Raw genomic sequence first — 56,453 nt, forward strand, 5'->3', positions numbered from 1 at the left:
GACGACGCCCACATCTTGCGGGCCTCGTCCTCCACGGTCTGGGCGTGCACCTCGAAGCGGCCCGCCATCGCCCGCATTTCGTGCGGGTCGGTCATAAAACGTGTTGCCATCTCGGCTGTCTCCTATCTTGAAGCTTCAGTTCGCCGAAGTCTTAACAGTTGTAATTGATGCGGTGGTGGCCGCGTTGGAAATAGATTACGGCCTGCCGGTTAATTGCTCGCCTCAAACGGGTGACATCTACCCCCTTATTCGCCTTATCCGCGGTCTCATCGTTAGACGACGACCTGTTTGGGCATGACGATCGGCTTGAAGCCGTACCGGGGTCCGCTGCCGTAGGCGCCGGCGCCCTTGGCCGCGGCCGCCGCCCCCGGCATGCCGGGCATCGCGGTGACCGGCTCGGCCTCGGAGGCGACGGTCCAGCCCGAGCCCTCCAGCGGGGCGGCCGACGAGGCCAGCGACGTGGCCGGCGCGGCCGCCGACCAGCTGGCGGGCACCGACAGCCCGCCCACCGCGGACGCCTCGCCCACCGCCGCCGACGCACCGGCGCCCGTCACCGAGCCCACCATCATGCCCGGCGTGATGGCCGCTCCCGCCGCCGGCGCAACCGAGTCGGTGAGCGAGAACGGGATCGCCGGCACGGTCCCCAGGGTCTTGCCCAGCGACACCGCGTTCGGGATGGTGGCACAGACCCACCAGGCTGCGGTGTTGATCGCGCCGTTGGTCGCGTTGAGGAACGACGGGGTGCCCAGCAGATCGTCGATGGACTGCAGCAGGCCGTCGGTGGGGGGCGACGTGATCAGCGACGAGAGGTCCAGACCCGCCGTCTGCGCCGTGCTGTTCGTCGCGTCGAAGGCGACGGCGCCGTTGTCAACGGCCGCGGCCGCTCCGGGGTTGGTGGTCGAGGTCAGCGGCGTCACCGGCTGCAGCACTCCGGCGGCCGCCGAGGCCGCCTGGTAGGTGGCCATCATGGTGGCGTCCTGCACCCACATCTCGGCGTACTGCGCTTCGGTCGCCGCGATGGCCGCCGAGTTGACACCCAGGAAGTTGGTCGCCACCAGCGTTGCCAGCAACGACCGGTTGGCGGCGATCACCGGCGGCGGCACCGTCGCGGCGAACGCCGCTTCGTAGGCGGCCGCCGACGCGGTGGCCTGCGCGCTGGCCTGCTCGAGCGCGGCCGCCGTGGTGGTCAGGTAGGACACGATGGGCTGCGCCGCGGCCGCCGCCGCGGCCGACCCGCCGCCCGTCCACTGTTCGGTGGTCAGCAGCGAGATGATCGACTCCCATTGGCTGGCGGTGCTGCTCACCTCGGCGGACAGGTTGGCGTACGCCGTCGCCGCCGCCATCAGCGGGCCCGAGCCCGCGCCGGCGTACATGAGCGCCGAGGTGATTTCCGGTGGAACCGCCGCAAAGTCAAGAACCATTTTGTGTATCCCGCTCCTCGAATCGGTTGAAAACTGTTGCCTGGGTTGCCTAGACCGTCGCCGGCTTGGGCATGACGATCGGTTTGACGCCGTAGCGTGGCGCCCCGAAACCGGCGCTGTTGCGCGCCATGGTCCCCACCCCGGGCATGCCCGGCACCACCGTGCCGACGCCGGCCTGCGGAGCGGCGGCGGTCCAGCCCACCGTTTGCAGCGGCGCGCTGCTGGAACCGACCACCGGGGTGGCGCCGGCCCAACTCGGCGGCACGGACAGTTTGCTGACGGTGGTCGCCTGGCCCATCGCGGCGGCCGGCATCGCACCCATGCCCGCCACGCCACCGACACCGGCCCCGCCCACGCCGGTTTCCACCGGTGCGGTCGAGGTGGCCAGGTCGGCCCCGGCGGCGGCGTCGGCGCCGGAGGTGTCCAGCAGCCCACCACCGGCCAGGCCGAGCAGGTTCGAGGTGGCCGACGCCCAGTTGCCGATACCGATGTTGCCGATGTTGGCGCCGTTGCTCGACAGGCCGAACATGCCGCCCAGACCGCCGCTGGACTGGCCGTTGAAGCCCAGCAGCCACGCCAAGATGTCGATCGGGTTGGAGCCGGTGGCCGCGCTGGCGGTGGGGTCCGCGGCGCTCAGCGCCTGCATCGCGGTCTGGCTGGCGTTGACGGCCTCGGTGTCGCCGTAGCTGTTGGAACTGATGCCCAGGGTCTGCGAATACTGTTCCAGCAGCGTCTGCGCCTCGGACGCGATCGCCTGGTACTGGGTGCCGTAGGCCGAGAAGATGGCCGCCTGCTGGGCCGACACCGGGTCGGCGGCGGCGGGGGCGATGGCGGTCGTCGCCGAGGCCGCGCCGGCGTTTTGCGCCGCGAGATTGCTGTTGATCCCACTGAGCAGCGCCTCGGCGGCTAACATTTCCTCAGTCGTTGTCGTCAGAAATGACATCCATTGCTCCTCGTGCTCAAGCTGGCCGACCCCCGGTGTGGATCGACCCGTGCGCTCGCCTCGCGGCCGCTGTGCGTGGGCAAGACGCTATCGATCCACGACTCCACGTTCCCGATCGAAAGGCCTGAGATGACAGCCGTTTACGGCTTCTTAACGACGAGGGCGGCAGTTTTAACACGGTCCTGTCGGACGACATCCGCCTGTCATCTGGAGTAAACGCTCGCCGGAAGTAATCGCGCGCGGCGCGCGGATCCTAATACACGCTCAGCGGAACCGCATGTTGTACGTCTGGCAAATTGCCGACCCGACGCGGTGCGGTGAAACCAGCCGCCACGCGCTAGATTCGCCGCCGGGCCCCCATAGCCCAATTGGCAGAGGCAGCGGACTTAAAATCCGCCCAGTGTCGGTTCGAGTCCGACTGGGGGCACCGAAACTCCCGGCCGGACGTGCCGGGTCCGTGACCGTCCGGGGCGCCGCGCCGCCCGGTGGCCGAAATGAGCACCTAATCGCTTGGCGCAGAGGCGAATTCGAAGTATCCGCCCGGGCGGCCAACGACGAGCGGGCTCGCAGCCGTCCGGCCGAGTAAGTTGGTCGCGAGCGGTGCGCGACCGAGCACCACGAAGGAGCCAGCGCGACGGTGTCCGAGGATGCACGGGCCGACGGTGTCTCGCGCCAATACGATCGCTGGCAATACCCGCCGCCGGTCACCGACCTCGACGCGTGGACGACAAACCACTGGGACTGGTTCGACCCGTTCTGGGCGCATCGGCTGCTGTGGCCCGACCGCGACTACCGACCCGACCTCGACATCCTCATCGCGGGGTGCGGCACCTTCCAGGCGGCCGTCTACGCCTACACCAACCGCGCCGCCAAAGTGGTTGCCATCGACGTCAGCCGGACGGCGCTGGACCATCAGCAATTCCTGAAGGACAAGCACCGGCTGCACAACCTGGAGCTGCATCGGCTCGCGATCGAAGAGGTCGCCGCGCTGGACCGCGACTTCGATCTCATCGTCTCCACCGGCGTGCTGCATCATCTGGCGGATCCGCTGACCGGGCTGACAGCGCTCGGTCGGTGCCTGCGGCCCGACGGGGCGCTCGGCGTCATGCTCTACGCCAGCTACGGCCGGATCGGCGTCGAGATGCTGGCATCGGTGTTTCGCGACCTCGGACTCTCCCAGGACGAGGCCTCGGTGGAACTGGTCAAAGAGGCGGTGGCGGCGCTCCCGGCAGACCACCCCGTGCACACCTATCTGAAGGGGGCCCGCGACCTGTCGACCGATGGCGGGCTGGTCGACACCTTCCTGCACGCCCGGCAACGCAGCTACACCGTCGAGCAATGCCTGGAGCTGGTCGCCGCGGCCGGGCTGGCGTTCCAGGGCTGGCTTCGCAATTCGCCGTACTACCCGCACGACGCCCTCTTCGGGGGCGCCGCAACCCAATTCCAGTCGGCCCTGAACCGGTTGCCCGACACCACGTTGTGGTCGGTGATGGAGCGCCTGCAACCAGCCAACGCCACCCACTTCTTCCTCGCCTGCCGGCCGGAACGCCCACGGGAGCGTTACGCGATCGACTTCTCGTCGCCGACGTATCTCGGCTACGTCCCCGGGCTGCGGACGGCATGCCTGCTGTCCGGTGACCAGATCCACCTGCCCGGCGCCAAACTGACGCTGACCCCGGCCCAGCTGCCCTTTGTCCAACAGGTCGACGGCCGGCGCAGCATCGCCGAGATCATCGACGGGGTGGGGGGCGCCGGCCGGGATGACCGGGCGCGGGAGTTCGGTCGTCGACTGTTCGAGTCGTTGTGGCGCCTGGACTTCCTGGCGATGGGGCTGGCCCCGGGCCGGTAGTGGACCAAGAGTTTGGGCCAGCCGCCGGCGGCGGCGCCGACGGCCACTCATACACTGACCCAGCATGGGCATGCTGTTCGGCCTCGCGCCGTGGATTGTGTATTGGGTGTTGGTCGGTAACGTTCCGTTCGTGGCGGCCGTGCTGGTCGCGCTGGCGCTCGCCGCGGTCAGCCTGGGCCTGGGCGGGGTGCTGCGCAGGCGCTGGCAGCTCTTCGACTTCGCTTCTGTAGCAGTGCTTTTGGTTCTCGCCGTGCTGGCCTTCACGCTCAGCGAGTCGTTTCTGCAGCGGTGGATCCTGCCGTTGAGCAACGCCGGGATCTTCCTGGCGGCGCTGGCGGGGATGCTGATCGGGAAGCCCTTCGTGGCCGAGTTCGCCGCCGCCGAACAGGCTCCCGACGTCGCCAAGACCGAGTTGTTCGGCCGGATCGTGAAAATCCTCGGCTGGATCTGGGTGGCGACGTTCGCCGGGATGACGGTGTCGTCGGCGATCCCGTCGGTGCTGCAGGGATCCGCCGGGGCGGCGCCCGCCTACATGCTGGACACCAAGACCCCGCTGTCGTTCCTGTGCTACTGGATCATTCCCTTTGCGCTGCTGGGCCTGGCGGCGGTGGTCTCGCGGCTGCTGCCCGACCGGATGCTGATCGGCATCGACGACCTGGAGCGGGAAACCTCGTTCGTCGCCTACGACGAGGCCACCATCGACGAGCTCTACTTCCTGGCCCAGGAACACGCCAATCGCGAGGTCGGCCCCGGCAAGGAGGCCTACGCCGTCAAGGTCGGCGGCATGGGAACTCCGTTGACCGGGGACGAATCTCGAAAGTCGTGGCCGTCCACCTACAAGGTGCGCGACAAACGACGCTGAAGGCTACGTTGTGGTGATGGACGCGCCCAGCCCCGACGCCATCCGCGCCGAGACGATCACCATCACCGGCCGCGGCGGCGACGAGATCGAGGCCTACCGGCCGGAGGCCACGGCGATCACGAGAGCGATCGCCCACGCGCCGGCCGGACTGGCCGCCAAGGACCAGTAGGGCCGACGATGCCCGCCGAACCGGACTACCCGCAGATGGCGGCGGCGCGGGGCCGGATCGAACCGGCGCCGCGGCGGGTCCGCGGTTATCTGGGCGACGTGCTGGTCTTCGACACCACCGCCGCCCGCTACGTGTGGGAGGTCCCCTACTACCCGCAGTACTACATTCCACTGGCCGACGTGCGCACCGGGTTGCTGCGCGACGAAAACCACGCTCAGCGAGTGCAATTCGGACCGTCGCGGCTGTACTCCGTGGTGGCCGGCGGCCGCACCTGTGAGTCGGCGGCCCGGGTGTTCGACGCCGACGGCGACGGCCCGCTGGCCGGTACCGTGCGGTTCGAATGGGATCCGTTGCGCTGGTTCGAAGAAGACGAACCGATCTACGGCCATCCACGCAACCCGTACGCGCGGGTGGATGCGCTGCGCTCACACCGACATGTTCGCGTCGCACGTGACGGAATCACGTTGGCGGACACCAGATCTCCCGTCCTGCTGTTCGAAACCGGTTTGCCCACCAGGTATTACATCGATCCCACCGACGTCGACTTCGCGCATCTGGAGCCCAGCGCCACCCAGACGCTGTGCCCGTACAAGGGAACGACGTCGGGCTACTGGTCGGTGCGGGTCGGCGACGTCGTGCACGAAGACCTGGCCTGGACCTACCACTACCCGCTGCCCGCGGTCGCCCAGATCGCTGGGCTGATCGCGTTCTACAACGAAAAACTGGACATCGTCGTCGACGGGACGCCGCTGCCTCGACCGCACACCCAATTCAGCTGAGCCGGCCCCGATGTGATATTCGCCTCTCGTACCGCCGATGCTGAGAATTCCTCAGCAAAGCAGCCCGTGAACATGCGCGGGCGCGGTTAGCGGCGCGGATGAAATCCCCCGCATGCGCGTTTGCGACGGTTTCGCTGCGGGTAAGCGACTGCGGTACAGCGTGATTGGAAGTCTGAGCAGAACCTGAGTGCACCGAGTGACGTAGCTAACGTCGAGCATTTTCGAGCTGCAGTGAGGCGAATTTTGGCCAGTAGACTACCGAAAACCAGTCTCGTCAGTGCCTTTCGGTGCTGAAAGCCGGTGAATCCGGTGGCCAATTCGCCGCGACCGTGTCGGCGGCTACGCCACCTGGCCACCCGGGCCGACAAACACAGCAAAGGCGGTACCAGCGTGAGTGATGCAAACGGGCCTACGGCCCGATTCGGGATCGACAACACCGCGGTGGTCAAAGTCCCTGTTCACCACGGCCCGATCAGCGACATCGACGTCAGCCCCGACGGGCGCCGGCTGCTGGTGACCAACTACGGCCGCGACACCGTGTCGGTGATCGACACCCACACCTGTCGCGTCGCGAGCACCATCGCCGGTCTGAGCGAACCGTTCGCGGTGGCCATGAGCGCCGCCGACCCGAACTACGCCTATGTCAGCACCGTCACCGCCGCCTACGACGCGATCGAAGTCATCGACGTCGTCACCAACTGGCGCATCGCCACGCATCGGCTGGCGCACAGCCTGAGCGATCTGGCGGTCAGCCCGGACGGGCGGTACCTCTACGCCAGCCGCAACGCCGTGCGCGGCGCCGATGTGGCGGTGCTGGACACCACCACGGGCGAGCTCGAGGTGATCGAGCTGGCCGCCGCGGCCGGGACGACCACCGCCTGCGTGCGGGTCAGCGCCGACGGGCGCCGGCTGTTCGTCGGCGTCAACGGGCCCAACGGCGGCGGCCTGGCCATCATCGAAACCCGCACCCGCACCGACGGCCGCCGGGTCGGCGGCCGCTCCCGCCTCGTCGGCACCGTCGAGCTCGGGCTGCCCGTCCGCGATGTGGCGCTCGGCAACGACGGCAACACCGCGTATGTGGCCAGCTGCGGCCCAGTGGTGGGCTCGGTGCTCGACGTCGTCGACACCCGGGCCGCCACCATCGTCAGCACGCACAAGATCAACGAGATCACCGGGCCGCTGACCCGGATGACGCTGAGCCGCGACGGCGAGCGCGCCTACCTGATCAGCGACGACCGGGTCACGGTGCTGGGCACCCGCACCCAGGACGTCCTCGGCGAGGTCAGGGTGACCAAGCACCCGTCGGCCCTGGTGGAAAGCCCCGACGGCAACTACCTGTACGTCGCCGACCACGCCGGGGTGCTCAGCGTGGCCCGGCTCTCCTCGGGGACCGCACCGGCCGCGCCGTGCAGCGGCGCCGACGAGGACGACGACGCGACCACCGGTTGGCTGCCCGAGCTGGCGCCGTGGGAGCCGGTGCTGGCCTAGCTGCACCCACCGCCCGAGCCGGCCGCCAAAGTCGGGCCCGCCGAACGGGATCGGGGCCGTGCGGCCCGCTCGGGGTCTGCCACAATCGCCGGATCCGGGCTTAGGGTGGGAAAGCGGCCGGCGGCGCGGCGCCGTCGGCCCCAGATGCGGAGGCGGTGCGCAGTGGACGGCACGATGCAGGACTTTCCGTTGACGATCACCGCGATCATGCGTCACGGCTGCGGCGTGCACGGGGCGCGCACCGTGACCACCGCGACCGGAGACGGTTACCGGCGCACCAGCTACCGCGAACTGGGCGACCGGGCCGCCCAGCTGGCGAACGCGTTGCGCGGGCTCGGGGTGACCGGGGACCAGCGGGTGGCCACTTTCATGTGGAACAACGCCGAGCATCTCGCCGCCTACCTCGCCGTGCCCTCGATGGGCGCGGTGCTGCACACCCTGAACATCCGGCTGTTCCCCGAGCAGATCGCCTACGTAGCCAACGAGGCCGAGGACCAAGTGGTGCTGGTCGACGCGTCGCTGGTCAAACTGCTCGCGCCGGTGCTGCCCGGCCTGCACACCGTGCACACGGTGATCGTGGTCGGCGACGGCGACACCGAGCCGCTGCGGGCATCCGGCAAGACGGTGCTGCGCTACGCCGACGTCATCGGCGCCGAGCCGGCCGAATTCGACTGGCCGCGCATCGACGAGAACTCCGCGGCCGCCATGTGCTACACCAGCGGCACCACCGGGAACCCGAAAGGCGTTGTGTACAGCCATCGTTCGAGTTTCCTGCACACGATGGCCGCGTGCACCGCCAACGGTATCGGGATCGGGGCCAGCGACAGCCTGCTGCCGATCGTGCCGATGTTTCACGCCAACGCCTGGGGCCTGCCCTACGCGGCGCTGATGGCCGGCGCGGACCTGGTGCTGCCCGATTGCCACCTCGACCCCCGCTCGCTGGTGCGGATGGTCGAAGACCTGCGGCCCACCGTGACCGGTGCGGTGCCGACCATCTGGAACGCGGTGCTGCACCACCTGGAAGACGAACCCGACCACGACATGTCGTCGCTGCGGCTGGTGGTCTGCGGCGGCTCGGCCGTACCGGTGTCGCTGATGCGCACCTTCGAGGAGAAACACGGCGTGCAGATCCGGCAACTGTGGGGCATGACCGAGACGTCGCCGCTGGCCACCATGGCCTGGCCGCCGCCGGGAACGCCGGAGAACCAGCACTGGGCGTACCGGGGCACACAGGGCCAACCGGTCTGTGGGGTCCAGATGCGCATCGTCGACGATGACGGCCGCGTCCTGCCCAACGACGGCACCGCGGTGGGGGAGGTGGAGGTGCGCGGCCCGTGGATCGCCGGCTCCTACTACCTGGGACGCGACGACTCGAAGTTCGACTCCGGCTGGCTGCGCACCGGCGACGTGGGCCGCATCGACGAGCGGGGCTTCGTCACGCTGACCGACCGGGCCAAGGACGTCATCAAATCCGGTGGCGAATGGATCTCCTCGGTGGAGCTGGAAAACTGCCTGATCGGTCACCCCGACGTGGTCGAGGCCGCGGTGGTGGGAGTGCCCGACGAGCGGTGGGAGGAACGCCCGCTGGCCGTGGTGGTGGTCAAGGACGGCGCCTCGGTCGACGCCGACCAGCTGCGAAAGTTCCTGGCCGACAAGGTTGTTCGTTGGTGGCTGCCGGAGCGGTGGACGTTCGTCGACGAGATACCGCGCACCAGCGTCGGCAAATACGACAAGAAGGCCGTCCGCTCCCGCTACGCCGACGGCGGCTACCGGGTGATCGAAGCCCGCGACTGAAAGGCTTGGCACAGTGGCAGATTCACTCGTCGTCGCCCAATCCGTCGTCGCCCCCGTCGCCGTGCCGGACGCGTTCGGACGCACGCTGCCGATGCCGCTGCCGACGCTGTTCAACCGGTGGTACGGCCCCTTCCCGCCGATCAGGGAGGTGCGCGGACAGACCGGGGACTGGGACGCGGCGGGCCGGCAGCGCATCGTGCACCTGGCCGGCGGTGCCAGCATGCGCGAGGAACTGACCAGCGTCGACCCGCCGCGGTCGTTCGGCTACCGGCTCAGCGGCATCACCGGCCCGATGGCGCTGCTGGTGAATCATGTGCTCGGCGAATGGGTTTTCACCCCGGCGGCCGGCGGAACCGAGATCACCTGGCGCTGGGACATTCATCCCAGGTCACCGCTGACCGCCTGGGCGCTTCCACTGCTGGGCAGGATGTGGCAGGGCTACGCGCGACGCGCGCTGGACAACCTGGTGGCCTTGCTCACCCGCTGAGTCCCGCCGGCCGTTACGGTAAGAGCCCATGTGTCGACTCTTCGGCCTGCACGCCGGGACACGCGCGTGCACCGCGACCTTCTGGCTGCTCGACGCGCCGGACAGCCTGGCCGAACAGAGCCGGAGAAACCCCGACGGCACCGGCCTGGGGGTGTTCGACGAGCACGCCCGCCCGCAGCTGCACAAGGAGCCGATAGCCGCCTGGCGGGACGCCGCGTTCGCGCGCGAAGCGCATCAGCTGACCGGCACCACCGTCATCGCCCACGTCCGCTACGCGACCACCGGGTCGCTCGACGTCCGCAACACCCACCCGTTTCTGCAGGACGGCCGGATCTTCGCGCACAACGGGGTGCTGGAGGGGCTCGACGTCATCGACGCGCGGCTGCGTGAGGTCGGCGTCGACGGGTTGGTGTTGGGTGACACCGACTCCGAGCGGGTGTTCGCGTTGATCACCGCCGCGATCCGGGCCCGCGACGGCGACATCACCGCGGGCCTGGTCGACGCCGTCCGATGGCTGGCCGAGCAGGTCCCGATCTATGCGGTCAACCTGCTGCTGAGCACCGCCACCGAGATGTGGGCGCTGCGCTACCCGCACACCCATCAGCTCTACGTGTTGGATCGCTCCGCCGACGCGGCCCGGCAACCCGAATTCGACTTGCACACCATACGAATTCACGCGCGCTCCCAGCAGCTGCGCACCCGGCCGTCGGTGGTGTTCGCCACCGAACGCATGGACGCCGACCCGCGTTGGCGGCTGCTCGAGCCGGGGGAGCTGGTTCACGTCGACGCCGGGCTGCGAGTCACCCGCCGCCTGGTGCTGCCCGACCCGCCCCGGCAGCTGCTGCGCCGCGACGAGCTGAGCACACCGGTGCGGGACTCCCAGCACGCACTGCCCGACACCCGGCGGGCCGGCTGAGGCCGTTTGGCAGAGTGTTTCGACGTGACAACCAAACGCGCCCTGGTGCTCGCCGGCGGCGGGATCGCCGGAATCGCCTGGGAGACAGGTGTTCTGCGGGGCATTGCGGACGAGTCGCCGGCCGCGGCGCGGCTGCTGACCGAATCCGACGTGCTGGTCGGCACGTCGGCGGGCTCGGCGGTCGCCGCCCAGCTGTGCAGCGGCCACACCCTCGACGCGCTGTTCGATCGGCAGGTCGCCGCCTCTTCGCCCGAAATCGATTCCGGGGTCGACGTCGAGGCCATCACCGAGCTGTTCCTGACCGCCCTGGCCGAACCGTACGACGACTCGGAGGACAAGACCCGCCAACAATTGCGGCGCATCGGGGCGGTAGCGCTGGCCACCGACACCGTGCCGGCCCCGGTGCGCCGCCGGGTGATCGCGGCGCGGTTGCCGTCGCACCGGTGGCCGCGACGGGCGTTGCGGCTCACCGCAATCGACGTCGACAGCGGCGAGCTGACCGTGTTCGACCCGGCGTCGGGCGTCGACCTCGTCGACGCGGTGGCGGCCAGCTGCGCGGTGCCCGGGGCGTGGCCTCCGGTGGCCATCGGCGGCCGCCGCTACATGGACGGCGGGGTGGCCAGCTCGGTGAATTTGGGGGTGGCCGCCGACTGCGACGTCGCGGTGGTGCTGGTGCCCTCGGGCGTCGACGCGCCGTCGCCGTTCGGCGCCGGCCCGGCCGCGGAGATCGCGGCGTTCCCCGGCCGGGCGTTGGCCGTCTTCGCCGACGACCGCTCGCTGGCGGCGTTCGGGCCCAACCCGTTGGACCCCGGCTGCCGGGTGCCCTCGGCGCGGGCCGGCCGCGAACAGGGCCGCCGCGAAGCCGCGGCCGTCGCCGAATTCCTGGGTGTGTGACGAATCCCGTTGCCGGGCAATCAGTTCAGCGCTCGACCGCGGGGCGGTCGTCGTCGCCGTCCTCGAGGGCGTCGAGGGCTTGGTCGGCCAACGCCCGCCCCGCGTCGATCACCTCCACCGCCCGGTGGAATTCCAGGCCCCGGCAGATCGAGCGGGGGACCTCGATGAGCAGGTCGGGCGGGTAGACGGCCAGCGTGTGCCGCGCCAGCGCCGCCTGGGCGATGTCGATGGTGCGGTTCATCACCTCGAAGCTGCCCAGTTTGGGCACATCCGTTGCCGCGCCGGGCAATTCGACGGCCTCGTCGTCGTCATCGGCGAGCACCGGCTGGTCGGGTTCCTCGGGATTGTCCGGCCAGGCGTCGGCGTCGCCGCTCGGCCCGCCCAGCCGGCTCAGCACCGCCCGCGCGGTGGGCCGATCGAGCAGCGAGCGGGCGGCGGCCGTGTCGAACAGCGCCGAGGTGCTGCGCATCATGCGGGTCAACCACTCGGCGGTGGCGGCCGGTTCGGCCTCGCGACGGGTGATCGCCTCGCTGCCGGACAGGTTCACCGCGATGGTCAGATCGGCGTTGACGGCCGAGAGCGGGGCCATCGGCAGCGGGTCGAGGATGCCGCCGTCGGCCAGCAGCCGGCCGTCGAGGGTGTGCGGGGCGATCACCCCGGGGATCGCGATGGACGCGCGGATCGCCTCGTCCAGCGGCCCGCGCTGAAACCACACCGACTTGCCGGCCAGCAGGTCGGTGGCCACCGCGGTGTAGGGGATGCGCAGGTCCTCGATGGCCACCGGCCCCAGGATGTCGCGCACCGCGTCCAGGATCTTGCCCGCCCGCATCACCCCGGCCGCGCTGATGGACGGGTCCAGCAGCCGCAGGATGGTGCGCTGGGTCAGCGACTTGGCCCACTCGGCGAACTCGTCCAGCCGTCCGGCCGCTTGCAGGCCGCCGACCAGCGCGCCCATCGACGAGCCGGCGACGCCGACGATGTCGTAGCCGCGGGCTTGCAGCGCCTCGATCACCCCGATGTGGGCGTAGCCGCGGGCGCCACCGCTGCCGAGCGCGAGTGCCACCCGAGTCGGTGCTGATCGACGTTCCTCAGGCACCCCTCCATTTTGCGCGGCGGCCGGCTAGCGGGCGCTCGCGGCGGTCGGCGGGCGCGGCCGGGCAGTTTTTTCAACCGTGATCGCAATTGTCCTTGTCCAACCGGGGTGCCGTCACCCGCATTCGTCGTTGGCGGCCGCCCGGGCGGCGACGATCACGGCCGCCTGCCGGGCCGGCGCCAACGCCGACCACGGCGTGTTCCAGCTGCCCGCGGTGCCCGACGGCGATGCCTGCACCATCGACAAGTACGGCTCGAACAGCGACGCACCCGTCTTGGGCTGGGCCTCCATCCACTCCTTGGCGGCGTGACAGGCCTGGTAGTACTCCTCTTCGGTGGAGTCCGCCGGGATGTCGATCCGGGTCGTCACGCCGCCCGGGGACAGCCCGACGGCGCCCGGCGGCGCCGCGGCGGGGCCGGCGGGGATACCCGATTGCCGCGCCGGTGCGGGCGCCGGCGCGCCGCGCGGGGCGCCGTGCGAGCACCCGGGGGCCGCCATCACAACCCCCAGCACGATGCCCACCAGAACGACCGCGCCCCGTCGCCGGGACCGATCACCGCGCCAGCGCACGGTCCCAATCTATGCAACACTGGCTGCCGTGATGGAGCGCTTCGGATTTTGCGAGTGTTGTCGGCCGTAACACGCCGCCGCCCGATCCGTTTTCGCTCCCTGGAGTCCTTTCCTCATGCCTGTCCCCGCCGCCACCCTGGCTGCCCTGCGCCCGCCTTTCCCGTCGTCGCCGTCGCCGGGTCCGACCCGGTTGCGGGTGCCCGACCTGCTCTATGCCACCGATCAGGCCGCCGACGACGTGCTCAGCGGGCGCTGCGACCACCTGCTGCCCCCGGGCGGCATCCCGGCGTCGCGGCGCTGGTTCACCCGCATCCACGGCGACGAGGAGCTCGACGTCTGGCTGATCAGCTGGGTGCCCGGCCACCCGACCGAACTGCACGACCACGGCGGGTCGCTGGGCGCGTTGACCGTCGTCTCCGGATCGCTGAACGAATACCGTTGGGACGGTAGGGCTTTGCGACGCCGCCGGCTCGACGCCGGCGATCAGGCCGGCTTCCCGCTGGGCTGGGTGCACGACGTGGTGTGGGCGCCCCGGCCGGTCAGCGGGCCGGTCAGCCGTCGGGCCGTCGCCGCCGCCCAGGCGGCGCCGACGCTGAGCGTGCACGCCTACTCGCCGCCGCTGACCGCGATGTCCTACTACGACATCACCGAGCGCAAGACGTTGCGTCGGCAACGCACCGAACTGACCGACCAGCCGGAAGGATCGTGATGAGCCGCATCGACGTCGTGTTGAGGTCCGCCCGGCGCCGGTTCCGCCGGCTGCCCGCCGTCGAAGTGCCCGACGCGGTGCGCCGCGGCGCGGTGCTGGTCGACATCCGGCCGCAGGCCCAGCGGTTCCGCGAGGGCGAGGTGCCCGGCGCGCTGGTGATCGAGCGCAACGTGCTGGAATGGCGCTGCGACCCGACCAGCGAGGCCCGGCTGCCCGAGGCCGTCGGCGACGACGTCGAATGGGTGATCATCTGTTCGGAGGGCTACACGTCCAGCCTGGCCGCGGCCGCGCTGCTGGACATCGGCCTGCACCGCGCCACCGACGTGATCGGCGGCTACCACGCGCTGGCCGGGGCCGGGGTGCTGAGCCGGCTGGCTGGCGGTCCGGTCGGCGCCCCGCTGGCCAACACCGGCGCCGGCGAGCGCCGCTGGATCTAGCCGTTGGCGTGCAGCAGCGGCCGCAGCCGGTCCGTCTTGTCGGGTGTCCACCCCGGCGGTGACAGCACCGCCGCCCAGGCGTCGGCGACGTCGGCGACGTAGTGGTGGCCGTGCCCGTCGGGCACGTTCTGGGCGACCGCCATGTCCGCCGAGACCTGCAGGAACGTCACCACCGGGATCCAGGTGGTCTCCGGCAGCACGTCGTAGCCGCGGCGCTCCTTGAGCCAGTCCGGCCGGGCGAACAACAGGTCGGTGGTCCACCAGGCGATCGGATCCGAGGCGTGCTGCAGGTAGACCACCCGCGGGTGATCCCACGGATCCTTGGGCCGCGCCAGGTTCGCCGCGCGCGCCACGAAGCGGACATTGCGGCCGTCGTTGTAGATCGGCAACCACTCCGGTGACCCGGCGTCGCGCGTCGACGTCAGATCGGTCCAGATGGTGTTGTTGAACGTCGGGCCGCTGAACAGGGCGCCGTCGGTGCGGGCCAGCACGTTGTTCAGGCTCATGAACGGCGCCTCGCCGCCGAACGAGCCCAGGCTCTCGCCGAACACCACCAGCTTGGGGCGCTGAGCCTCGGGCAGCTGGCGGACCAGCCGGTCGACCGCCTCGAACAGCGCCTGACCGGCGTGCCGGGCGTTCTCCTTGTCCACCAGGAACGACAGCCAGCTGGGCAGGAACGAATACTGCATGCTGACGATCGCGGTGTTGCCGTTGTACATGTACTCCAGCGCGGTGGCCTCGGCCTCGTTGATCCAGCCGGTGCCGGTGGTGGTGGCCACCGCGACGACGGCGCGCCGCAGCCCGCCGGTGCGCTGCAACTCCCGGGCGGCCAGCTCGGCGGTGGCGGTGATGCCGTCGGCGGAGTTCAGCCCCGCGTAGGCGCGGATCGGCTCGGTGGCCGGGGCGCCGTTGAACGCGGTCAGCTGTTCCACCCGCGGCCCGCCCTCGATGAAGACGCGGCCCTGGTGGCCCAGCGACTCCCAGGACACCAGCGACTCCGGGCCGCCGGAGCGCAGCGGGGTTTTCGGCGGTGCGGTGTCCGGGCTCATCTCGTTGTTGGCGGAGGCGAAGGTGTTGTTCATGGTGCGCATGGCGAACTTCAGCACCACACCGTTGAGCAGGGTGATGGTGAGCACCACCAGCAGGGCCACCACGATGGTCGCCGACAGCCGAAACGGCGCGATCCGGTCGAGCCGGCCGACCAGGAAGCTAACCAGCCAGCGGGTGAATTGGCCGATCTCGACGCAGGTGAACAGCACCACCAGGGACAGCACCCCCGCCACCGGGTAGTCGTACCACTTCAGGTGCGCCACACCCATCAGGTCGCGCACCTTGTCCTGCCACACGTGGAACCAGATCGCCATCAACACCATGCCGACCGCGCCGACCGGGATCAGGATCTTCCAGGCCCAGCGCGGCGGCGGGGGACTGGACGGTTTGGCCCACAGGTACCGGTAGAGCCAGACGGCGAAGACGCCCAGCCCATAGCCGATGGCGCCGGAGATGCCGCTGACCAATCCCTGGAATATCGCCCCGCGCGGCAGCAGCGACGGGGTCAGCGAGAACCAGATGAACACCAGCCCGACCGTCGTGCCGGTGAACGTGTAATGGCGTACCCACCAAGGTTTTTCGGGCTGCGGTGTGCCCGGGGCGGGCGCTTTCGGTGCGGGGTGCTCCGCGACGGCGGTCTGCGCGCCGGTTCGGGTCCCGTCCGGCGCCGTTTGCTGCTGCGCCGGCTCGTCGCCGGTGTCGGTGTCGGTCGCGGAACCCGGTTCGCTCATCGAGGCGTCCTAGCGGTGGGTGAAGTTCGGCGCGCGCTTCTCGACGAAGGCCGCCATCCCCTCGGACTGGTCGGCGGTGGCGAAAGTCGAATGGAACAACCGGCGTTCGTAGAGCAGCCCCTCGGCCAGGGTGGTTTCGAAAGCGCGGTTGACGGCCTCCTTGGCCATCCGGGCTGCCGACCGCGACATCTGCGAAATCGTGGTGGCGACCTTCTTGGCCTCGGTCAGCAGGTCATCGGCGGGCACCACGCGCGAAACCAGGCCGCTGCGTTCGGCTTCCGCGGCGTCGATGGTGCGGCCGGTCAGGATCAGGTCCATCGCCTTGGCCTTGCCGATGGCGCGGGTCAGCCGCTGCGAACCGCCCATGCCGGGCAGCACCCCGAGTTTGATCTCGGGCTGGCCGAATTTCGCCGTGTCGGCGGCGATCAGCACATCGCACATCATGGCCAGTTCGCAGCCGCCGCCCAGTGCGTGCCCGGCCACCGCGGCGATCGTCGGGGTGCGCACCGCGGCGAGCTTGCCCCAGGTGGCGAAGAAGTCGGCGCCGTAGGCGTCGGCGAAGGTCAGCTCGGCCATCTCCTTGATGTCCGCGCCCGCGGCGAACGCCTTGGCCGATCCGGTGATGATGATCGCGCCGATGCCGGGGTCGGCGTCGAAATCCGTTGCCGCGGTGGTGACCTCGTTCATCACCTGGGTGTTGAGCGCGTTGAGCGCCTTGGGCCGGTTCAGGGTGATGATGCCGACGCGCTCCTCGCGCTCGACGAGGATGGTTTCGAAGGTGCGGTCGGTGCTGTCGGTCATCCAAATCGCCTTTCTAGAAACTCAAGTCGTCGTCCACCGGGGCGAAATACGCCTCGACGTCGGCCGCGGTGACGTCGGCCAGCCGGGCGGGCGACCACTGCGGATTGCGGTCCTTGTCGATCAGCTGCGCCCGGATGCCCTCCACCAGATCGTGTGAGCGCAGCGACGCCGACGACACCCGATAGTCCTGCACCAGAACGTCTTTCAGTGTCGGTAGGTCGGCCGCTCGGCGCACTGCCGCCAGGGTCACCGACAGCGCGATCGGTGAGCGGGTGGCGATCAGGTCCGCGGCGTCGTGCGCCGGGCTCGCGCCATGCGCGCGCAGCGCGGCGACGATGTCCTCGACGGTCTGCCCCGCATAGCACTCGTCGATCCAATCACGTTGGGCCGCAAGCTCACCGGGTGGCGGCTCGACGGCGTATTTGGCCAGCGCGCTCTCGACGCCGTCGGCAACCACCGCGCGGCGGAACGCCTCGACGTCGGCGTGCGGCACGTAGTGGTCGGCGAATCCCATGGCGATGGCGTCGGCGCCGGAGAACGGCGCCCCGGTCAGCGCGGCGTGCAGGCCGAGCCCGCCGGGCGCGCGGGACAGCAGGTAAACGCCGCCGACGTCGGGGATGAACCCGATGCCGACCTCGGGCATGGCGACCTTGGAGGTGTCGGTGACCACCCGGGTGTTGGCGTGCGCGCTGACGCCGACGCCGCCGCCCATCACGATGCCGTCCATCACCGCGACGTAGGGCTTGGCGAACTCCGAGATCTGGGCGTTGAGCTGATATTCGTCGCGCCAGAAGCGTCGCGCCTCGACGCCGTCCTTGCGGGCGCTGTGATAGATGGACACCACGTCGCCGCCGGCGCACAGCCCGCGTTCCCCGGCGCCGGACAGCAGCACCGCGCGCACCTTGTCGTCGCGCGCCCAGTCGGTGAGGACGGCGCTCAGCGCGTCGATCATCGGCTGATTCAGCGAGTTGATCGCCTTGGGGCGGTTGAGCGTGATCAGGCCGACGTTTCCGTCGACTTCGGTGAGAACCTCGTCGGATCCGTCGGTCACGCCTTCGCCTCCCATCGCCGGTTCAGCCTCGAGGAAGAAATCTAGATCGTCACGACCGGCGCGGTATCCGCGGGTAAGGGTTATCTTTAACGCGACGACAACGGTGCAGGCTCTCCAACTCGAGAAACGCCCAGGTCCGCTGGGAACCGGGGGGAGCCGCTGATCGTTGAGATGGTGTTCGCACAGCTCGATGCCAATCAGAGAGGATCCGACGGTGCGGGAGACAAGCAATCCGGTATTTCGTTCGCTGCCTAAGCAGAGCGGCGGATACGCGCAATTCGGCACTGGCGCGGCCCCCATGCAGGGCTATCAAGCCGACCCCTACGCGGCTCCCTACGCGACTCCGTACCAGGAGACCAGGGCGTCGCGACCGCTGACCATCGACGACGTCGTCACCAAGACCGGCATCACGCTGGCCGTGCTGGCGGCATCCGCGGTCGTCTCCTACTTCCTGGTGCTGTCGAATGTGGCCCTTGCGATGCCGCTGACCCTGGTCGGCGCGCTGGGCGGGCTGGGCCTGGTGCTGGTCGCGACGTTCGGGCGCAAGCAGGACAGCCCGGCGATCGTGCTCAGCTACGCGGTTCTCGAGGGCCTGTTCCTCGGCGCCCTTTCCTTCGTGTTCGCCAACTTCTCGGTCTCCAGCGCCAATGCGGGCGTGCTGATCGGTGAGGCCGTCATGGGCACCTTCGGGGTGTTCTTCGGGATGTTGGTGGTCTACAAGACCGGCGCCATTCGGGTCACCCCCAAGTTCACCCGGATGGTGGTCGCCGCGTTGTTCGGCGTGCTGGCGCTGATGCTGGGCAACTTCGTGCTGGCCATGTTCGGTGTCGGCGGCGGCGCCGGCCTGGGCCTGCGCAGCGGCGGCCCGCTGGCGATCATCTTCTCGCTGGTCTGCATCGGCATCGCGGCGTTCAGCTTCCTGATCGACTTCGACGCCGCCGACCAGATGGTGCGCGCCGGTGCCCCGGAGAAGGCGGCGTGGGGGATCGCGCTCGGCCTGACCGTGACGCTGGTCTGGCTGTACATCGAGATCCTGCGCCTGCTCAGTTATCTACAGAACGACTAGCTCTCTCGGCATCCGAGAAAACCGGCGCGCCCGTTGGCGCGCCGGTTTTTTCATGCGGTGCGGGTCGAGTGTGTCGAGTGTGTGGTGGTGGCGTTCGGTGTTGCACCGCGGCGCGTGTCGTCGGCGTGTCGTCTACCAGGATTCACACTCGACGACGCCGGGAAGCACACCCCGGAAAGCGGGAGACACCGCGACGCCTCAGCTGAGGCGCTCGATCACCATCGCCATGCCCTGGCCGCCGCCGACGCACATGGTCTCCAGGCCGAACGTCTTGTCGTGGGTCTGCAGGTTGTTGAGCAGCGTGGTGGTGATCCGGGCGCCGGTCATGCCGAACGGATGACCCAGCGCGATCGCGCCGCCGGACACGTTCAGCTTGTCCTCGTCGATGCCCAGCTCGCGGGCCGAGCCCAGCACCTGGACCGCGAACGCCTCGTTGATCTCGAACAGGTCGATGTCGCTGACCGACATTTTGGCGCGGGCCAGCGCCTTCTTGGTGGCCTCGATCGGGCCCAGGCCCATGATCTCCGGCGACAGGCCGCTGACCCCGGTGGACACGATGCGCGCCAGCGGCGTCAGGCCGAGCTCCTTGGCCTTGGTGTCGCTGGTGATCACCACCGCCGCGGCGCCGTCGTTCAGCGGGCAGGCGTTGCCCGCGGTCACCGTGCCGTTGGGCCGGAACACCGGCTTGAGCTCGCGGATCTTCTCGTACGTGGTGCCGGGGCGTGGGCCGTCGTCGGTGCTGACCGTGGTGCCGTCCGGCAGCGTGACCGGGGTGATCTCCCGCTCGAAGAACCCGCTCTTGATCGCTTCCTCGGCGCGGTTCTGGCTGCGCACCCCCCAGTGGTCCTGGTCCTCGCGGCTGATGCCGGTCAGCAGGGCGACGTTCTCGGCGGTCTGCCCCATCGCGATGTAGATGTCGGGCAGCTTGCCGTCGGCGCGCGGGTCGTGCCACTCCTCGGCGCCCTCGGCCGCGGCGGCCGACCGCTCCTGCGCCTCGCTGAACAGCGGGTTCTTGGTGTCCGGCCACGAGTCGGCGCTGCCCTTGGGGAACCGGGATACCGTCTCCACCCCCGCGGAGATGAACGCGTCACCCTCGCCGGCCTTGATCGCGTGGAACGCCATCCGCGAGGTCTGCAGCGACGAGGAGCAGTACCGGTTGACGGTGGTGCCCGGCAGGAAGTCGAAGCCCAGCTCGACGGCGACCACCCGGGCCAGGTTGAATCCGGACTCACCGCCGGGCTGGCCGCAGCCCAGGATCAGGTCGTCGATCTGGTGCGGGTTCAACGCCGGCACCTTGTCCAGCGCGGCGCGCACGATCTGCACGGCCAGGTCGTCGGGGCGCATGCTGACCAGCGATCCCTTCATCGCGCGGCCGATCGGCGAGCGAGCAGTTGAGACGATGACGGCTTCAGGCATGGTTGTTCCCTTCAGATCCCTGCGGGTCCCTCGAATTGGGCTGGCTCGCGTCACCACCGGGTAGGTCCACCCCGACGGGCGAGAACAAATCTAGTCGCTGCCGACCTCGGGGCACGACGACGGGGCGGCACCGGGTGCCGGACGGCGCCACAGCCGCGACATCACGCTGCTGCGGGTGTGCCGCTGCCCGAGCACCGGCTGTGCCGAGGGCACCGGCTGGTTCAGCGGCGGTCGCTCCACCTGCTCGCCCAGCGCCTCGCACAGCGCGAGCAGCAGCGCGTCGGCCGCCAGCGCGTAGGCCGGGGCCGAGGGGTGGTAGCCGTCGGCGGAGAACATCGCCTCCGGGGTGGCCCGGAACTGCGGCGCCATCAGCTGGGCCAGCGGCACCGGCACCCCGCCGGCGGCGCGGACGGTTGCCGTCTGGGCGCGGGCGAGTTGCAGGCACCGCTCGTGCGCCAACGATCGCAGCGGTTGCGGAATGGCGCTGATGAACCCCAGATCCGGGCAGGTGCCCACGATCACCACCGCGCCGCGGTTCCGCAGTTTGCGCACGCACAACCCCAGCCGGTGCGCCGACTGGCTGACACCGTTGAGCGCCGTCACGTCGTTGGCGCCGACCATGATCACCGCCACGTCCGGCGGCGGACCGGCCACGAACATCGCATCCACTTGGCCGCACACGCCTTTCGACGTGGCGCCCACAATGGCCTTGGTGCTCAACCGGATTCGCTTGCCGGTCTGCTCGGCCAGGCCCCGCGCGATGCGCACCCCCGGCACTTCGTCGGCGCACATGCAGCCGTATCCGGCGGCGGTGGAATCGCCGAAGATCATCAGGTGCAGGTCGACGGCCATGCCGCGGTGCCAGCGCTGCACCGGCCCGCCGCCGCGGGTGTACACGCCGTCGGCGCGCGGCGGGATGTCCCACGACTTGGGGATGACGGTGCGCGCGTGGGTGGCCTGGCCGACCAGCAGACTGCGTGCCCCCAGGTAGGCGGTTCCTGTCGAGGCCAGCGCGCCCGCTGTGGCCAGGGCGATCGCCGAACGACGTGGCACCCGAATGGTCACGGCATCAAGTTTAGAGGCGCTTTGGAGTTTGCGGAGGCGGCTGAAAAACGAACTGATCACGGTGCGAAGCAAAACTGGTATCAAATCAGAGATTTCATACGTTGTGCTAAGCAACGGCTGTCAAGCTGAGAGCGAGGGGATGGCTGAGCGCCTTGGCACACGGCTGAACCAGACGCTCAACAGCCTCGTCACATGCTGTATCGCACTACAACGGCGTAGGAAGTGTTGAGCATGACCGCACCGAGCGAGGTATCGGGATCGCAGAGTCCCGTCCGTGTCCACGACGTCCTCAAGGCGCGCCGCGCGCGCATCCGCAAGTTCGCGATCAGCGACGGCGCACCGGTCGAGGTTCTCGAATCCGGACCCAGCGTTGCTGCGCGACTGGCCAACCTGACCTCACGGCTGACCATCCGGCCGATTCTGGCCGTCGGCAGCCACGCCCCCAACCTGCCCTGGCCGTGGGGTCTGATCGACCTCACCGCCCGGGTGCTGCTGCCGGTGTCGGCCACCGTGCGCGAGACGGTGGCGCTGCCGCACGCGTCGGCGCAGCTGGTCCGCGCGCCCGGGGTGCTGCCCGCCGACGGCACCCGCCGCGTCGTGGTCTACCTGCACGGCGGGGCGTTTCTGACCTGCGGGGCGAACTCGCACGGCCGGCTCGTCGAAGCCCTTTCCACCTTCGCCGACGCGCCCGTGCTGGTGGTGAATTACCGTCTGCTGCCGAAGAATTCGGTCGGCATGGCGCTGCAGGACTGCCATGACGCGTACCAGTGGCTGCGGCTGCGCGGCTACCAGCCCGACCAGATCGTGCTGGCCGGCGACTCCGCGGGCGGCTACCTGGCGCTGACGCTGGCGCAACGCCTGCAGCGCGAGGGTGAGGAACCCGCCGCGCTGGTGATGATCTCGCCGCTGCTGCAGCTGGCCAAGGAGCCCAAGCAGGCCCACCCCAACATCGACACCGACGCGATGTTCGGCGCCGGCGCGTTCGACGCCCTGGCCGAGCTGGTGGCCGGCGCGGCGGCGAAGAACATCGTCGACGGCAAGCCCGAGGAGATCTACGAGCCGCTCGAGCACATCGAGCCGGGGCTGCCGCGCACGCTGATTCACGTGTCGGGCTCCGAGGTGCTGCTGCACGACGCCCGGCTGGCGGCGAGCCGGCTGGCCGCGGCGGGCGTGCCGGCCGAGGTGCGGGTGTGGCCGGGACAGATCCACGACTTCCAGCTGGCCGCGCCGATGGTGCCCGAGGCCAGGCGGTCGCTGCGCCAGATCGGCGACTACATCCGCGAGGCCACCGGCTGAGTCCTTGTGCGCCGCGGGAAACCGCCTGAGACGATGTGACGCATGCGGATCGCGCAGCACATCAGTGACCTCATCGGCGGCACGCCGCTGGTGCGGCTGAACTCCGTCGTGCCCGACGGCGCGGGCATCGTGGCGGCCAAGGTCGAATACCTCAACCCCGGCGGCAGCTCCAAGGACCGGATCGCGGTCAGGATGATCGACGCCGCCGAGGCCAGCGGTGCGCTGAAGCCCGGCGGCACCATCGTCGAACCCACCTCGGGCAACACCGGTGTCGGGCTGGCGCTGGTGGCCCAGCAGCGCGGCTACAAGTGCGTGTTCGTCTGCCCGGACAAGGTCGGTGAGGACAAGCGCAACGTGTTGATGGCGTACGGCGCCGAGGTGGTGGTGTGCCCGACGGCGGTGCCGCCCGAGCATCCGGACAGCTACTACAGCGTCTCGGACCGGCTGGTCACCGAGATCGAGGGCGCCTGGAAGCCCGACCAGTACGCCAACCCGGAGGGCCCGGCCAGCCACTACGCCACCACCGGCCCGGAGATCTGGGCCGACACCGACGGCAAGGTCACCCATTTCGTCGCCGGCATCGGCACCGGCGGCACCATCACCGGCGCGGGCCGCTACCTCAAGGAGGTGTCCGGCGGCCGGGTCCGCGTCATCGGCGCCGACCCCGAGGGATCGGTGTATTCCGGCGGCACCGGCCGGCCCTATCTGGTCGAGGGTGTCGGCGAGGACTTCTGGCCGCAGGCCTACGACCGCACGGTGCCCGACGAGATCATCGCGGTGTCGGACTCCGACTCGTTCAACATGACCCGGCGGCTGGCCCGCGAGGAGGCGATGCTGGTCGGCGGGTCCTGCGGCATGGCCGTGGTGGCGGCGCTGCGGGTGGCCGAGCAGGCCGGGCCCGACGCGCTGGTGGTGGTGCTGCTGCCCGACGGCGGGCGCGGCTACATGGCGAAGATCTTCAACGACGCCTGGATGTCCTCCTACGGGTTCCTGCGTACCCGGCTGGACGGGTCGACCGACCAGTCCCGCGTCGGCGACGTGTTGCGCCGCAAGTCCGGTGAGCTGCCCGACCTGGTGCACACCCACCCGTCGGAAACCGTGCGCGACGCCATCGGCATCCTGCGCGAGTACGGGGTGTCCCAGATGCCGGTGGTCGGCGCCGAGCCGCCGGTGATGGCCGGCGAGGTCGCCGGCAGCGTCTCCGAACGTGAGCTGCTGTCAGCGGTTTTCGAGGGCCGGGCGAAGCTGGCCGACGCGGTCTCGCTGCACATGAGCCCGCCGCTGCCGATGATCGGCGCCGGCGAATCGGTCAGCGCGGCGGGCAAGGCGCTGCGCGATTGGGACGCCCTGATGGTGGTCGAGGAGGGCAAGCCGGTGGGTGTGATCACCCGCTACGACTTGCTCGGTTTCCTCTCCGAGGGACCCCGCGGATCGGGCGGGCGGCGCTAGGTCGCGCGTCTCGCTCGGACGTCGAACCCTCGGGTACTGTTTCGGCCTAGTTCGACTGATGTCCAGCTGACCCGGAGTGGAAGGTTGCCCATGACCGATCAACCGCCGCCCGGCGGCGCCTACCCGCCACCTCCCTCGTCGCCCGGGTCGCCCGGCGGTCAGCCGACTCCGCCCCCCGGTGGGCAGCAGCCACCGCCTCCACCCGGCGGGTCTTTCCCGCCGCCCCCGCCGCCCGGCGGGTCCTATCCGCCACCGCCGCCGCCGTCGGGGGGATACGCGCCGCCGCCCCCGGGACCGGCGATCCGCACCCTGCCCACGCAGGACTACACGCCGTGGCTCACCCGCGCGCTGGCGTTCGTCATCGACATCCTCCCGTACGTCGTGGTGCACGGCATCGGCACCGCGATCCTGGTGGCCACCCAGCAGACCGCCTGCATCACCGACGTCAGGCAGTACGCGGTGAACCAGTACTGCGCCACCCAGAACTCGACGCTTGGCCTGGTGGCGCAGTGGTTGGCGTCGATCGTCGGGTTGTTCTACCTGATCTGGAATTACGGCTACCGGCAGGGCACCACCGGGTCGAGCGTGGGCAAGTCGGTGATGAAGTTCAAAGTGGTCAGCGAGGTCACCGGCCAACCCGTCGGCTTCGGGATGTCGGTGGTGCGGGCGCTGGCGCACTTCGTCGACGCGATCATCTGCTTCATCGGATTCCTTTTCCCGCTATGGGATTCCAAGCGGCAGACGCTGGCGGACAAGATCATGACGACCGTGTGCCTGCCGCTCGACGGCTCCGAAAGCCCGCCGAGCTAGGGCCGGCGACCGCGGCCGTCCCCTAGGCTGATCGTCGATGAGCGACGACGGCAACGCACACCCCGAGTTCAGCGGACTGGCCACCAAGGCGATTCACGCCGGCTACCGGCCGGACCCGGCGACCGGAGCGGTCAACACGCCGATCTACGCCAGCAGCACCTTCGCCCAGGACGGGGTGGGCGCGCTGCGCGGCGGGTACGAGTACGCCCGCACCGGCAACCCGACCCGGGCCGCGCTGGAGGCCACGCTGGCCGCGGTGGAGGCCGGCAGCCACGGGCGGGCCTTCGCCTCCGGCATGGCCGCCACCGACTGCGCGCTGCGGGCGGTGCTGCGGCCCGGCGACCACGTGGTGATCCCGAATGACGCCTACGGCGGCACCTTTCGGTTGATCGACAAGGTGTTCACCCGCTGGAACGTCGAATACACGCCGGTGCCGTTGCATCAGCTCGACGCCGTGGCCGCCGCGATCACGCCGCGCACCCGGCTGATCTGGGTGGAAACCCCGACCAACCCGTTGCTGTCGATCGCCGACATCGCCGCGCTGGCCCAGCTGGGCCACCAGCACTCGGCAAAGGTGTTGGTGGACAACACCTTTGCCTCGCCGGCGCTGCAGCAGCCGTTGACGCTGGGCGCCGACATCGTGCTGCATTCCACCACCAAGTACATCGGCGGGCACTCCGACGTGGTGGGCGGTGCGCTGGTCACCAACGACGCCGAGCTGGACGACGCGTTCGGGTTCTTACAGAACGGGGCGGGCGCGGTGCCCGGCCCGTTCGACGCCTACCTGACCATGCGCGGGCTGAAGACGCTGGTGCTGCGGATGCAGCGGCACACCGAAAACGCCTCTGCCGTAGCGCAATTCCTCGCCGGGCACCCCGCGGTGAGCGCGGTGCTCTATCCCGGCCTGCCCGGCCATCCGGGCCACGACGTCGCCGCCCGGCAGATGTCGGGCTTCGGCGGCATGGTCTCGGTGCGGATGCGCGGCGGCCGGCAGGCCGCCCGAAAGCTGTGCGCCAACACCCGGGTGTTCATCCTGGCCGAGTCGCTGGGCGGGGTCGAGTCGCTGATCGAGCACCCCAGCGCGATGACGCACGCGTCGACGGCGGGGTCGCAACTGGAGGTGCCCGACGATCTGGTGCGGCTGTCGGTCGGCATCGAGGACGTCGACGACCTGCTGGCCGACCTCGATCGGGCGCTCAGTTGATACGCCGAGCGCTCGGACTCAGGAGTGGTAGGGCTCCGCGCTGACCAGCGTGACCTCGACGGTGCTGCCGTTGGGCACGGTGTAGCTGCGGGTCTCGCCCACCTTGGCGTCGATCAGCGCGCCGCCCAGCGGTGAATTGGGCGAGTACACCTCGAGCTTGCCGTCGTTGACGCCCTCCTGGCGGGTGGCGATGAGGAACGTCTCGGTGTCGGACTTGTCGCCGTTGTAGTAGACCTTGACCACCGAGCCGGGCAGCGCGACACCGGACTGCTTGGGCGCCTCGCCGACCTTGGCGTTGTTGAGCAGATCCTGCAGCTGGCGAATCCGGGCCTCCTGTTGGCCCTGCTCTTCGCGGGCGGCGTGGTAGCCGCCGTTCTCGCGCAGGTCACCCTCCTCGCGGCGGTCGTTGATCTCCGCGGCGATGACCGGACGATTCGCGATCAACTGATCGAGCTCGGCCTTGAGCCGGTCGTGCGACTCCTGGGTAAGCCAGGTCACGGAAGTATCCGTCATCTCGTCGTGCTCCTCGTATGTTGTTCCGCGAGTTCGCGTAAGTCCTGTTAACTCCGTCGCCCAGAGCGTGCGGGTGCCTCCCCGTGTGCTGCCGCCCCGTTTTGCTCACGGCCGCTAATGCAGCAACACGGCCCCAACCGGAACCGTGCATTCATCCATGTTACCACCGCGCAAACAGTCGATGACTCCAAATTCGCAGTTCGGCGTCGATCCGGGCCGGTCAGGACGGCCGCAGATAGCCGGGCACGTCGGTGCCGCAGCCGTAGACGTCGGCCACCACCGGCGGCTGGAAGGACTTCACCGTCGTCGTCACCTCGACGGTGGCCGCCCCGGACGGCGGGACCAGCAGCTCGCGCCGGCCGGTCTCGCCGCCGTCGTGGGAGCGGACCCGCACGATGCAGTCCACCGGGCGGGACGGATCCGATCGCGTCACGCTGATCGTGATCGACGCGGTCTGGTCGTCGAGCACCCGGTACCCGACCATCGTCGCCTTGACGTCGCTGGTGCCGAACCGGTGATAGCCGACGACGGCCACCGCCAGCCCGGCCGCCACCACCAGCACGCCCAGCGCGGCGATCACCCACCGCCGCGGAATGCGCGACAGCGCCGAACGGCCGTAGCGCTCGTTCGGGCGGGTTTCGGTCATGGTGGTTTTGCCTGGTCATCGGGCGCCGGCAGCGGCCGGCGGCGGGCACGGATGCGGAACTGGAATTATAGGGTCAGACCGGGCGACCACCGGAAGCGACAAGGGAGCACGTGAGCGAATTGCGGTTGATGGCGGTGCACGCCCATCCCGACGACGAGTCCAGCAAGGGCGCGGCGACCCTGGCCCGCTACGCCGACGAGGGCCATCGGGTGCTGGTGGTGACGTTGACCGGCGGCGAGCGCGGCGACATCCTCAACCCGGCGATGGACCTGCCCGAGGTGCACGGCCACATCGCCGAAATCCGGCGCGACGAAATGGCCAAGGCAGCCGAGATCCTCGGCGTCGAGCACACCTGGCTGGGGTTCGTCGACTCCGGATTGCCCAAGGGCGACCCGCCGCCGCCGCTGCCCGAGGGATGCTTCGCGCTGGTGCCGCTGGAGGAGGCGATCGAGGCGCTGGTCCGCGTGGTCCGCGAATTCCGGCCGCACGTGATGACCACCTACGACGAAACCGGCGGCTACCCGCATCCCGATCACATTCGCTGCCACCAGGTTTCGGTCGGCGCCTACGAGGCGGCCGGCGACTACCGGCGCTTCCCGGACGCCGGCGAGCCGTGGACGGTGTCCAAGCTGTACTACAACCACGGCTTCCTGCGGGCGCGGATGCAGCTGCTGCACGACGAAGCGGTCAAACACGGTCACGAACCGCCGTTCAAGAAGTGGCTCGAGCATTGGGATCCCGCCCACGACCCGTTCGAGTCCCGCGTCACCACCCGCGTGGAATGCTCGGCCTATTTCAGCCAGCGCGACGACGCGCTGCGGGCGCACACCACCCAGATCGACCCGGACCACGACTTCTTCGCCGCCCCCATCGCATGGCAGCAACGGCTTTGGCCCACTGAGGAATTCGAGTTGGCCCGCTCCCGGGTCCCGGTCCGGTTGCCCGAAGACGACCTGTTCGCCGGAATCGAGCCCGACGCGTGAACCACCTCCTGGTGCTCTCCGGTGCGGTGGCCGACGGCGCACCGCACCACACCGGACCCGACTTCGGCAAGGCCAGCCCGGTCGGGCTGCTGATCGTTGTGCTGCTGTTGATCAGCACGCTGTTCCTGCTGCGGTCGATGAACCGGCAACTGCGCAAGGTGCCCGAATCGTTCGACCCCCAACACCCCGAGCCGGATCAGGCCGCCGACGAGGGCACCGACGCGGTCGACGCGGAGGGCGCACCGGACGCCGATCCCGGCCCGGACCAGGCCAACGGGTCACCGCGACCCCCGGGATCCGGCGATGAGCCCGGCTGACCCGTCGGCCACGAATACCCTTGGGCGGGCGACCAGCCCGTATCTGCGTCAGCACGCCGACAACCCGGTGCACTGGCAGCAGTGGACCCCGCAGGCACTGGCCGACGCCGCCGCCCGCGACGTGCCGATCCTGCTCTCGGTGGGGTACGCCGCCTGCCACTGGTGCCACGTCATGGCCCACGAGTCGTTCGAAGACCCCGACGTGGCCGCGGCGATGAACTCCGGATTCGTCTGCGTCAAGGTCGACCGCGAGGAACGCCCCGACATCGACGCGGTGTACATGAACGCCACCGTCGCCCTGACCGGGCACGGCGGTTGGCCGATGACGTGTTTCCTGACACCGGACGGCCGGCCCTTCTTCTGCGGCACCTACTATCCCAAAGACGCCTTCCTGCAACTGCTTTCGGCTGTCTCGGCCACCTGGCGGGAGCGCCGCGGCGAGGTCGAGGAGGCGTCGGACCGCATCGCCGGCGAGCTGCGCAAGATGACCTCCGGGCTGCCCGCGGGCGGTGCGGACCTCGCGGCGGCGCTGTGCGACGAGGCCGTCGCCGCGATCATCGCCGACCGGGACACGGTGCACGGCGGGTTCGGCGGCGCCCCCAAATTCCCGCCGTCGGCGCTGCTGGAGGCGCTGCTGCGCAGCTACGAGCGCACCGGGTCAGCAGCGGTGCTGCAGGCGGTGGCGCACACCGGTGCGGCGATGGCCCGCGGCGGGATCTACGACCAGCTGGGCGGCGGCTTCGCCCGCTACAGCGTCGACAACGCTTGGGTGGTACCGCATTTCGAGAAGATGCTGTACGACAACGCGCTGCTGCTGCGGGTCTACGCGCATTGGGCCCGCCGCACCGGCGACCCGCTGGCGGCGCGGGTCACGGCCGAGACCGCGCGGTTTCTGCTCGACGACCTCGCCGACGGCGACATGTTCACCTCGTCGCTGGACGCCGACGCCGACGGCCGGGAGGGCTCGACCTATGTGTGGACGCCGGCACAGCTGACCGAGGTGCTCGGGCCCGACGACGGGCGTTGGGCCGCAGCTGTTTTCGGGGTCACCGAGACCGGAACGTTCGAGCACGGCAGCTCGGTGCTGCGGCTGCCCGCGGACCCGCCGGACACCCCGCGGTTCGACCGGGTGCGCGCGGCGTTGCTGGCCGCCCGGCGCAGCCGAATCCAGCCAGGCCGCGACGACAAAGTCGTCACGTCCTGGAACGGCTTGGCCATCACCGCTTTCACCGAGGCCAGCGTCGCGCTGGACGACCTCGGGCTCGCCGACGCCGCCCGGCGCTGCGCACGGTCTGTGCTCGACCTGCACGTCGTCGACGGCAGGCTGCGACGGGCCAGCCTGGGCGGGGTGGTCGGCGACAGCGCCGCCATCCTCGAGGATTACGCGATGCTGGCCACCGGCCTGCTGGCGCTGTATCAGCTGAGCGCCGAGGACAGCTGGCTGACCGCCGCGACCGACCTGCTCGACACCGCCCTGGCGCATTTCGCCGATCCGCAGCGGCCCGGCCGCTGGTTCGACACCGCCGACGACGCCGAGCGGCTGATGCTGCGGCCGGCCGACCCGCTGGACGGGGCCACCCCGTCGGGCGCGTCGTCGGTCACCGAAGCCCTGTTGACCGCCGCGCACCTGGTCGGCGGCGAGCGCGCCGAGCGGTACCTGCGCGCCGCCACCGACGCGCTGCGCGCGCAGGCGGTGCTGCTGGAACGCGCCCCGCGCACGGCCGGGCATTGGCTGGCCGTCGCCGAGGCCGCGGTGCGCGGGCCGCTGCAGATCGCGGTGGCCTGCGACCCCGCCCGCTCGGCGCTGCTGGCCGACGCGCGACGGCTGGCGCCCGGCGGGGCGATCGTGGTGGGCGGCCCGCGGGATTCGTCGGAGCTGCTGTCCGGCCGCGACCGGGTGGCCGGCGCCGACGCCGCCTACGTATGCCGCGGCCGGGTCTGCGACCTGCCGGTCACCCGCACACCCGAACTGGCCGCCGCCCTGGGTGCGCCCGCGCCCTGACCGCGAGATACCCTGCGTCGCATGCCGAATGACGCCAAGACCGACGCGATCAGGAACACGGTCCACCGCTACATCGAACTGGTCGCCAAGGGCGGCGCCGACGACTTGGTCGAGCTGTACGCCGACGACGCCACCGTCGAGGACCCGGTCGGCGGCGAGGTGCACATCGGCCGCCAGGCCATCCACGGCTTCTACTCCGCGCTCGACAACCTGCAGCGCGAATGCGAGCTGCTGACGCTGCGGGTGGCCGGCAACGAGGCGGCGTTCCACTTCCGGCTGACCGTGACCGCCGGCGAGCACCGGATGGTGATCGAGCCGATCGACGTGATGGTGTTCGACGGCAACGGGAAGGTCGCCGCGATGAAGGCGTACTGGTCCCCGGACGACGACGTCAGCCGGCCGTAACCCGGACGATCATGCCGTGGCCAGCCACGCATGGTCGCCGGTGTAGAACACGGCGAACCACATGGCGATGTAGTGCAGGATCGCCGCGATCGCGGTGAGGGCGTGGAAGAACTCGTGGTAGCCGAACGTGCTAGGCCACGGATCCGGCCAGCGCAGCGCGTAGAAGATGCCGCCCACGCTGTAGAGCACCCCGCCCACCGCCAGCAGCACCATCGCGGCCACCCCGGCCTGGTGCAGGATCGTCGGCGCATACCAGATGGCCACCCAGCCCAGCAGCAGGTACAGCGGCACCCCCAGCCAGCGCGGCGCGGTCGGCCAGCAGACCTTGAGCGCGATGCCCGCCAGCGCGCCGCCCCACACGATGCACAGCACCACCACCCCGGTGTTCTGCGGCATCACCAGCCGGGCGAACGGGGTGTAGCTGCCGGCGATGAACACGAAGATCATCGAGTGGTCCAGCCGCTTCATCCGGGTGCGGGCGGCCTCGGTCTTCCACTTCACCCGGTGATAGGTGGCGCTGACCGCGAACAGCGCGACCGTGGCCGCGGCGTAGATCAGCGTCGAATGCCCGGCGCGCGGCGAGGCGGCCGCCCACGACACCGACACCAGCGTGGCGCCGGTGATGACGGCCAGCCACGCCGAGTAGAAGTGGATCCAGCCGCGCATCCGCGGCTTGCCCAGAACCTGGGCGGCGCCTTCGACGAGCTGCTCGACGGTGTTGCCCGGGACGATCGCCTCGTGATCGGGCTCCGGGTTGGGGGCGGTGCTGGTCTGGCTGCTCATGTCTCCTGGGGGTGGTCTGCCGGATAGGGATGCAAGGGATGCGGCCGGCGGCTGCTCACCAGTCAGAGTAGCCAGGAACGGCCGCGGCGCCGTCGCGAGCTGTGCGGCGACGGCCCGCACGACGCGGCCGAAATCAGCACCGGTGAAACGATCGCCGCTGGCAGTAGGGTGTGTGTTCGTGGAAATCATTCCGCCGCGACTCAAGGAGCCGTTGTACCGCATCTACGAGATGCGGTTGCGCCAGGAGCTCGGTGCCGCGAAGGCCGACCTGCCCCGCCACATCGCGGTGCTGTGCGACGGCAACCGGCGCTGGGCGCGCGACGCCGGGTACGACGACGTCAGCTACGGCTACCGGATGGGCGCGGTCAAGATCGCCGAGATGCTGCGCTGGTGTCAGGCAGCCGGCATCGAGATGACCACGGTGTACCTGCTTTCCACGGAGAACCTGCAGCGCGACCCCGACGAGCTGGCCGGGCTGATCGAAATCATCACCGACGTCGTCGAGGAGATCTGCGCGCCGGCCAACCGGTGGAGCGTGCGCACCGTCGGCGACCTCGAGCTGCTCGGCGAGGAGCCGGCCCGCCGGCTGCGCGGCGCCGTCGAGTCCACCCCGGTCGAGGCGTCCTTCCACGTCAACGTCGCCGTCGGCTACGGCGGCCGGCGGGAGATCGTCGACGCCGTGCGCTCGCTGCTGAGCAAGGAACTGGCCAACGGGGCGACGGCCGAAGAGCTGATCGACGCGGTCACCGTCGACGCGATCTCGGAAAACCTGTACACCTCGGGGCAACCCGATCCGGACCTGGTGATCCGCACCTCCGGCGAGCAACGGCTGTCGGGTTTTCTGCTGTGGCAAAGCGCCTACTCCGAGATGTGGTTCACCGAGGCGCACTGGCCGGCCTTCCGCCGGGTCGACTTCCTGCGGGCGCTGCGCGACTACAGCCAGCGGCACCGCCGCTACGGCAAATAACCCGCCGCCCAGAAGGCCTTAAGCACCACTCGACCTGCGTGCCACACTTGGTGCATGGCTGCGCTGTCGGCGGTGGTGTTCACGCTGAGCGCCTGGCTGGGCCTGTATCTGGCCGCCCGCGATCCGCGCAAACCCGTCCTGGTGCTGGCGGCCATCGGACTGTGCGGGTTCGCGCTCGTGGTGGGGCTGGACGCGGTCCGCACCGCCAGTCCCGCGCACGCCCCGCTGCTGAGCCGCGTCGAGATCTACCTGACGGCGGTGCCCGGCGTGGCCTGGTTCGCGGTGCTCGTGGAGCTGTCCCGGCCCCCCGACGGCTGGCGCAGCCGCACCCGCGAGGTGCTGCTGGTGGCCGGGGTGGCGGCGCTGACGCTGCTCGGCGCGGCGCTGGCCGGCAGCGTGGACGGGCCGCTGCGGCCCGGCCACTGGCTGATGATGGCGGCGATCTCGGTGTCGACCCTGGGCGCGATGGCCGTCGCGTTGCGCCGGCCGCGGCGGCCCCGGCCGGCCGTCGGGCTGGCTGTCACCGCCACCTTGTTCTTCGCGCTGGCCAACGCGATCCTGATCATTCCGCTGGGCCTGGTGCCCAGCTGGCTTGCGCTGGCCTCGACGAGCTGCGACGTGCTGGGGCTCGGCGTCGCCGTCGCGCTGTGGGACGCGTTCGACGAGGGGCACGCGCTGCGCGCCGACATGCTGCGCTCGTTCGCCGGTTCGGTGGCGGTCGCCGTGCTGTTCGGCGGCCAGGCGCTGATCGGGCTGGCGGTGACCCGCACCGATCCCGGCGCGCGGACCGCGCTGACCGTGCTGCTGTTCACCAGCCTGGCGATCGCGATCACCGTGCAGGTGCTCGCCGATCCGCTGGCCGGGCTGCTCGACCGGCTGGCGTTCTCGAAATCGCCTGCGCTGCGGGCGGATCGGGCCGCGCTGCGGCACACCGGCGCGGCGCTGCCGCTGCGCCAGGAGCATCCGCTGGACGGCGTCGACGACGTCACCTTCGCCAGGCTCACCCGTCGGGCACTCGGGCACTACGGGGATCTGACCAAGCTGGTCGCCAGCCCGCTGACCGCGTTGCCGGTGATCGACGAGCGGCTGGCCGCCCGCGGGGCCCCCGACCAGCCGATCGAGCGGGCCACCGAGCTCAAGGCCGTGCTGGCCGACGCCATCGCCCGGCTCAAGCCGCGCGACGGCGGCGACTTCGGGACCACCGAGGAGTGGCGCCACTACAACTCGCTGTATTTCCCCTACGTCGTCGGGGTGCGCGCCTACGCCCAGAACGCCACCGCGTCGGGCCTGGATCCGACGGCTCGGCAGGCCTGGCAGTGGTTCGTCACCGAGGTTCCCCAGCGCTCGTTGCACAACTGGCAGAACGCCGCCGCCCGGCTGATCGCCGCCGACCTTCGCGGGCGGGTCCCGGTTCCCAGCGAGTAGAACGGGTACTGCAGTCACCGCGGTCGCCGGACGGCACAGCGCTGTGCCCTGCGCCCGTGACCAGGCCACTAGCCGACACGGACTGGCGCGTGTCAAATATTTACCCGCTGACGGGAATAGCCGGGTGAACCAGCTGGTCATACAACTCGTGGCAGCAGTTGGCAGCGCCACGAGTCGATATGGCAGTGCTCCGGCGGCACGCTCAAACCTGTTCGACACCAACCCGCCATCGCGAGGAGTAATCACATGAGCACTGTTTCCGGGGTATCCGGCGTCACCGTCCGGCCCCTCTACGACTCGACCGACTCGCTGTTGCGTTTCGCGGTGCGCGCCGACGCCACGCTGACCGGATTGTGCGGTCTGGCCGTCGCCGTCGCCGCCGATCCGCTCTCGTCGCTGACCGGCCTGACCTCCTTCCAGGAGTACATCGGCGGAGCCTTCTTCGTGCTCTACGGCCTGGTGGTGTTCAGCCTGGGCGCGCTGCCGGACCTGCGCCGCGCGGGTATCAGCATCGTGGCGGCCAACGCGGTGTTCACGCTGGCCGCGATCGTGGCCGCCGGCGTGTTGCCGCTGACCGGCGCCGGAGTCGCCCTGACGCTGGCCAGCGCGGCCTACACGGCGGCGTTCGCCGCCGTGCAATACGCGGGCGTGCGCCGGCTCGAGACGGCCTGACCGCCGGCCGGCGCCGGGCTCACAGCTTGCGCAGCCGCAGCCGGTTGATCGAGTGGTCGGCGTCCTTGCGTAGCACCAGGGTGGCCCGCGGCCGGGTGGGCAGAATGTTCTCCACCAGGTTGGGCCGGTTGATCGAGCGCCAGATCTCCCGGGCCGCGGCCACCGCCTTGGTGTCGTTGAGCGCCGCGTAGTGGTGGAAGTGCGACTCGGGATCGGCGAAGGCGGTGCTGCGCATCGCCAGGAACCGCGAGATGTACCACTGCTCGATGTCTTCGATCCGCGCGTCGACGTAGATGCCGAAGTCGAACAGGTCCGACACCATCAGGGTGGGCCCGGTCTGCAGGACGTTGAGGCCCTCCAGGATCAGGATGTCGGGATGGCGGACCACGTGCTTGGCCCCCGGGATGATGTCGTATTTCAGGTGCGAATACACCGGCGCGCAGGCGTAGTCCGAACCGGACTTGACCGACGTCACGAACCGCATCAGCGCCCGGCGGTTGTAGCTTTCCGGAAATCCCTTGCGGTGCATCAGGTTTCGCCGGTCCAGCTCGGCGTTCGGGTACAGGAACCCGTCGGTGGTCACCAGGTCCACCCGCGGGTGGTGGTCCCAGCGGGCCAGCAGCGCCTGCAGCACGCGCGCGGTGGTCGACTTGCCGACGGCCACGCTGCCGGCCACCCCGATGACGAACGGCACCGGCCGGTCCGGGTTTTGCTGAGGTTCGCCGAGGAACTCGGCGGTGGCGGCGAACAACCGCTGCCGGGCGGCCACCTGAAGGTGGATGAGCCGGGCCAGCGGCAGGTAGACCTCTTCCACTTCCAGCAGGTCGATTTGTTCGCCCAGACCGCGCAGGCCGACCAGTTCCTCCTCGGTGAGGGCCAGCGGCGTGGACATACGCAGCGCACGCCATTGCTTTCGGTCGAACTCCACATACGGGCTCGGCTCGCTAAGCCGCGGCATAGTGCAAGTGTGGCAGGGGCTCGCCCGCGCCCGACGGCAGGGCTGGCGAAAAGCCGGCCCTGGATAGACTGGCGCCGTGACTGCTGCACCTGACGCTCGCCCCACCGCATCCGACACGGCGTCGCTGATGTCGGCGCCGCTCGCCGACATCGACCCCGACATCGCCGGGTTGCTGGGTCAGGAGCTGGGCCGCCAGCGCGACACGCTGGAGATGATCGCCTCGGAGAACTTCGTCCCGCGCGCGGTGCTGCAGGCCCAGGGCAGCGTGCTGACGAACAAGTACGCCGAGGGGCTGCCCGGCCGCCGCTACTACGGCGGCTGCGAGTACGTCGACGTGGTGGAGAACATCGCCCGGGATCGGGCCAAGGCCCTCTTCGGCGCCGACTTCGCCAACGTGCAGCCGCATTCGGGTGCCCAGGCCAACGCGGCCGTGCTGCACGCGCTGATGACGCCGGGGGAGCGGCTGCTGGGTCTGGACCTGGCCAACGGCGGGCACCTGACGCACGGCATGAAGCTGAACTTCTCCGGCAAGCTCTACGACGTCGGCTTCTACGGCGTCGACCCGACCACGCACCTGATCGACATGGACGCGGTGCGGGCCAAGGCCCTCGAGTTCCGTCCCAAGGTCATCATCGCCGGCTGGTCGGCCTACCCGCGGGTGCTGGACTTCGCGGCGTTCGCGTCGATCGCCGACGAGGTCGGCGCCAAGCTGTGGGTCGACATGGCACACTTCGCGGGCCTGGTCGCCGCCGGGCTGCACCCGTCCCCGGTTCCGCACGCCGACGTGGTGTCCACCACCGTGCACAAGACGCTCGGCGGCCCGCGCTCCGGCCTGATCCTGGGCAAGCAGGAGTACGCCAAGTCGATCAACTCCGCGGTGTTCCCCGGCCAGCAGGGCGGGCCGCTCATGCACGTCATCGCCGCCAAGGCCGTCGCGCTCAAGATCGCCGGCACGGAAGAGTTCGCCGACCGGCAGCGGCGCACCCTGTCCGGGGCGCGCATCCTCGCCGAGCGGCTGTCGGGCGCCGACGTGGCGGCCGCCGGCGTGTCGGTCGTCAGCGGCGGCACCGACGTCCACCTGGTGCTGGTCGACCTGCGCAACTCGGAGCTCGACGGCCAGGCCGCCGAGGACCTGCTGCACGAGATCGGCATCACCGTCAACCGCAACGCCGTGCCCAACGATCCCCGGCCGCCGATGGTCACCTCCGGGTTGCGGGTGGGCACGCCGGCCCTGGCCACCCGGGGCTTCGGGGACGCCGAGTTCAGTGAGGTCGCCGACGTCATCGCCACCGCGCTGGCGGGCGGCCGCGGGGCCGATCTGGCGGCGCTGCGGGACCGGGTCACCCGGCTGGCCAGGGATTTCCCGCTGTACGAGGGCCTCGAAGACTGGGCGCTGGTCGGCCGGTAGCCGGCCGCTGGGGACCAAAGTCACCACTTTGCCCGCGGCGGCGCGGACGATTTCACGAACCTGTGTACGCAAGTTACAGTTATCTCCATGGCCGAAAGACCTGTCGCTAACGCGCTGACCCTGGAACTCGAGCCGGTTGTCGAAGCCAACATGGATCGACACCTGTCCACCGAGGAACTCTGGTTCGCCCACGACTACGTGCCGTACGACCGGGGCGAGAACTTCGCCTTCCTCGGCGGACGCGACTGGGATCCGTCGTCGGCCACGCTGCCGAGGCCGCTGACGGACGCCTGCGAGATCATGCTGCTGCTCAAGGACAACCTGGCCGCACACCACCGCGAGCTCGTCGAGCACTTCATCCTCGAGGACTATTGGGGCCGCTGGCTGGGCCGGTGGACCGCCGAGGAGCACCTGCACGCCATTGCGCTGCGGAATTACCTGGTGGTGACCCGCGAGGTCGACCCCACCGCCAACGAAGAGGCCCGCGTGCAGTACGTGATGAAGGGCTACCGCGCCGACACCTACAGCCAGGTGGAGACCCTGGTCTACATGGCCTTCACCGAACGCAGCCACGCCGTGTTCTGCGAGAACCTGTCCGCAAAGCTCGAGGAGCCGATCCTGTCCGGGCTGGTCGACCGGATCTCCCGGGACGAGCGGCGCCACGAGCTGTTCTTCTCCAACCTCGTCGCGCGCTGCCTGGAATACACCCGCGACGAGACGATCGCCGCGATCGCCGCCCGCGCGGCCGAGCTGGAGGTGCCCGGCGCCGACATCGACGCCTACCAGGACAAGCTGCGCAACATCGCCGAGGCCGGCGTCTTCACCGAGAATGACCTGCGCCAGGTGATCTCCGACCGCATCCGCGCATGGGGTGTGGCCGACGAGCCCGCCCTCAAGCCGTTCGTCATCGGCTGACCCTTCTTCGCGCGCCGGCGCGCACCCGTCGGCGCGCCTGCGCTGCTGCGCAGCGGCCACGAGAGTAGCGTCGTTCTCGATGGCCAGCGTCATGCTCTGCTGCCAGGGCGGCACCTCCCGTCACCACAACGGAAGGACCGGCCCCGGTCCTGGTGCTGCGGTTCCCGCCGACATGCCTGCGCGGGTCCGCGCGGGCTCATCCCGCTCGAGGAGCGCTACGTGACCGATATCCGGACCTACGTGATCGACACCTCCGTGCTGCTGTCCGACCCGTGGGCGTGCAGCCGGTTCGCCGAACACGAGGTGGTGGTCCCGCTGGTGGTGATCAGCGAACTGGAGGCCAAACGCCACCATCACGAGCTGGGATGGTTCGCCCGCCAGGCGCTGCGTCTGTTCGACGATCTGCGGCTGCTGCACGGACGGCTGGATCAGCCGATTCCGGTTGGGACGCAAGGCGGTTCGCTGCACGTCGAGCTCAACCACACCGACCCGGCGGTGCTGCCCGCGGGTTTCCGCAGCGACAGCAACGACTCCCGGATCCTGAGCTGCGCCGCCAACCTGGCCGCCGAGGGCAAGCGAGTCACCTTGGTGAGCAAGGACATTCCGCTTCGGGTCAAGGCCGCCGCGGTGGGACTGGCCGCCGACGAGTACCACGCCCAGGACGTGGTGGCCTCCGGCTGGTCGGGGATGCACGAGCTCGAGACCGCGACCGAGGACATCGACGCGCTGTTCACCGAGGGCGAGATCGACCTGGCGGAGGCGCGAGACCTGCCGTGCCACACCGGAATTCGGTTGCTCGGCGGAAGCTCGCACGCGCTGGGCCGGGTCAACCCGGACAAACGTGTGCAGCTGGTCCGCGGCGATCGGGAGGCGTTCGGGCTGCGCGGGCGTTCGGCCGAACAGCGGGTGGCGCTGGACCTGCTGCTCGACGAGTCGGTGGGCATCGTGTCGCTGGGCGGCAAGGCCGGCACCGGCAAGTCGGCGCTCGCGCTGTGCGCGGGCCTGGAGGCGGTGCTGGAACGGCGCACCCAGCGCAAGGTGGTGGTCTTCCGTCCGCTCTACGCCGTGGGTGGTCAGGAGCTGGGCTACCTGCCCGGCAGCGAGAGCGAGAAGATGGGTCCGTGGGCGCAGGCCGTCTTCGACACCCTCGAGGGTCTGGCCAGCCCGGCGGTGCTCGACGAAGTGCTGTCCCGCGGCATGCTCGAGGTGCTGCCGCTGACCCACATCCGCGGCCGCTCGCTGCACGACTCGTTCGTCATCGTCGACGAGGCGCAGTCGCTGGAGCGCAACGTGTTGCTGACCGTGCTGTCCCGGCTGGGCACCGGCTCGCGGGTGGTGCTCACCCACGACATCGCCCAGCGCGACAACCTGCGGGTGGGCCGCCACGACGGGGTCGCGGCGGTGATCGAAAAGCTCAAGGGCCACCCGCTGTTCGCCCACATCACCTTGCTGCGCAGCGAGCGGTCGCCGATCGCCGCGCTGGTCACCGAGATGCTCGAGGAGATCGCCGGGCCGCACTGACGGCGCCTGGTTTCGCAGGGCTCGCTCGTAACGCCACGGCGATTCCGGGGCCCGGTTTGCGCCCTGCCGTTACGAGCGGCGGCCTCGCCGCCCCGGGTTGTACGGCCGCTTTCGATAAACTTCCACGGTGGCGAAACGACCCGACACCCTGGCCTGGCGCTACTGGCGCACGGTCGTCGGGGTGCTGGCGGCCGTCGCGGTGCTGGTGATCGGCGGGCTGACCGGCCACGTCACCCGCGCCGACGACCTGAGCTGCTCGGTCGTCAAATGCGTGGCGCTGACGTTCGACGACGGGCCCGGCCCGTTCGACGAGCGGCTGCTGCAGATCCTCAAGGACAACGACGCCAAGGCCACCTTCTTTCTGATCGGCAACAAGGTGGCCGCGAACCCGGCCGGCGCCAAGCGCATCGCCGATGCGGGAATGGAGATCGGCAACCACACCTGGGAACACCCCAACATGACCACCATCCCCACCGAGGACGTCGCCGCCCAATTCACCAGGGCCAATGACGCGATCCACGCCGCCACCGGCCGCACCCCGAACCTGTACCGCCCCGCCGGCGGGCTGTCCAACCCGGTGGTGCGTCAGACCGCCGGTCAATTGGGGCTAGCCGAAATCCTTTGGGATGTCATCCCTTTCGATTGGGCCAATGACTCCAACACCGCCGCGACGCGGTACATGCTGATGACCTACATCAAACCGGGCTCGGTGGTGTTGTTCCACAACACCTACTCGAGCACCGTCGATCTGGTGTACCAGTTCATCCCGGTGCTCAAGGCCAACGGCTACCGGCTGGTGACGGTCAGCGAACTGCTGGGGCCGCGAGCGCCCGGCAGCAGTTACGGCAGCCGGGAGAACGGCCCACCGGTCAACGGGCTGCGCGACATCCCCGCCTCCGACATCCCCAAGCTGCCCGACACGCCCTCGCCGAAGCCGATGCCCAACTTCCCGATCACCGACATCCCCGGGCAGAACTCCGGCGGGCCGAACAACGGTGCCTAGCACGCGGGCAGCTACAGAGGAGCGAAAGTCCGCTCGGCGGTGGCTGTTTCGCTACGGGCTGGACATGAGCCTGTCGTATGTGCTGGCCGTCGGCGAAGCCGCGGCCATCCTGATCCCGTTGCGCGGCCACACATCCGTCGGAGTCAACGCCGACTTCGCGCGGCAGAACACCGGGCCGGTGCTGGCGCTCATCGCGCTGGGCATCGTCGGCGTCGCGGTGGCCGGCGCGCTGAGCCTGGCTCCCACGCTGCGCTGGTATGTCGCGGGCGAGGAACCCACGCCGCAGCAGCGCGACGCGGTGATGAAGCTGGCCGGCCGCCAGTCGGCGATCCTGGTGACCGCCTGGGCGGTGAGCGGTGGGATCTTCCTGCTGCTGAATCTGGCTGGGGGAGCACGACTTCTGCTGCCCATCGCGCTCGGCGCGTTGCTGGGCGGCTCGGCCGCCGCCGGCACCGGGATGCTGCTCGCCCAGCGCACGCTGCGGCCCATCATGCGGGCGGCCACGCTGGGCGCCGAGCCGCGGCTGGCGGTGCCCAGCGTGTACGCGCGGCTGGTCCTGCTGTGGTTCCTGTGCAGCGCGTTCCCCATCGCCGTCATCGCGGCCTTGGTGGTGCTGCGCTCGTACGGCTGGTTGGTCGAGAAGTCCGCGTCGCTGGATGTGCCCATCCTGGTGGTGTCGCTGGCGGCGCTGGTGCTCGGGCTGCCGACGATGATCTTGACGTCGCGCTCCATCTCCGATCCGATCGGCGAGGTCGTCGATGCGATGGCCGAGATTGAGCACGGCCGGATGGAGACCTACGTCGGCGCCTACGAGCGCTCCCAAATCGGCAGGCTGCAAACGGGTTTCAACCGGATGGTGGCCGGGCTCGCCGAGCGTGACCGGCTGCGCGACCTGTTCGGCCGACACGTCGGCGCGGACGTCGCGCAGCGCGCCATCGAAGAGGGGGCGTCGCTGTCCGGGGACGTGGTGGAAGCGGCGGTGCTGTTCATCGATCTGGTCGGCTCCACCCAGCTCGCGGAAAGCCGCCCCCCGCAAGAGGTCGCGGAGGTGCTCAACGACTTCTTCCGGATTGTCGTCAACGCCGTCGACGAACACCACGGTCTGGTCAACAAATTCGCCGGCGACGCCGCGCTGGCCGTCTTCGGGGTGCCGTTGCCGACCAATGAGCCGGCGTCTGCGGCGCTGGCGACGGCCCGCACGCTCGGTACCCAATTACGGCAGTTGCCAGTCGATTTCGGGATCGGTGTGTCCGCGGGCCGGGTCTTCGCCGGCAACGTCGGCGCCGAGAACCGGTACGAATACACCGTGATCGGTGACGCCGTGAACGAGGCGGCGCGGCTGGCCGACCTGGCCAAGACCGCCGACCGCAGAATCCTGTGTTCGGCGGCGGCGATCGAGGCGGCCGGCGAGGCCGAACGCGGGCACTGGGCCGAATGCTATTCCACCGTGCTGCGCGGGCGATCCGAGACCACCCACGTCTCGGCGCCCACCGGTTAGGACTTCGCGACCTTGAGCGCGGCGATGATCTTGCCGATCAGTCCGGCCGAGGCGCTGTCACCGATCGGTGTGCTGCCGATGAACACGCTGACGGGTTTGGTGTCGACCGCGATGATGGTGACCGAATCGCCCTTGACGTTGCGGGTGGGGTCGGCGATGGTGACGTCGGCGTCGGCCCGGACCGCCTTGGTGCCGTCGACGGTGATCGGTGACGTCTTGATCGGGCCCAGGGTGGGCATCGCGTTCGCATAGCCGGGCCCGTTGGCCAGGCACTGCATCAGTTTGGTGGCCTGCGCGGTGAGGTCCATGCTGGGGACGAAGTTGGTGACGCCGACCTCGGCGGTCATCATCCACTGGTTGGCCCCCGGAACATCCTGGGCCACGCCCAGCGCACCGATCAGGTTCGGGCCCTGGTCGTCGGAGAACACCGTCCACCCCGACGGCGCCGCGTTGGCCGGGAACGAAAGCTTGCCCGCGGCGATGGAGTCGGACCGGGGCATGTCGCCGCCGGACACGTTCGGGGTGCAATCGGTGGCGTTCTGCGCCGAGTTCTTCGGCTGCGACACCGAGGTACTGGTGGACGACGGCGTGGCGCCGGACGGCTTGCTGCCGTGCCCGCCCTTCATCACCACCAGGGTGGCCACCAGCGCGATCACCGCCAGCACGACCAGCCCGGCGACGATCAGCCAGGGCAACTTGGAGCCGGGGCCGCCGGGCGGCGGTCCCGGCGAGTAGGGCCCGCCGGGACCGAACGGCTGTCCGGGACCGGGATACGGCGCACCCGGGTACGGGCCGCCCGGGTAGGGGCCACCCGGGTACGGGTAGCCGCCGCCCGGCGGCGGGTAGGGATACGGACCGCCGGCCGGATACTGCCCGGGCTGCGGATAGGGGCCGCCCTGTGGCTGACCGCCCTGTGGCTGACCGCCTGGTGGCTGGCCGCTCCAATTCGGCTCCTGCCCATACGGATTGCTTCCGTAGGACCCCGGGCCATAGGGACCGCCGGGAGGAGCCGTCATCGAAAAACCATCCTTACTGTCATCAACCGCCGTCACCGAACGGTCGGCTCAGTCCTGCGGCTTGACCTTGGCCATGGCCAGCACGTCGAGCCGGCGGTCGAGCTCCTCGAGCGACAGCTTGTCGCCGATCAGCCCGCGGTCGATGACGGTCTGCCGAATCGTCTTGCGCTCCTTGAGCGCCTGCTTGGCCACCGCCGCCGCCTCCTCGTAGCCGATCGCCGAGTTCAGCGGCGTCACGATCGACGGTGAGGATTCGGCGAGCTCGCGCAGGTGCTCCACGTTGGCGCTCAGCCCGCTGATGCAGCGCTCGGCGAACAGCCTCGACACGTTGGTCAGCAGCTTGAACGACTCCAGGATGTTGCGGGCCATCATCGGGATGTACACGTTGAGCTCGAAGGCGCCCGACAAGCCGCCGACGGCCACCGCCGCGTCGTTGCCGATCACCTGCGCGGCGACCTGCGTAACCGCTTCGGGGATAACCGGATTCACCTTGCCCGGCATGATCGAGCTGCCCGGCTGCAGATCGGGAAGGGCGATCTCGGCCAGGCCGGTCAGCGGCCCCGAACCCATCCAGCGGATGTCGTTGGCGATCTTGGTCAGCGACACCGCGATGGTGCGCAGCGCGCCGGAGGCCTCGACCAGCCCGTCGCGCGCCGCCTGGGCCTCGAACGAGTTTGTCGCCGTGCGCAATTCGCTCAATCCGGTGGAGGCGATCAGCGTCTCGACCACCTTGGCGCCGAAGCCGTCGGGAGCGTTGAGACCGGTGCCCACCGCGGTCCCGCCGATCGCCAGCTCACCCAGCCGGGGCAGCGTGGCCCGCACCCGCTCGATGCCGGCCTCGATCTGGCGGGCGTAGCCGCTGAACTCCTGGCCGAGCGTCACCGGCACGGCGTCCATCAGGTGGGTGCGGCCCGACTTGACCACGGTGTGCCACTCGCGGGCCTTGCTCGCCAGGGCGTCGTGCAGCACCTGCAGCGCCGGAATCAGATGGCGCACTGCGGCTTCCGTGGCCGCGATGTGGGTTGCGGTGGGGAAGGTGTCGTTCGACGACTGCGACATGTTGACGTCGTCGTTGGGATGCACGGTCACCCCGTTGGCGGCCGCGATGGACGCGATCACCTCGTTGGTGTTCATGTTCGAGCTGGTGCCCGAGCCGGTCTGGAAGACGTCGATGGGAAACTGGTCGTCGTGGCGACCGTCGGCGATCTCGGCGGCCGCGGCGATGATCGCGTCGGCCTTCTCCGGCGCCAGCAACCCCAGATCCTTGTTGACCTGCGCGCAGGCGCCCTTCAGCAGGCCCAGGGCGCGGATCTGGGTGCGTTCCAGGCCCCGGCCCGAGATCGGGAAGTTCTCGACCGCGCGCTGGGTTTGCGCGCGCCACAACGCTTTTGCGGGTACCCGGACCTCGCCCATGGTGTCGCGCTCGATGCGGTAGTCGGTGTCGCCGTCGTCAGTGGCCATACAGTGGCTTCCTCGTTCTCGGGTCGGTTCTCAGGGCAGGGGATAGGCGGCAGAGCTGTCGCCGGTGAAGTCGATGGCGGAGTACTCGTTGAGCTTCGACAGCCGGTGGTAGGCCTCGATCATCCGGACGGTGCCCGACTTCGATCGCATGACGATCGACTGGGTGGTGCAGCCGCCGGGGTAGTACTGCACACCCTTGAGCAGGTCACCGTTGGTGACCCCGGTGGCGCAGAAGAAGACGTTCTCACCGGAGACCAGGTCCTCGGTCGTCAGGATCTGGTCCAGGTCGTAGCCGGCGTCGATGGCCTTCTGGCGTTCCTCGTCGTCGCGGGGGGCCAGCTGCGCCTGGATGGCGCCGCCCATGCAGCGGATGGCGGCGGCGGCGATGATGCCCTCCGGGGTGCCGCCGATGCCGGCCAGCATGTCGGTGCCGGAGTGCGGGCGGCAGGCCGAGATCGCGCCGGCCACGTCGCCGTCGGTGATCAGCCGGATCCGGGCCCCGGTCTCGCGGACCTCGTCGATGAGCTTCGCGTGCCGCGGCCGGTCCAGGATGCACACGGTCATGTCGCGCACCGACAGGGCCTTGACCTTGGCGACGGCCTTGATGTTCTCGGCGATCGGCGCGGTGATGTCCAGCACGTGCGCGGCCTCGGGCCCGACGGCGATCTTGTTCATGTAGAACACCGCCGACGGGTCGAACATGGCGCCGCGGTCGGCCACCGCCAGCACGGAGATGGCGTTGGGCATGCCCTTGCTCATCAGCGTGGTGCCGTCGATCGGGTCGACGGCGAAGTCGCATTCCGGGCCGTCGCCGTTGCCGACCTCCTCGCCGTTGTAGAGCATCGGCGCGTGGTCCTTCTCGCCCTCGCCGATGACCACCACACCGCGCATCGACACCGTGTTGACCAGCTCACGCATCGCGTCGACCGCCGCCCCGTCGCCGCCCTCTTTGTCGCCGCGGCCGACCCAGCGGCCGGCGGCCATGGCGCCGGCCTCGGTGACGCGGACCAGTTCCAACGCCAGGTTGCGGTCTGGTGCCTCGCCGCGCGGCCGGCCCTGCGCCGGGGCCCGGCCGGTGGCGGCGGACGAGCGGTCGCCCTCAACTGTCATGGTTGCTGATTGTCCCAGAAGCGGATCGGTCCGCGAGAACTGGGATACTTGGAGGATGACCGAGCAGCCGTCGCTGAATGCCAGCTCGCCGGGCGAGTCTGCCGCGGCGGCCGGGCCCGTTCGCAGGCCGGAGAAACCGCGGCTGCTGCAGGACGGCCGCGACATGTTCTGGTCGCTGATACCGCTGGTGATCGGGTGTGTCGTGCTGGCCGGGCTGCTGGGCATGTGTTCGTTGCAGCTGCACGGCAGGCCGGGGCCCATCCCGTCCTACGATGCCGCGGCGGCCCTGCGGGCGGACGCGGCGACGCTGGGCTTCCCCGTCCGCCAACCGGCGCTGCCGGCCGGCTGGCAGGCCAACTCCGGCCACCGCGGCGGCATCCAGAACGGCCGGACCGACCCGTCGACCGGTCAACGGCTCAACGCCCCCACCTCGGTGGTCGGCTACATCAGCCCGACCGGGATGTATCTGAGCCTGACGCAGAGCAACGCCGACGAGGACAAGCTGATCAACTCGATTCATCCGTCGGCCTACCCGACCGGAACGGTCGACGTCGCCGGAACCAGCTGGGTCATCTATCAGGGTTCCGGTCAAAGCGGCGCGGACGCCGAGCCGGTGTGGACGACCCGGCTGACCGGCGCGGGCGGCGCCACCCAGATCGCGATCACCGGCGCCGGAAACGCCGAGCAGTTCCGTACGCTGGCCTCGGCGACCCAGTCGCAACCGCCGTTGCCCGTGCGCTGACGAAAGGCCGAGCATGACTGCACCAGAGGCTGATCTGTCCGGCTGGTCGGTGGCACCGTTCAGCGGTGGCGGCTACACCCACGACGTCTACCGCAAGGGCGTGGGCCCGGGCGTGGTGCTGATTCCGGAGCTGCCGGGGATTCATCCCGGGGTGTTGGCCCTGGGTAATCATTTGGTGGACAACGGTTTCACGGTCGCGATGCCGTCGCTGTTCGGTGAGCCGGGCAAGCCGGTGTCGCCGGGCTACCTCGTCGCGGGCATGACGAGGGCCTGCGTGGCAAGGGAATTCGCCGCGTTCGCCACCAACAAGCAGCGGCCGGTGTCGTTGTTCCTGCGGGCGTTGGCCCGTGACCTCAACGCGTCGACGCCGGGTGACGGGGTCGGGGTGATCGGCCAATGCTTCACCGGCGGTTTCGCGTTGGCCGCCGCGGTCGACGAGAGCGTGCTGGCACCGGTGCTGTCGCAGCCGTCGGTGCCCTTCCCGCTGGGCGCGACGCGGCGCCGCGACCCCGGCGTGAGCGAGGCCGAGCTGGCCACCGTGGCCGACCGGTGCGCCAATGAGGGCTTGTGCGCCATGGGTTTACGGTTCAGCGAGGACTGGACGTCGCCGCGTGAGCGGTTCACCGCACTCAAGCAGCGGCTCGGCGACGCCTTCGAGGTGATCGAGATCGACTCGCGCCCGGGCAACGAACACGGATTCGGCAAGACGGCGCACTCGGTGCTCACCCTGGAGGTCCGCGAAGTCGACGGCCACCCGGCCTACGAGGCCCGCAAGCGGGTGGTCGAATTCCTCACCCAGCGGCTGGGCGCGCGCTAGGCGAACCGCCTCGGGCCGCGCCGCTCATCGACCATAATGAGGCGACGCCGTTTTCAGTTTCTTCCAGGAGGTTTTGTGCGCATGGCGGTCGATGACCTCGTGGTGGAAACCGGTTACGGCCCGGTCCGGGGCGTCCCAGTCGACGGTGTCAAGGCGTGGAAAGGCATTCGCTACGCGGCGCCGCCCATCGGCGACCTGCGCTTCCGCGCGCCCCAGCCGCCCGAGCGGTGGACCGAGGTGGCCGACGCCACCGTCTTCGGCCCCGCCTGTCCGCAGCCGGTGTTCCCGAACATGCCGCTGGATTTGGGTGCGCCCCAAGGCGAAGACTGCTTGCGGCTCAACGTCTGGGCATCCGCCGACACCCAACCCGGGGACGCCAAGCCGGTGATGGTGTGGCTGCACGGCGGCGCCTACGTGCTGGGGTCGAGCAGCCAGACGCTCTACGACGGCCGCCGGCTGGTCAGCCACGGCGACGTCGTGGTGGTGACGGTCAACTACCGGCTCGGCGCGCTCGGCTTTCTCGACCTGTCGTCGCTGAACAGCGCGGGGCGCAGCTTCGACTCCAACGTCGGGCTGCGCGACGTGCTGGCGGCGCTGGAGTGGGTGCGCGACAACATCACCGCATTCGGCGGCGACCCGCGGCGGGTCACCCTGTTCGGCGAGTCGGCAGGGGCGGGGATCGTCACCACGCTGTTGGCCAGCCCCGCGGCCGCGGGCCTGTTCGCCGCTGCCATCGCGCAGAGTTCGCCGGCCACCTCGGTGTACGACCGTGACCGCGCCGCCCGTGTCGCCGAAGCCTTCCTGGGCAAGCTGGGCATCACCGCATCGGAGTCACGACGGCTGATCGACATGCCGATGGCGGCGATCCTGGCCGCCTCCCAACAGGTGTTCGACGAAGTGCCGGTGCGCAATCCGGGGACGCTGGCGTTCGTCCCGATCGTCGACGGCGACGTGCTGGCCGACTATCCGGTGAAGGTGGCACAACAGGGCTGCTCGCACCCGGTGCCGCTGATCATCGGTACCAACCAGCACGAGGCGGCGCTGTTCCGGCTGATGCGCTCGGCGCTGATGCCGATCACCCCGCACGCCATCACCTCGATGTTCAACCAGATCGCCGCCGAACAACCCGACTTGCAGCTGCCCACCGAAAAGCAGATCGGCTCCGCCTATTCCCGATTCCGCCGCAGGGCAAGGTATTTGAGCATCGCCACCGACGTGGGCTTCCGGATGCCGTCGGTGTGGCTCGCCGAGGGGCACGCCCGGGTGGCGCCGGTGTATCTGTACCGGTTCGACTACTCCACCCCGCTGCTGAGGCTGCTGATGGTCAAGGCCGCGCACGCCACCGAATTGCCTTATGTCTGGGGCACTCTCGGTGCGCCCAAGGATCCCACCCTCAAGCTCGGCGGCAGCAAGACCGCCAAGGCGGTGTCCAAGCGGGTGCGGACCCGATGGACCAACTTCGCCGCGCACGCGAAACCGGCGGGCCCCGCCGGCAGCCCGGAGTGGGCGCCGTATCAGGAGCAGGACCGCGCCTGCCTGATCATCGGCAAGAACGACGTGCTGGCCCACGACGTGGACGCCAAGGCCCGTGCCGCCTGGGGCAGTGAGATGGTCAGCTTCCGCTAGGCGGATGCCTTGCCCGCCAAGGCTTGTCGCTTCATCTGTTCGAACATGCCGACGTAGTACGGCAGGCATTCCGACATCGCCTGCTCGGTGGTGAACAGCGGCTGATAGCCGAGGTCGCGCGAGGCCTTGGCGATGGAGAAGAAGTTGTCCAGATACAGCCGCTCGACCGCGAGCGGCTCGAGCAGCGGCGCCGGGATCCCGAACCTGAAATGCAGCCGCTGCCAACCCGTCATCGCCGCGCGCACGATGGGGCCGTTGACCCGGACCCGGGGCCAGTTCACGCCGCAGGCCTCGACCACCGGCCGGGCGAACTCGAACATGTTGATCGGCTCGGCGTCGTTGATGAAGTACGCCTGACCGGGCGCGGTGCCGCCGGGCGTCAGGTGCTGGGCCGCCAGGATGAAACCGTGAATCAGGTTGTGCACGTAAGAGTTGTCCAATCGGGCGGATTTGCGGCCGATCAGCACCTTGACGTGGCCGGCGATCACGCTTTCGAACAGCTTGCGGAACATGGTTTGGTCGCCCCGGCCCCAGATGCCACTGGGCCGGATCGCACACGTCAGCATGCCGTCAACGCCGTTCTGGCCCAAGACGAATCGCTCGGCGAGCACCTTGGTCTCGGTGTAGAGGTCGTTGAACCGGTCGGTGTAGGGCAAGGTCTCGTCGCCGCCGACGATGTTCTGGCCGCCCATGACGACGCTGTTCGACGAGGTGTAGACGAAGCGCTGCACGCCGGCCGCCTGCCCGGCACGGACCAGATTCTCGGTGCCGCCGACGTTCACCGCGAAGCTGCGCTGCCGGTACTCCTCGGTGACCGAGGCGCCGCCCATCAGGTCGATGATCGCCGCGGTGTGAAAGATCGTGTCGATGCCCTCGACCGCGGCGGCGCACACACCGGCGTCGGTGATGTCGCCCTGCAGCACCTCCAGGTGTGGGTGCGCCGGCAGCGGCGAGGGGGCGCGGTCGAAGGAGCGAACCTGATATCCGCGCTCGAGCAGGGTGGTCACCAGGTTGGCGCCGACGAACCCGGAGCCCCCGGTGACCAGAACGCGACCCAGTTCGGCCGTCAGCGATGGATCACCCATGGGGCCGATCATAACTGAAACGTGTTCCAGTTTCGAAAAAGTGTGGCAACGAAGCTCTCCAATAGGGTCGAATTCAGTCGTCGTCAGCCTCGCCCGCGGCGAGGGCGTCTTCGATTCTCTTGCGCGCTCCAGCTAAGTGCTCTTCACAGCGTTTAGCCAGCTGTTCGCCTCTTTCCCACAAGTTCAGCGACGCGTCCAGGTCCAGGCCGCCCTGTTCCAGTTGCCGCACGACCTCGATCAGTTCGTCCCGGCACGCCTCATAGCCCAGTCGACTAATAGGTGTAGCCGCGGCGGCCTGCTCGTCCTTCTTGTTATTCGCCATCGGTCGGTCCCTCGCTCAGCGCCGCCACGGCGCCGTCGGCGACCCGGACCCGCAGCCGGGTGCCCGCCGGCGCGTCGCCGACCGTACGCAGCACGTGGGGGCCGCCGGCGCCGACGGTCTGCACCACGGCGTAACCGCGGGCCAGGGTGGCCGCCGGGCCCAATGTCGCCAGCCGGGCGCGCAGGTGGCCGATCCGCTCGGTTTCGGCGGCGGTCAACCGGGTGACGTCGCGCCGAATCGCCGACCGGGCGCGGTGCACCTCCTCGGCGCGTGCGGTCAACGCGCGCAGCGGCTCGGCCAGCACCGGGCGGCTGCGGATCTGGGCCAGCGCGCGTTGCTCGCGAGATACCCAGTTGCGCAACGCCTGTGCGCTGCGCCGCCGCAGGTCGTCGATCAGCCGCTGTTCGGCCGCGGTGTCGGGCACCACCTTCTTCGCGGCGTCGGTGGGGGTGGCCGCGCGCACGTCGGCGACCAGATCGCACAGCGGGTTGTCGGGTTCGTGACCGACCGCGCTGATCACCGGGGTGCGGCAGGCGGCGATGGCGCGGCACAGCGTCTCGTCGGAGAACGGCAACAGGTCCTCCACGCTGCCGCCGCCGCGGGCGAGCACGATGACGTCGACCTCGGGGTCCCGGTCGAGTTCGCGCAGGGCCTCCACGATCTGCGCGACCGCGTTGGGTCCCTGCACCGCGGTGTTGCGCACGGCGAAACGCACCGCGGGCCAGCGCCCCGCCGCGACGGTTTTCACGTCCCGCTCGGCGGCGCTCGCCCGGCCGGTGATCAGCCCGATCATGTTGGGCAGGAAGGGAATTGGCCGCTTGAGGCGAGGGTCGAAAAGCCCTTCGGCGTCCAGCAGTCGGCGTAGCCGCTCGATGCGGGCCAGCAGTTCGCCCACCCCGACGGCGCGGATCTCGGACAGCCGCAGCGAAAACGTGCCCCGGCCGGTGTAGAACGAGGGCTTGCCGCACACCACCACCTGGGTGCCTTCGGCCAGTTTCACCGGGGCGTTGAGCACCAGGTCGCGCGGGCAGGTCACGGTCAGCGACATGTCGGCGGCCGGGTCACGCAGCACCATGAACACGGTTTTGGAGTCCGGCCGCAGCGACACCTGGGCCAGCTGACCCTCCACCCATACCGTGCCCAGCCTGTCGATCCAGCTCGCGACCCGAATTGCCACCGCGCGCACCGGAAATGGGTTCTCGGCGGAGTTCGGTTCGGAGGTAGCGGCCCGGGTCACTTCGCGTTCGCGCGGGTGATCCTGTTGGCCAGCAGCGTCTGAAACGGCGCCCGGCCCTTGGTGGCCTGCTCGTAGGCCAGCAGCGCCTCGAGTTCGTCCACGCTCAGCGATTGCAGCCGGGCCCGCAGCTGGGCCAGCGTCAGCGCCGAGTAGTCCAGTTCGGTGACCACCGCCGGTGTCGGGACCGACGCCTCGGCCGCCGGCTTCGCGGACGGGCGGGCCGACCTGGTCAGGGCGCTGGCGTCGTCGTGCGCGTCGGCCACCGAGTAGAGCGCGAATCGGCCCTCGGCCCGGCGCTCGCCCTCACTGCCGTCGGCCGGGTTGGCGTAGCCGTCGGCCGCGTCGTCGATGTCCTCGTCGAAGGTCGCCCATTCCGGCTTCTCGTCCTTGGGCGGAAAGATGGATTCGAGGGTGCTGTCCCCCTTGATCACCAGCTCTGCGAGGTTCTGCTGAAAGCGCATCACGATGTGGGCGGCCTGGCTGGCCAGCGTCATCGGATACATCAGGATGGTTTTCGGCAGCCGCATGGTCTCCTCAACGGCGACTGTCGCCGCGCCGACCAGCAGCCGAACTCCATACGGTGCAGTAGCCATGGGTCCAAGATTGCCTCAAGCGGCGGCTAACTCCAAGCCCGCCGGCGCGAGCTGGCAAGCCCGTGTCGGCAGAACGTACCCTGGATGCCATGCCGCCGACCGTCGACATGGGGATTCCCGGCGCATCCAGCTCCGTAGCCGTCAACCCGTCCCGCAAGCGCGTGCTCCTGGCCGAGCCGCGCGGATACTGCGCGGGCGTGGACCGGGCCGTGGAAACCGTGGAGCGCGCACTGGAGAAGCACGGCCCGCCGGTGTACGTGCGCCACGAGATCGTGCACAACCGGCACGTGGTCAGCACCTTGGAGAAGGCCGGCGCGGTGTTCGTCGAGGAGACCGACGAGGTTCCCGAAGGGGCGATCGTGGTGTTCTCCGCGCACGGCGTGGCGCCGACGGTGCACGCCGCGGCCGCCGAACGCAACCTGCACACCATCGACGCCACCTGCCCGCTGGTGACCAAGGTGCACAACGAGGCGCGCCGGTTCGCCCGCAACGACTACGACATCCTGCTGATCGGCCACGAGGGCCACGAGGAGGTGGTCGGCACCGCCGGGGAGGCGCCCGACCATGTGCAGCTGGTCGACGGGGTGGCCGCGGTGGACAACGTGACGGTCCGCGACGAGGACAAGGTGGTGTGGCTGTCGCAGACCACGCTGTCGGTCGACGAGACCATGGAGATCGTCGAGCGGCTCCGGCAGCGGTTCCCCAAGCTGCAGGACCCGCCGAGTGACGACATCTGCTACGCGACCCAGAACCGCCAGGTGGCGGTCAAGGCGATGGCGCCGGAATGCGACCTGGTGATCGTTGTCGGCTCGCGCAACTCGTCGAACTCGGTGCGGCTGGTGGAAGTGGCGCTGGGCGGCGGGGCCGGTGCGGCCCACCTGGTGGACTGGGCCGACGACATCGACCCCGCGTGGCTGGAAGGCGTCACCACGGTGGGCGTCACCTCGGGCGCGTCCGTCCCCGAGGTCTTGGTGCAAGGCGTGCTCGAGCGGCTGGCCGAGTGCGGCTTCGACGTGGTGCAACCGGTGACGACGGCGCAGGAGACCCTGGTGTTCGCGTTGCCGCGGGAGATCCGCTCAGCGCGCTGATCGCCTCAGGCTGACGTCAGGCGTCGTACTCCCAGGACTCCGCCGGCGGCCGACCCTGCGTCCGGCCCGGCGTCCGCGAACGGGTGCGGCGCTCGGTGTGCGGTTCTCGCGGCTGGCCCGGCGCGGCGGCGCCGCGGTAGCGGACCTGCGAGATGGGGTGATGCGTCCCGTTGGCGCCGGTCGACGCGGGGCGGCGGCGCCGGGGCTCATACGGCGGCTCGGGGGTGTCGTAGCGGCCCAGGTTCTCCGGCCCGCTCGGCGGGTCGTAGCCGTCGAAACGGCTGCTGCGCGGCACGGGTCGTTCGTAGGGACTGCGCCGGGGCCGCGGCTCGCGACGCGGCTCGCGCGGTGGTTGGCCGCGCAGCTCGGGGTCGGCGTCGGGCCGGGGGCGGCGGCGCGTGCGCCGCGGCGGTTCGGCGGCGTCGTAGTTGCGGCCGGCGGTGTCGTAGTTGCGGGCCGCCGCGCTGCGCCGGGCGGCGCGCCGCGGCCGTTCGGGGCGTTCGGCCGGTTCGGCGGCGTCGTCCAGCGGCGGGCGCGCATGCCGCGAGCGGGTACGCGAACTGCTTGCCGACGAGCGAGTGCTGCGCGCGGTGCGCCGCGTTCTCGACGACGAGCCCGACCGGCGGGTGCGGCGCCGCTGTGCGCTCTCCTCGGTGGTATCGCCGTCGGAGTCGGGGTGCAGCGCCGCCCGCACCTTGGCCACCAGGCCGCCGACGAGGGACTGGATGTCGACACTGGGGCCGGCGGCGGCGTCGTCGGAGCCGGCCGCCGTCGTCGACCGTTGACCGTGCCCGAAATACCAGCGGACCAAGCCGATCGCCAGCACGGCGCCGGCGGTACCCAGCATCAGCGGGAACCGCTCGATCAGCGGATAGCCGCAGTTGATCAGCAGGTCTTTGAGCCGGCCCACCTTGGCGTCGTGGAACAACCAGTAGGCCCCGGGCACCGCGCAGAACAGGATCAGCGGCGGCTGGATGATCGTGGTGAAGATGCCGTCCTGGCGCACCGCCAGCACCGCCGCCACGCAACCGGCTATATAGAAGCCCGCGAAGACGTGGGTCAGCTCCTTGTGACCAGCGTCGATTCCATAGCCGATGGCGGTCGCGGTGACGGCGACAAGCACGGCCGCGTACCAGGGGAGGCCTGGGATGTTTGGGTGGATCGAACGGTGGGCGCTCGCCACCGTCGAACTTGCCCGCTGTGCTGACACATGTAGACCGTACCGGGAATGGACCGAAAGGCTCGTAAATACCTCGTAGCGATCGCGGGCGTGCCACGGCGTGGCGCAGGAATGGTCGCCCGGATGGTCGCCGGCGCCGGGCCCCTAGACTTGATTCCCTGTGAGCCTGAGCCTGGGAATAGTGGGCCTGCCCAATGTCGGCAAGTCGACCTTGTTCAACGCGTTGACCCGGAACAACGTGGTCGCGGCCAACTATCCGTTCGCGACGATCGAGCCCAACGAGGGCGTGGTGCCGCTGCCCGACCCGCGGCTGGACAAGCTGGCCGAGATGTTCAAGTCCGAGCGCATCGTGGCGGCGCCGGTCACCTTCGTCGACATCGCCGGCCTGGTCAAGGGCGCCTCCGAGGGGGCGGGGCTGGGCAACAAGTTCCTGGCCCACATTCGCGAATGCGACGCCATCTGCCAGGTGGTGCGGGTGTTCGCCGACGATGACGTCACCCACGTCGCCGGGCAGGTGGACCCCAGGTCCGACATCGAGGTCGTCGAGACCGAGCTGATCCTGGCCGACCTGCAGACGCTGGAGCGCGCGGCGGGCCGGCTGGAGAAGGAGGCCCGCACCTCCAAGGAGCGCCGGCCGGTCTACGAGGCGGCGCTGGCCGCGCAGGAGACGCTGAACGGGGGCAAGACGCTGTTCAGCGCGGGCACCGACACCTCCCTGCTGCGCGAGCTGAACCTGTTGACCACCAAGCCTTTTCTCTATGTCTTCAACGCCGACGAGTCGGTGCTGACCGATCCCGCGCGCATCGCCGAGCTGCGCGAGCTGGTCGCGCCGGCCGACGCGGTGTTCCTGGACGCGGCCATCGAATCCGAGCTGATCGAACTCGACGACGAGTCGGCGGCGGAGTTGCTGGAGTCGATCGGGCAGACCGAGCGCGGCCTGGATGCGTTGGCGCGGGCCGGTTTTCACACGCTGAGGCTGCAGACGTTCCTGACCGCGGGGCCCAAAGAGGCGCGGGCGTGGGTGATTCACCAGGGCGATACCGCGCCGAAGGCCGCCGGGGTGATTCACAGCGACTTCGAAAAGGGTTTCATCAAAGCCGAAATCGTCTCCTACGACGACCTGATCGCCGCGGGGTCGATGGCGGCGGCCAAGGCCGCCGGCAAGGTCCGGATGGAGGGCAAGGACTACGTCATGGCCGACGGCGACGTGGTCGAGTTCCGGTTCAACGTGTAGCTCGGCGCCGCCGCCGAGCGTGGGGGATATGCACGCAGCTGGTGCGATTTTCGTACGTTAGACCCACGCTCGACGATGCGATTGAGCAGCCGCTCGGTTGCGACGTGGTATCTCGCCAAAAGGCCGAAACCACTCGTAATGCTTTGCTACAGTCCGGTTCGCTAAACGGAAGACTCTGCAAAGGGATGCTTGACTCGGCATGGAAGCTTTCGTAACGATCGTCTTAATTGGGCTTGCGGCCATCGTCCTGTACAGGGTCATTCTGTACATCCTCAAGGAGCGGTACTTCGCCAGCGAGGAATTCCTGGCCCACAAGAAAAAGATCGCATCGGTGGTCGCCGAGCACAACGAGGTCGCCGATTACGTCTCGGAGATCCGCAGCGGTGGGTCGTTCAGGCTTGGCGCGTCATCTGCCGGCGCCCAAGCACATCTGGCGTCTTTTCAGAACACCAGCCATTGGAATTACCGCCGGGACCGGAACGTAGCGAATTACGAAGCGCCGGACGTACACAACTGTTCCCTACAGGTTGTCCGCAATGCCAAGGCCGATCCCCTCAAGTACGTGATGAAGTACTT

The 56,453-nt window shown here is 69.7% G+C and carries 55 protein-coding genes, 1 tRNA gene and 1 pseudogene (1 of these 57 running past the window's edge); 35 read left to right on the top strand and 22 right to left on the bottom strand.

All coding sequences use genetic code 11. From position 1 onward, the window contains the following. The 3 genes and pseudogenes from H7I87_RS28030 to H7I87_RS28040 form a co-directional block, all read right to left on the bottom strand. Positions 1-110, bottom strand: a pseudogene (locus H7I87_RS28030) (WXG100 family type VII secretion target); the annotation flags it as partial. A 162-nt stretch (positions 111-272) separates the two neighbouring features. Further along, a complete protein-coding gene (locus H7I87_RS28035; RefSeq protein ID WP_003877554.1) occupies positions 273-1,421 on the bottom strand; it encodes a PPE family protein in 1,149 nt (382 codons plus the stop codon). Between the two features lie 49 nt (positions 1,422-1,470). After that, complete coding sequence (locus H7I87_RS28040; protein ID WP_024637733.1) at positions 1,471-2,364, bottom strand: PPE family protein, SVP subgroup; 894 nt, start codon at positions 2,362-2,364, stop codon at positions 1,471-1,473. A 353-nt stretch (positions 2,365-2,717) separates the two neighbouring features. Here H7I87_RS28040 and H7I87_RS28045 point away from each other — a divergent pair. The 10 genes from H7I87_RS28045 (at position 2,718) to H7I87_RS28090 (ending at position 11,602) form a co-directional block, all read left to right on the top strand. After that, positions 2,718-2,791 (top strand) — tRNA-Leu (locus H7I87_RS28045). 210 nt (positions 2,792-3,001) lie between these two features. Next, a complete protein-coding gene (locus H7I87_RS28050) occupies positions 3,002-4,213 on the top strand; it encodes a class I SAM-dependent methyltransferase (RefSeq protein WP_019731781.1) in 1,212 nt (403 codons plus the stop codon). Between the two features lie 64 nt (positions 4,214-4,277). Further along, entirely contained in the window at positions 4,278-5,075 is a 798-nt protein-coding gene (locus H7I87_RS28055) for a hypothetical protein (RefSeq protein ID WP_003872717.1), read from the top strand. Positions 5,076-5,091: 16 nt separating this feature from the next. Further along, the gene (locus tag H7I87_RS28060) at positions 5,092-5,244 is read left to right on the top strand and encodes a hypothetical protein (protein ID WP_019305636.1); all 153 of its coding nucleotides are present in this window, start codon (positions 5,092-5,094) and stop codon (positions 5,242-5,244) included. Between the two features lie 8 nt (positions 5,245-5,252). Beyond that, the gene (locus tag H7I87_RS28065; RefSeq protein WP_019733404.1) at positions 5,253-6,023 is read left to right on the top strand and encodes a DUF427 domain-containing protein; all 771 of its coding nucleotides are present in this window, start codon (positions 5,253-5,255) and stop codon (positions 6,021-6,023) included. A 390-nt stretch (positions 6,024-6,413) separates the two neighbouring features. Continuing rightward, positions 6,414-7,511, top strand: a complete 1,098-nt coding sequence (locus H7I87_RS28070; RefSeq protein WP_180985196.1) for a YncE family protein — start codon at positions 6,414-6,416, stop codon at positions 7,509-7,511. Between the two features lie 162 nt (positions 7,512-7,673). Continuing rightward, complete coding sequence (locus H7I87_RS28075) at positions 7,674-9,305, top strand: fatty acid--CoA ligase (RefSeq protein ID WP_019733135.1); 1,632 nt, start codon at positions 7,674-7,676, stop codon at positions 9,303-9,305. Positions 9,306-9,318: 13 nt separating this feature from the next. Then, positions 9,319-9,792 carry an SRPBCC family protein gene (locus H7I87_RS28080; RefSeq protein ID WP_019733136.1) on the top strand — a complete coding sequence of 158 codons (474 nt, stop codon included), beginning with the start codon at positions 9,319-9,321 and terminating at the stop codon, positions 9,790-9,792. A gap of 28 nt (positions 9,793-9,820) precedes the next feature. Then, positions 9,821-10,708: a class II glutamine amidotransferase gene (locus H7I87_RS28085; protein ID WP_019733137.1), complete on the top strand. Its 888-nt coding sequence runs from the start codon at positions 9,821-9,823 to the stop codon at positions 10,706-10,708. 24 nt (positions 10,709-10,732) lie between these two features. Next, on the top strand, positions 10,733-11,602 hold the full coding sequence (locus H7I87_RS28090) for a patatin-like phospholipase family protein (RefSeq protein ID WP_023861804.1): 870 nt from the start codon (positions 10,733-10,735) through the stop codon (positions 11,600-11,602). A 25-nt stretch (positions 11,603-11,627) separates the two neighbouring features. Here H7I87_RS28090 and H7I87_RS28095 read toward each other — a convergent pair whose 3' ends face one another. Both H7I87_RS28095 and H7I87_RS28100 read right to left on the bottom strand, forming a co-directional pair. Then, positions 11,628-12,698 carry a patatin-like phospholipase family protein gene (locus H7I87_RS28095; protein ID WP_023861803.1) on the bottom strand — a complete coding sequence of 357 codons (1,071 nt, stop codon included), beginning with the start codon at positions 12,696-12,698 and terminating at the stop codon, positions 11,628-11,630. A gap of 111 nt (positions 12,699-12,809) precedes the next feature. Further along, entirely contained in the window at positions 12,810-13,265 is a 456-nt protein-coding gene (locus H7I87_RS28100) for a lipoprotein LpqV (protein ID WP_179944038.1), read from the bottom strand. A 115-nt stretch (positions 13,266-13,380) separates the two neighbouring features. Between H7I87_RS28100 and H7I87_RS28105 the strand changes: the two genes are divergently transcribed. Then, complete coding sequence (locus H7I87_RS28105) at positions 13,381-13,974, top strand: cupin domain-containing protein (protein ID WP_003872707.1); 594 nt, start codon at positions 13,381-13,383, stop codon at positions 13,972-13,974. Further along, positions 13,974-14,411, top strand: coding sequence for a rhodanese-like domain-containing protein (locus tag H7I87_RS28110; RefSeq protein ID WP_003872706.1), 438 nt, complete (start codon positions 13,974-13,976; stop codon positions 14,409-14,411). The genes H7I87_RS28105 and H7I87_RS28110 overlap by 1 nt, the downstream gene beginning before the upstream one ends. On the opposite strand, the gene H7I87_RS28115 is transcribed toward H7I87_RS28110, so the two are convergent. The 3 genes from H7I87_RS28115 to H7I87_RS28125 are packed head-to-tail and all read right to left on the bottom strand — an operon-like array spanning position 14,408 to position 18,044. Beyond that, entirely contained in the window at positions 14,408-16,192 is a 1,785-nt protein-coding gene (locus H7I87_RS28115) for an alpha/beta hydrolase (protein WP_019733635.1), read from the bottom strand. The two genes, H7I87_RS28110 and H7I87_RS28115, sit on opposite strands and share 4 nt — an antisense overlap. A 9-nt stretch (positions 16,193-16,201) precedes the next feature. Continuing rightward, a complete protein-coding gene (locus H7I87_RS28120; protein WP_009975355.1) occupies positions 16,202-16,993 on the bottom strand; it encodes an enoyl-CoA hydratase in 792 nt (263 codons plus the stop codon). A 13-nt stretch (positions 16,994-17,006) separates the two neighbouring features. Next, positions 17,007-18,044 (bottom strand): enoyl-CoA hydratase/isomerase family protein, encoded by a 1,038-nt coding sequence (locus H7I87_RS28125; RefSeq protein ID WP_003872703.1) that lies wholly within the window; start codon positions 18,042-18,044, stop codon positions 17,007-17,009. Positions 18,045-18,258: 214 nt separating this feature from the next. Between H7I87_RS28125 and H7I87_RS28130 the strand changes: the two genes are divergently transcribed. Beyond that, positions 18,259-19,110, top strand: a complete 852-nt coding sequence (locus H7I87_RS28130) for a Bax inhibitor-1/YccA family protein (protein WP_003872702.1) — start codon at positions 18,259-18,261, stop codon at positions 19,108-19,110. Positions 19,111-19,308: 198 nt separating this feature from the next. Here the strand turns inward: H7I87_RS28130 and H7I87_RS28135 are convergent, their stop codons facing one another. Both H7I87_RS28135 and H7I87_RS28140 read right to left on the bottom strand, forming a co-directional pair. After that, positions 19,309-20,526, bottom strand: coding sequence for an acetyl-CoA C-acetyltransferase (locus H7I87_RS28135; RefSeq protein WP_003872701.1), 1,218 nt, complete (start codon positions 20,524-20,526; stop codon positions 19,309-19,311). 90 nt (positions 20,527-20,616) lie between these two features. After that, positions 20,617-21,579 carry an SGNH/GDSL hydrolase family protein gene (locus H7I87_RS28140; protein WP_009975361.1) on the bottom strand — a complete coding sequence of 321 codons (963 nt, stop codon included), beginning with the start codon at positions 21,577-21,579 and terminating at the stop codon, positions 20,617-20,619. Positions 21,580-21,822: 243 nt separating this feature from the next. Here H7I87_RS28140 and H7I87_RS28145 point away from each other — a divergent pair, with 243 nt between their 5' ends. The 4 genes from H7I87_RS28145 (at position 21,823) to H7I87_RS28160 (ending at position 26,350) form a co-directional block, all read left to right on the top strand. Beyond that, positions 21,823-22,887, top strand: a complete 1,065-nt coding sequence (locus tag H7I87_RS28145; protein WP_031351733.1) for an alpha/beta hydrolase — start codon at positions 21,823-21,825, stop codon at positions 22,885-22,887. 42 nt (positions 22,888-22,929) lie between these two features. After that, positions 22,930-24,336, top strand: a complete 1,407-nt coding sequence (locus H7I87_RS28150) for a cystathionine beta-synthase (RefSeq protein ID WP_003872698.1) — start codon at positions 22,930-22,932, stop codon at positions 24,334-24,336. A 90-nt stretch (positions 24,337-24,426) separates the two neighbouring features. Further along, complete coding sequence (locus H7I87_RS28155) at positions 24,427-25,146, top strand: RDD family protein (RefSeq protein WP_019733529.1); 720 nt, start codon at positions 24,427-24,429, stop codon at positions 25,144-25,146. A gap of 37 nt (positions 25,147-25,183) precedes the next feature. After that, positions 25,184-26,350, top strand: a complete 1,167-nt coding sequence (locus H7I87_RS28160) for a cystathionine gamma-synthase (RefSeq protein ID WP_003872696.1) — start codon at positions 25,184-25,186, stop codon at positions 26,348-26,350. A gap of 18 nt (positions 26,351-26,368) precedes the next feature. Here H7I87_RS28160 and greA read toward each other — a convergent pair whose 3' ends face one another. Both greA and H7I87_RS28170 read right to left on the bottom strand, forming a co-directional pair. After that, on the bottom strand, positions 26,369-26,863 hold the full coding sequence (greA, locus tag H7I87_RS28165) for a transcription elongation factor GreA (protein ID WP_003872695.1): 495 nt from the start codon (positions 26,861-26,863) through the stop codon (positions 26,369-26,371). Between the two features lie 220 nt (positions 26,864-27,083). Beyond that, positions 27,084-27,509 (bottom strand): DUF4307 domain-containing protein, encoded by a 426-nt coding sequence (locus H7I87_RS28170; protein WP_011724001.1) that lies wholly within the window; start codon positions 27,507-27,509, stop codon positions 27,084-27,086. 110 nt (positions 27,510-27,619) lie between these two features. Between H7I87_RS28170 and mca the strand changes: the two genes are divergently transcribed. The 4 genes from mca to H7I87_RS28190 are packed head-to-tail and all read left to right on the top strand — an operon-like array spanning position 27,620 to position 31,216. Next, complete coding sequence (gene mca, locus H7I87_RS28175; protein ID WP_011724002.1) at positions 27,620-28,492, top strand: mycothiol conjugate amidase Mca; 873 nt, start codon at positions 27,620-27,622, stop codon at positions 28,490-28,492. After that, positions 28,489-28,809: a hypothetical protein gene (locus H7I87_RS28180; RefSeq protein WP_009975366.1), complete on the top strand. Its 321-nt coding sequence runs from the start codon at positions 28,489-28,491 to the stop codon at positions 28,807-28,809. The genes mca and H7I87_RS28180 overlap by 4 nt, the downstream gene beginning before the upstream one ends. Then, complete coding sequence (locus tag H7I87_RS28185; RefSeq protein ID WP_011724003.1) at positions 28,796-30,811, top strand: thioredoxin domain-containing protein; 2,016 nt, start codon at positions 28,796-28,798, stop codon at positions 30,809-30,811. Before H7I87_RS28180 ends, H7I87_RS28185 begins: the two co-directional genes overlap by 14 nt. 21 nt (positions 30,812-30,832) lie before the next feature. After that, positions 30,833-31,216 carry a nuclear transport factor 2 family protein gene (locus H7I87_RS28190; protein ID WP_003875365.1) on the top strand — a complete coding sequence of 128 codons (384 nt, stop codon included), beginning with the start codon at positions 30,833-30,835 and terminating at the stop codon, positions 31,214-31,216. Positions 31,217-31,225: 9 nt separating this feature from the next. Here H7I87_RS28190 and trhA read toward each other — a convergent pair whose 3' ends face one another. Continuing rightward, positions 31,226-31,999, bottom strand: coding sequence for a PAQR family membrane homeostasis protein TrhA (gene trhA / locus H7I87_RS28195; protein ID WP_009975371.1), 774 nt, complete (start codon positions 31,997-31,999; stop codon positions 31,226-31,228). 178 nt (positions 32,000-32,177) lie between these two features. Between trhA and H7I87_RS28200 the strand changes: the two genes are divergently transcribed. The 3 genes from H7I87_RS28200 (at position 32,178) to H7I87_RS28210 (ending at position 35,063) form a co-directional block, all read left to right on the top strand. Continuing rightward, complete coding sequence (locus H7I87_RS28200) at positions 32,178-32,966, top strand: (2Z,6E)-farnesyl diphosphate synthase (RefSeq protein WP_003878551.1); 789 nt, start codon at positions 32,178-32,180, stop codon at positions 32,964-32,966. A gap of 54 nt (positions 32,967-33,020) precedes the next feature. Then, the gene (locus tag H7I87_RS28205) at positions 33,021-34,391 is read left to right on the top strand and encodes a hypothetical protein (RefSeq protein ID WP_011724004.1); all 1,371 of its coding nucleotides are present in this window, start codon (positions 33,021-33,023) and stop codon (positions 34,389-34,391) included. A gap of 246 nt (positions 34,392-34,637) precedes the next feature. Beyond that, positions 34,638-35,063 (top strand): hypothetical protein, encoded by a 426-nt coding sequence (locus H7I87_RS28210; RefSeq protein ID WP_003875369.1) that lies wholly within the window; start codon positions 34,638-34,640, stop codon positions 35,061-35,063. Between the two features lie 19 nt (positions 35,064-35,082). Here the strand turns inward: H7I87_RS28210 and coaA are convergent, their stop codons facing one another. After that, positions 35,083-36,021: a type I pantothenate kinase gene (gene coaA / locus H7I87_RS28215; RefSeq protein WP_003875370.1), complete on the bottom strand. Its 939-nt coding sequence runs from the start codon at positions 36,019-36,021 to the stop codon at positions 35,083-35,085. Between the two features lie 127 nt (positions 36,022-36,148). Here coaA and glyA point away from each other — a divergent pair, with 127 nt between their 5' ends. The 5 genes from glyA (at position 36,149) to H7I87_RS28240 (ending at position 42,366) form a co-directional block, all read left to right on the top strand. Then, positions 36,149-37,429 carry a serine hydroxymethyltransferase gene (gene glyA / locus H7I87_RS28220; protein WP_031348075.1) on the top strand — a complete coding sequence of 427 codons (1,281 nt, stop codon included), beginning with the start codon at positions 36,149-36,151 and terminating at the stop codon, positions 37,427-37,429. Positions 37,430-37,516: 87 nt separating this feature from the next. Then, on the top strand, positions 37,517-38,344 hold the full coding sequence (locus H7I87_RS28225) for an acyl-ACP desaturase (RefSeq protein WP_011724007.1): 828 nt from the start codon (positions 37,517-37,519) through the stop codon (positions 38,342-38,344). 219 nt (positions 38,345-38,563) lie between these two features. Further along, entirely contained in the window at positions 38,564-39,865 is a 1,302-nt protein-coding gene (gene phoH2 / locus H7I87_RS28230; protein ID WP_009975376.1) for an RNA 5'-3' helicase PhoH2, read from the top strand. Between the two features lie 127 nt (positions 39,866-39,992). After that, positions 39,993-40,868, top strand: a complete 876-nt coding sequence (locus H7I87_RS28235) for a polysaccharide deacetylase family protein (protein ID WP_011724008.1) — start codon at positions 39,993-39,995, stop codon at positions 40,866-40,868. A 64-nt stretch (positions 40,869-40,932) separates the two neighbouring features. Then, the gene (locus tag H7I87_RS28240) at positions 40,933-42,366 is read left to right on the top strand and encodes an adenylate/guanylate cyclase domain-containing protein (protein ID WP_011724009.1); all 1,434 of its coding nucleotides are present in this window, start codon (positions 40,933-40,935) and stop codon (positions 42,364-42,366) included. On the opposite strand, the gene H7I87_RS28245 is transcribed toward H7I87_RS28240, so the two are convergent. The 3 genes from H7I87_RS28245 to glpX are packed head-to-tail and all read right to left on the bottom strand — an operon-like array spanning position 42,363 to position 45,953. Next, positions 42,363-43,382, bottom strand: a complete 1,020-nt coding sequence (locus tag H7I87_RS28245; protein WP_011724010.1) for a hypothetical protein — start codon at positions 43,380-43,382, stop codon at positions 42,363-42,365. The two genes, H7I87_RS28240 and H7I87_RS28245, sit on opposite strands and share 4 nt — an antisense overlap. 48 nt (positions 43,383-43,430) lie before the next feature. Continuing rightward, a complete protein-coding gene (locus tag H7I87_RS28250) occupies positions 43,431-44,843 on the bottom strand; it encodes a class II fumarate hydratase (protein WP_003875377.1) in 1,413 nt (470 codons plus the stop codon). A gap of 30 nt (positions 44,844-44,873) precedes the next feature. Next, on the bottom strand, positions 44,874-45,953 hold the full coding sequence (gene glpX, locus H7I87_RS28255; RefSeq protein WP_003875378.1) for a class II fructose-bisphosphatase: 1,080 nt from the start codon (positions 45,951-45,953) through the stop codon (positions 44,874-44,876). A gap of 55 nt (positions 45,954-46,008) precedes the next feature. On the opposite strand from glpX, the gene H7I87_RS28260 reads away from it, so the two are divergent. The 3 genes from H7I87_RS28260 (at position 46,009) to H7I87_RS28270 (ending at position 49,138) form a co-directional block, all read left to right on the top strand. Next, positions 46,009-46,695, top strand: a complete 687-nt coding sequence (locus tag H7I87_RS28260; protein WP_011724011.1) for a DUF4245 domain-containing protein — start codon at positions 46,009-46,011, stop codon at positions 46,693-46,695. Positions 46,696-46,708: 13 nt separating this feature from the next. Then, positions 46,709-47,512: a dienelactone hydrolase family protein gene (locus tag H7I87_RS28265; protein WP_011724012.1), complete on the top strand. Its 804-nt coding sequence runs from the start codon at positions 46,709-46,711 to the stop codon at positions 47,510-47,512. Positions 47,513-47,593: 81 nt separating this feature from the next. Then, entirely contained in the window at positions 47,594-49,138 is a 1,545-nt protein-coding gene (locus H7I87_RS28270; RefSeq protein WP_011724013.1) for a carboxylesterase/lipase family protein, read from the top strand. Here H7I87_RS28270 and H7I87_RS28275 read toward each other — a convergent pair. From H7I87_RS28275 to H7I87_RS28290, 4 genes are all read right to left on the bottom strand, one after another. Then, on the bottom strand, positions 49,135-50,235 hold the full coding sequence (locus tag H7I87_RS28275; RefSeq protein ID WP_009975382.1) for a 3-beta-hydroxysteroid dehydrogenase: 1,101 nt from the start codon (positions 50,233-50,235) through the stop codon (positions 49,135-49,137). The two genes, H7I87_RS28270 and H7I87_RS28275, sit on opposite strands and share 4 nt — an antisense overlap. Positions 50,236-50,296: 61 nt before the next feature. Further along, positions 50,297-50,545, bottom strand: a complete 249-nt coding sequence (locus tag H7I87_RS28280; protein WP_003875383.1) for an exodeoxyribonuclease VII small subunit — start codon at positions 50,543-50,545, stop codon at positions 50,297-50,299. Then, complete coding sequence (gene xseA / locus H7I87_RS28285; RefSeq protein WP_009975385.1) at positions 50,535-51,782, bottom strand: exodeoxyribonuclease VII large subunit; 1,248 nt, start codon at positions 51,780-51,782, stop codon at positions 50,535-50,537. Before xseA ends, H7I87_RS28280 begins: the two co-directional genes overlap by 11 nt. Then, a complete protein-coding gene (locus H7I87_RS28290) occupies positions 51,779-52,375 on the bottom strand; it encodes a lipid droplet-associated protein (protein ID WP_011724015.1) in 597 nt (198 codons plus the stop codon). The genes xseA and H7I87_RS28290 overlap by 4 nt, the downstream gene beginning before the upstream one ends. A gap of 89 nt (positions 52,376-52,464) precedes the next feature. Between H7I87_RS28290 and H7I87_RS28295 the strand changes: the two genes are divergently transcribed. Then, positions 52,465-53,463 carry a 4-hydroxy-3-methylbut-2-enyl diphosphate reductase gene (locus tag H7I87_RS28295; protein ID WP_009975388.1) on the top strand — a complete coding sequence of 333 codons (999 nt, stop codon included), beginning with the start codon at positions 52,465-52,467 and terminating at the stop codon, positions 53,461-53,463. A gap of 16 nt (positions 53,464-53,479) precedes the next feature. On the opposite strand, the gene H7I87_RS28300 is transcribed toward H7I87_RS28295, so the two are convergent. Then, positions 53,480-54,673 (bottom strand): DUF6542 domain-containing protein, encoded by a 1,194-nt coding sequence (locus tag H7I87_RS28300; protein WP_080516334.1) that lies wholly within the window; start codon positions 54,671-54,673, stop codon positions 53,480-53,482. 130 nt (positions 54,674-54,803) lie between these two features. Here H7I87_RS28300 and ychF point away from each other — a divergent pair, with 130 nt between their 5' ends. Both ychF and H7I87_RS28310 read left to right on the top strand, forming a co-directional pair. Then, positions 54,804-55,877: a redox-regulated ATPase YchF gene (gene ychF / locus H7I87_RS28305; protein WP_009975391.1), complete on the top strand. Its 1,074-nt coding sequence runs from the start codon at positions 54,804-54,806 to the stop codon at positions 55,875-55,877. 199 nt (positions 55,878-56,076) lie between these two features. Continuing rightward, positions 56,077-56,453: the 5' end (the start) of an HNH endonuclease gene (locus H7I87_RS28310; RefSeq protein WP_003875389.1), read on the top strand. It continues 568 nt past the right edge of the window; the window shows 377 of its 945 coding nt (coding positions 1-377); it begins with the start codon at positions 56,077-56,079; its stop codon lies off the right edge, out of view.

The sequence above is a fragment of the Mycobacterium timonense genome (assembly GCF_025821985.1).
GTDB lineage: Bacteria > Actinomycetota > Actinomycetes > Mycobacteriales > Mycobacteriaceae > Mycobacterium > Mycobacterium avium.

Excerpts from the sequence above, each read along its gene's own strand:
- H7I87_RS28115 (WP_019733635.1), bottom strand. The coding sequence starts at position 16,192 with ATGAGCGAACCGGGTTCCGCGACCGACACCGACACCGGCGACGAGCCG.
- H7I87_RS28270 (WP_011724013.1), top strand. The coding sequence starts at position 47,594 with ATGGCGGTCGATGACCTCGTGGTGGAAACCGGTTACGGCCCGGTCCGG.
- H7I87_RS28150 (WP_003872698.1), top strand. The coding sequence starts at position 22,930 with ATGCGGATCGCGCAGCACATCAGTGACCTCATCGGCGGCACGCCGCTG.
- H7I87_RS28280 (WP_003875383.1), bottom strand. The coding sequence starts at position 50,545 with ATGGCGAATAACAAGAAGGACGAGCAGGCCGCCGCGGCTACACCTATT.
- H7I87_RS28035 (WP_003877554.1), bottom strand. The coding sequence starts at position 1,421 with ATGGTTCTTGACTTTGCGGCGGTTCCACCGGAAATCACCTCGGCGCTC.
- H7I87_RS28265 (WP_011724012.1), top strand. The coding sequence starts at position 46,709 with ATGACTGCACCAGAGGCTGATCTGTCCGGCTGGTCGGTGGCACCGTTC.
- glyA (WP_031348075.1), top strand. The coding sequence starts at position 36,149 with ATGTCGGCGCCGCTCGCCGACATCGACCCCGACATCGCCGGGTTGCTG.
- H7I87_RS28160 (WP_003872696.1), top strand. The coding sequence starts at position 25,184 with ATGAGCGACGACGGCAACGCACACCCCGAGTTCAGCGGACTGGCCACC.
- H7I87_RS28210 (WP_003875369.1), top strand. The coding sequence starts at position 34,638 with ATGAGCACTGTTTCCGGGGTATCCGGCGTCACCGTCCGGCCCCTCTAC.
- H7I87_RS28225 (WP_011724007.1), top strand. The coding sequence starts at position 37,517 with ATGGCCGAAAGACCTGTCGCTAACGCGCTGACCCTGGAACTCGAGCCG.
- H7I87_RS28105 (WP_003872707.1), top strand. The coding sequence starts at position 13,381 with ATGCCTGTCCCCGCCGCCACCCTGGCTGCCCTGCGCCCGCCTTTCCCG.
- H7I87_RS28060 (WP_019305636.1), top strand. The coding sequence starts at position 5,092 with ATGGACGCGCCCAGCCCCGACGCCATCCGCGCCGAGACGATCACCATC.
- H7I87_RS28110 (WP_003872706.1), top strand. The coding sequence starts at position 13,974 with ATGAGCCGCATCGACGTCGTGTTGAGGTCCGCCCGGCGCCGGTTCCGC.
- H7I87_RS28205 (WP_011724004.1), top strand. The coding sequence starts at position 33,021 with ATGGCTGCGCTGTCGGCGGTGGTGTTCACGCTGAGCGCCTGGCTGGGC.
- H7I87_RS28120 (WP_009975355.1), bottom strand. The coding sequence starts at position 16,993 with ATGACCGACAGCACCGACCGCACCTTCGAAACCATCCTCGTCGAGCGC.
- H7I87_RS28190 (WP_003875365.1), top strand. The coding sequence starts at position 30,833 with ATGCCGAATGACGCCAAGACCGACGCGATCAGGAACACGGTCCACCGC.
- H7I87_RS28055 (WP_003872717.1), top strand. The coding sequence starts at position 4,278 with ATGGGCATGCTGTTCGGCCTCGCGCCGTGGATTGTGTATTGGGTGTTG.
- H7I87_RS28185 (WP_011724003.1), top strand. The coding sequence starts at position 28,796 with ATGAGCCCGGCTGACCCGTCGGCCACGAATACCCTTGGGCGGGCGACC.
- glpX (WP_003875378.1), bottom strand. The coding sequence starts at position 45,953 with ATGACAGTTGAGGGCGACCGCTCGTCCGCCGCCACCGGCCGGGCCCCG.
- H7I87_RS28240 (WP_011724009.1), top strand. The coding sequence starts at position 40,933 with ATGAGCCTGTCGTATGTGCTGGCCGTCGGCGAAGCCGCGGCCATCCTG.
- H7I87_RS28145 (WP_031351733.1), top strand. The coding sequence starts at position 21,823 with ATGACCGCACCGAGCGAGGTATCGGGATCGCAGAGTCCCGTCCGTGTC.
- greA (WP_003872695.1), bottom strand. The coding sequence starts at position 26,863 with ATGACGGATACTTCCGTGACCTGGCTTACCCAGGAGTCGCACGACCGG.
- H7I87_RS28275 (WP_009975382.1), bottom strand. The coding sequence starts at position 50,235 with ATGATCGGCCCCATGGGTGATCCATCGCTGACGGCCGAACTGGGTCGC.
- H7I87_RS28290 (WP_011724015.1), bottom strand. The coding sequence starts at position 52,375 with ATGGCTACTGCACCGTATGGAGTTCGGCTGCTGGTCGGCGCGGCGACA.
- H7I87_RS28170 (WP_011724001.1), bottom strand. The coding sequence starts at position 27,509 with ATGACCGAAACCCGCCCGAACGAGCGCTACGGCCGTTCGGCGCTGTCG.
- coaA (WP_003875370.1), bottom strand. The coding sequence starts at position 36,021 with ATGCCGCGGCTTAGCGAGCCGAGCCCGTATGTGGAGTTCGACCGAAAG.
- H7I87_RS28135 (WP_003872701.1), bottom strand. The coding sequence starts at position 20,526 with ATGCCTGAAGCCGTCATCGTCTCAACTGCTCGCTCGCCGATCGGCCGC.
- H7I87_RS28040 (WP_024637733.1), bottom strand. The coding sequence starts at position 2,364 with ATGTCATTTCTGACGACAACGACTGAGGAAATGTTAGCCGCCGAGGCG.
- trhA (WP_009975371.1), bottom strand. The coding sequence starts at position 31,999 with ATGAGCAGCCAGACCAGCACCGCCCCCAACCCGGAGCCCGATCACGAG.
- H7I87_RS28155 (WP_019733529.1), top strand. The coding sequence starts at position 24,427 with ATGACCGATCAACCGCCGCCCGGCGGCGCCTACCCGCCACCTCCCTCG.
- H7I87_RS28085 (WP_019733137.1), top strand. The coding sequence starts at position 9,821 with ATGTGTCGACTCTTCGGCCTGCACGCCGGGACACGCGCGTGCACCGCG.
- H7I87_RS28245 (WP_011724010.1), bottom strand. The coding sequence starts at position 43,382 with ATGACGGCTCCTCCCGGCGGTCCCTATGGCCCGGGGTCCTACGGAAGC.
- H7I87_RS28260 (WP_011724011.1), top strand. The coding sequence starts at position 46,009 with ATGACCGAGCAGCCGTCGCTGAATGCCAGCTCGCCGGGCGAGTCTGCC.
- H7I87_RS28295 (WP_009975388.1), top strand. The coding sequence starts at position 52,465 with ATGCCGCCGACCGTCGACATGGGGATTCCCGGCGCATCCAGCTCCGTA.
- H7I87_RS28250 (WP_003875377.1), bottom strand. The coding sequence starts at position 44,843 with ATGGCCACTGACGACGGCGACACCGACTACCGCATCGAGCGCGACACC.
- H7I87_RS28065 (WP_019733404.1), top strand. The coding sequence starts at position 5,253 with ATGCCCGCCGAACCGGACTACCCGCAGATGGCGGCGGCGCGGGGCCGG.